Annotated in this window: 54 protein-coding genes (2 of these 54 only partly in view); 35 read left to right on the top strand and 19 right to left on the bottom strand. The window is 72.6% G+C overall.

What is annotated here, in order from left to right; all coding sequences use genetic code 11:
* Window positions 1-1,251: the 5' portion of a DUF6421 family protein gene (locus ACFYM2_RS15560; RefSeq protein ID WP_388836517.1), read on the bottom strand. It extends 150 nt beyond the left edge of the window; only the first 1,251 of its 1,401 coding nucleotides appear in the window; the start codon lies at window positions 1,249-1,251; its stop codon lies beyond the left edge, outside the window.
* 358 nt (window positions 1,252-1,609) lie between these two features.
* Between ACFYM2_RS15560 and ACFYM2_RS15555 the strand changes: the two genes are divergently transcribed.
* From ACFYM2_RS15555 to ACFYM2_RS15545, 3 genes are all read left to right on the top strand, one after another.
* The gene (locus tag ACFYM2_RS15555; protein WP_358995632.1) at window positions 1,610-2,281 is read left to right on the top strand and encodes a PadR family transcriptional regulator; all 672 of its coding nucleotides are present in this window, start codon (window positions 1,610-1,612) and stop codon (window positions 2,279-2,281) included.
* 130 nt (window positions 2,282-2,411) lie between these two features.
* Complete coding sequence (locus ACFYM2_RS15550; RefSeq protein WP_350229045.1) at window positions 2,412-2,537, top strand: hypothetical protein; 126 nt, start codon at window positions 2,412-2,414, stop codon at window positions 2,535-2,537.
* A 71-nt stretch (window positions 2,538-2,608) separates the two neighbouring features.
* Window positions 2,609-3,292 carry a glycerophosphodiester phosphodiesterase gene (locus tag ACFYM2_RS15545; RefSeq protein ID WP_388456887.1) on the top strand — a complete coding sequence of 228 codons (684 nt, stop codon included), beginning with the start codon at window positions 2,609-2,611 and terminating at the stop codon, window positions 3,290-3,292.
* A gap of 6 nt (window positions 3,293-3,298) precedes the next feature.
* Here ACFYM2_RS15545 and ACFYM2_RS15540 read toward each other — a convergent pair whose 3' ends face one another.
* Window positions 3,299-3,847: a GNAT family N-acetyltransferase gene (locus ACFYM2_RS15540; RefSeq protein ID WP_358995626.1), complete on the bottom strand. Its 549-nt coding sequence runs from the start codon at window positions 3,845-3,847 to the stop codon at window positions 3,299-3,301.
* Between the two features lie 88 nt (window positions 3,848-3,935).
* Between ACFYM2_RS15540 and ACFYM2_RS15535 the strand changes: the two genes are divergently transcribed.
* The 7 genes from ACFYM2_RS15535 (at window position 3,936) to ACFYM2_RS15505 (ending at window position 10,017) form a co-directional block, all read left to right on the top strand.
* The gene (locus ACFYM2_RS15535) at window positions 3,936-4,322 is read left to right on the top strand and encodes a VOC family protein (protein ID WP_350229048.1); all 387 of its coding nucleotides are present in this window, start codon (window positions 3,936-3,938) and stop codon (window positions 4,320-4,322) included.
* Window positions 4,323-4,491: 169 nt separating this feature from the next.
* Window positions 4,492-5,055, top strand: coding sequence for a DUF5134 domain-containing protein (locus tag ACFYM2_RS15530; protein WP_388836514.1), 564 nt, complete (start codon window positions 4,492-4,494; stop codon window positions 5,053-5,055).
* Window positions 5,056-5,142: 87 nt separating this feature from the next.
* Complete coding sequence (locus ACFYM2_RS15525; protein WP_388456892.1) at window positions 5,143-6,078, top strand: M56 family metallopeptidase; 936 nt, start codon at window positions 5,143-5,145, stop codon at window positions 6,076-6,078.
* Window positions 6,079-6,276: 198 nt separating this feature from the next.
* Complete coding sequence (locus ACFYM2_RS15520) at window positions 6,277-6,948, top strand: phosphatase PAP2 family protein (protein WP_388836511.1); 672 nt, start codon at window positions 6,277-6,279, stop codon at window positions 6,946-6,948.
* An 85-nt stretch (window positions 6,949-7,033) separates the two neighbouring features.
* Window positions 7,034-7,738 (top strand): HAD family hydrolase, encoded by a 705-nt coding sequence (locus tag ACFYM2_RS15515; protein ID WP_388836508.1) that lies wholly within the window; start codon window positions 7,034-7,036, stop codon window positions 7,736-7,738.
* 178 nt (window positions 7,739-7,916) lie between these two features.
* Window positions 7,917-8,519: a helix-turn-helix domain-containing protein gene (locus tag ACFYM2_RS15510; protein ID WP_359004070.1), complete on the top strand. Its 603-nt coding sequence runs from the start codon at window positions 7,917-7,919 to the stop codon at window positions 8,517-8,519.
* Window positions 8,520-8,670: 151 nt separating this feature from the next.
* Window positions 8,671-10,017, top strand: a complete 1,347-nt coding sequence (locus tag ACFYM2_RS15505) for an FAD-dependent oxidoreductase (RefSeq protein WP_388836505.1) — start codon at window positions 8,671-8,673, stop codon at window positions 10,015-10,017.
* 46 nt (window positions 10,018-10,063) lie between these two features.
* Here ACFYM2_RS15505 and ACFYM2_RS15500 read toward each other — a convergent pair whose 3' ends face one another.
* Window positions 10,064-10,426, bottom strand: coding sequence for an ArsR/SmtB family transcription factor (locus ACFYM2_RS15500; protein ID WP_388456898.1), 363 nt, complete (start codon window positions 10,424-10,426; stop codon window positions 10,064-10,066).
* Window positions 10,427-10,533: 107 nt separating this feature from the next.
* Here ACFYM2_RS15500 and ACFYM2_RS15495 point away from each other — a divergent pair, with 107 nt between their 5' ends.
* Window positions 10,534-11,652 (top strand): NADH:flavin oxidoreductase/NADH oxidase, encoded by a 1,119-nt coding sequence (locus ACFYM2_RS15495; protein WP_388836502.1) that lies wholly within the window; start codon window positions 10,534-10,536, stop codon window positions 11,650-11,652.
* Between the two features lie 16 nt (window positions 11,653-11,668).
* Here the strand turns inward: ACFYM2_RS15495 and ACFYM2_RS15490 are convergent, their stop codons facing one another.
* Window positions 11,669-13,558 carry a neutral/alkaline non-lysosomal ceramidase N-terminal domain-containing protein gene (locus tag ACFYM2_RS15490; protein WP_388836499.1) on the bottom strand — a complete coding sequence of 630 codons (1,890 nt, stop codon included), beginning with the start codon at window positions 13,556-13,558 and terminating at the stop codon, window positions 11,669-11,671.
* Between the two features lie 10 nt (window positions 13,559-13,568).
* A complete protein-coding gene (locus ACFYM2_RS15485) occupies window positions 13,569-14,390 on the bottom strand; it encodes a class II aldolase/adducin family protein (protein WP_359004058.1) in 822 nt (273 codons plus the stop codon).
* Window positions 14,391-14,612: 222 nt separating this feature from the next.
* Between ACFYM2_RS15485 and ACFYM2_RS15480 the strand changes: the two genes are divergently transcribed.
* From ACFYM2_RS15480 to ACFYM2_RS15460, 5 genes are all read left to right on the top strand, one after another.
* Complete coding sequence (locus ACFYM2_RS15480; protein ID WP_359004055.1) at window positions 14,613-15,233, top strand: TetR/AcrR family transcriptional regulator; 621 nt, start codon at window positions 14,613-14,615, stop codon at window positions 15,231-15,233.
* 89 nt (window positions 15,234-15,322) lie between these two features.
* Window positions 15,323-16,411, top strand: a complete 1,089-nt coding sequence (locus tag ACFYM2_RS15475) for an exo-alpha-sialidase (RefSeq protein WP_359004052.1) — start codon at window positions 15,323-15,325, stop codon at window positions 16,409-16,411.
* A gap of 43 nt (window positions 16,412-16,454) precedes the next feature.
* Window positions 16,455-17,132, top strand: a complete 678-nt coding sequence (locus ACFYM2_RS15470) for a uracil-DNA glycosylase (RefSeq protein ID WP_350229059.1) — start codon at window positions 16,455-16,457, stop codon at window positions 17,130-17,132.
* Window positions 17,129-18,112, top strand: a complete 984-nt coding sequence (locus tag ACFYM2_RS15465; RefSeq protein ID WP_388836495.1) for an N-acetylglucosamine kinase — start codon at window positions 17,129-17,131, stop codon at window positions 18,110-18,112. Before ACFYM2_RS15470 ends, ACFYM2_RS15465 begins: the two co-directional genes overlap by 4 nt.
* A 121-nt stretch (window positions 18,113-18,233) precedes the next feature.
* Window positions 18,234-19,169: a sirohydrochlorin chelatase gene (locus ACFYM2_RS15460; protein ID WP_388836492.1), complete on the top strand. Its 936-nt coding sequence runs from the start codon at window positions 18,234-18,236 to the stop codon at window positions 19,167-19,169.
* A gap of 100 nt (window positions 19,170-19,269) precedes the next feature.
* Here ACFYM2_RS15460 and ACFYM2_RS15455 read toward each other — a convergent pair whose 3' ends face one another.
* The 4 genes from ACFYM2_RS15455 to ACFYM2_RS15440 all read right to left on the bottom strand — a co-directional run bounded on the left by ACFYM2_RS15455 (window position 19,270) and on the right by ACFYM2_RS15440 (window position 25,795).
* Window positions 19,270-20,313: a lactonase family protein gene (locus ACFYM2_RS15455; protein WP_388836489.1), complete on the bottom strand. Its 1,044-nt coding sequence runs from the start codon at window positions 20,311-20,313 to the stop codon at window positions 19,270-19,272.
* A 124-nt stretch (window positions 20,314-20,437) separates the two neighbouring features.
* A complete protein-coding gene (locus ACFYM2_RS15450; RefSeq protein ID WP_388456911.1) occupies window positions 20,438-21,958 on the bottom strand; it encodes an FUSC family protein in 1,521 nt (506 codons plus the stop codon).
* Between the two features lie 235 nt (window positions 21,959-22,193).
* On the bottom strand, window positions 22,194-24,971 hold the full coding sequence (locus tag ACFYM2_RS15445) for a molybdopterin-dependent oxidoreductase (protein ID WP_388836486.1): 2,778 nt from the start codon (window positions 24,969-24,971) through the stop codon (window positions 22,194-22,196).
* Window positions 24,968-25,795: an FAD binding domain-containing protein gene (locus ACFYM2_RS15440; RefSeq protein ID WP_388836483.1), complete on the bottom strand. Its 828-nt coding sequence runs from the start codon at window positions 25,793-25,795 to the stop codon at window positions 24,968-24,970. Before ACFYM2_RS15440 ends, ACFYM2_RS15445 begins: the two co-directional genes overlap by 4 nt.
* Window positions 25,796-26,117: 322 nt before the next feature.
* Here ACFYM2_RS15440 and ACFYM2_RS15435 point away from each other — a divergent pair, with 322 nt between their 5' ends.
* Entirely contained in the window at window positions 26,118-26,387 is a 270-nt protein-coding gene (locus ACFYM2_RS15435) for a PucR family transcriptional regulator ligand-binding domain-containing protein (RefSeq protein ID WP_388836480.1), read from the top strand.
* A gap of 157 nt (window positions 26,388-26,544) precedes the next feature.
* Here ACFYM2_RS15435 and ACFYM2_RS15430 read toward each other — a convergent pair whose 3' ends face one another.
* The gene (locus tag ACFYM2_RS15430) at window positions 26,545-27,156 is read right to left on the bottom strand and encodes a TetR-like C-terminal domain-containing protein (RefSeq protein WP_359004026.1); all 612 of its coding nucleotides are present in this window, start codon (window positions 27,154-27,156) and stop codon (window positions 26,545-26,547) included.
* Between the two features lie 149 nt (window positions 27,157-27,305).
* Between ACFYM2_RS15430 and ACFYM2_RS15425 the strand changes: the two genes are divergently transcribed.
* Complete coding sequence (locus tag ACFYM2_RS15425; RefSeq protein ID WP_388836477.1) at window positions 27,306-28,511, top strand: alpha/beta hydrolase family protein; 1,206 nt, start codon at window positions 27,306-27,308, stop codon at window positions 28,509-28,511.
* Between the two features lie 21 nt (window positions 28,512-28,532).
* Here the strand turns inward: ACFYM2_RS15425 and ACFYM2_RS15420 are convergent, their stop codons facing one another.
* On the bottom strand, window positions 28,533-29,042 hold the full coding sequence (locus ACFYM2_RS15420; protein WP_359004020.1) for a DUF664 domain-containing protein: 510 nt from the start codon (window positions 29,040-29,042) through the stop codon (window positions 28,533-28,535).
* A gap of 149 nt (window positions 29,043-29,191) precedes the next feature.
* Between ACFYM2_RS15420 and ACFYM2_RS15415 the strand changes: the two genes are divergently transcribed.
* The 9 genes from ACFYM2_RS15415 (at window position 29,192) to ACFYM2_RS15375 (ending at window position 39,984) form a co-directional block, all read left to right on the top strand.
* Complete coding sequence (locus ACFYM2_RS15415) at window positions 29,192-29,668, top strand: Lrp/AsnC family transcriptional regulator (protein ID WP_350229069.1); 477 nt, start codon at window positions 29,192-29,194, stop codon at window positions 29,666-29,668.
* A gap of 184 nt (window positions 29,669-29,852) precedes the next feature.
* Window positions 29,853-30,905, top strand: coding sequence for a chitinase (locus ACFYM2_RS15410; protein WP_388456923.1), 1,053 nt, complete (start codon window positions 29,853-29,855; stop codon window positions 30,903-30,905).
* 399 nt (window positions 30,906-31,304) lie between these two features.
* Window positions 31,305-31,529 (top strand): type A2 lantipeptide, encoded by a 225-nt coding sequence (locus ACFYM2_RS15405; protein ID WP_359004014.1) that lies wholly within the window; start codon window positions 31,305-31,307, stop codon window positions 31,527-31,529.
* Between the two features lie 75 nt (window positions 31,530-31,604).
* Window positions 31,605-32,411 carry an HlyD family efflux transporter periplasmic adaptor subunit gene (locus tag ACFYM2_RS15400; RefSeq protein WP_359004011.1) on the top strand — a complete coding sequence of 269 codons (807 nt, stop codon included), beginning with the start codon at window positions 31,605-31,607 and terminating at the stop codon, window positions 32,409-32,411.
* Complete coding sequence (locus tag ACFYM2_RS15395) at window positions 32,408-34,675, top strand: NHLP family bacteriocin export ABC transporter peptidase/permease/ATPase subunit (protein ID WP_388456926.1); 2,268 nt, start codon at window positions 32,408-32,410, stop codon at window positions 34,673-34,675. Before ACFYM2_RS15400 ends, ACFYM2_RS15395 begins: the two co-directional genes overlap by 4 nt.
* Entirely contained in the window at window positions 34,676-37,609 is a 2,934-nt protein-coding gene (locus ACFYM2_RS15390) for an NHLP bacteriocin export ABC transporter permease/ATPase subunit (RefSeq protein WP_388836474.1), read from the top strand.
* Between the two features lie 152 nt (window positions 37,610-37,761).
* Window positions 37,762-38,667 (top strand): zinc metalloprotease HtpX, encoded by a 906-nt coding sequence (htpX, locus tag ACFYM2_RS15385; protein WP_388456930.1) that lies wholly within the window; start codon window positions 37,762-37,764, stop codon window positions 38,665-38,667.
* A 41-nt stretch (window positions 38,668-38,708) separates the two neighbouring features.
* Entirely contained in the window at window positions 38,709-39,326 is a 618-nt protein-coding gene (locus ACFYM2_RS15380) for a hypothetical protein (protein ID WP_388836471.1), read from the top strand.
* Window positions 39,327-39,435: 109 nt separating this feature from the next.
* The gene (locus tag ACFYM2_RS15375) at window positions 39,436-39,984 is read left to right on the top strand and encodes a phospholipase domain-containing protein (RefSeq protein WP_388836468.1); all 549 of its coding nucleotides are present in this window, start codon (window positions 39,436-39,438) and stop codon (window positions 39,982-39,984) included.
* Between the two features lie 24 nt (window positions 39,985-40,008).
* Here ACFYM2_RS15375 and ACFYM2_RS15370 read toward each other — a convergent pair whose 3' ends face one another.
* The 5 genes from ACFYM2_RS15370 to ACFYM2_RS15350 all read right to left on the bottom strand — a co-directional run bounded on the left by ACFYM2_RS15370 (window position 40,009) and on the right by ACFYM2_RS15350 (window position 43,907).
* Entirely contained in the window at window positions 40,009-40,482 is a 474-nt protein-coding gene (locus ACFYM2_RS15370) for a DUF3574 domain-containing protein (RefSeq protein WP_359003999.1), read from the bottom strand.
* A gap of 67 nt (window positions 40,483-40,549) precedes the next feature.
* Window positions 40,550-41,524 carry a DNA-binding protein gene (locus ACFYM2_RS15365; RefSeq protein ID WP_388836465.1) on the bottom strand — a complete coding sequence of 325 codons (975 nt, stop codon included), beginning with the start codon at window positions 41,522-41,524 and terminating at the stop codon, window positions 40,550-40,552.
* 5 nt (window positions 41,525-41,529) lie between these two features.
* Window positions 41,530-42,747: an MAB_1171c family putative transporter gene (locus ACFYM2_RS15360; protein WP_388836462.1), complete on the bottom strand. Its 1,218-nt coding sequence runs from the start codon at window positions 42,745-42,747 to the stop codon at window positions 41,530-41,532.
* Window positions 42,744-43,214, bottom strand: coding sequence for a hypothetical protein (locus tag ACFYM2_RS15355; RefSeq protein WP_388456938.1), 471 nt, complete (start codon window positions 43,212-43,214; stop codon window positions 42,744-42,746). Before ACFYM2_RS15355 ends, ACFYM2_RS15360 begins: the two co-directional genes overlap by 4 nt.
* Window positions 43,215-43,484: 270 nt before the next feature.
* Window positions 43,485-43,907 (bottom strand): YjbQ family protein, encoded by a 423-nt coding sequence (locus ACFYM2_RS15350; RefSeq protein WP_388456940.1) that lies wholly within the window; start codon window positions 43,905-43,907, stop codon window positions 43,485-43,487.
* A gap of 134 nt (window positions 43,908-44,041) precedes the next feature.
* Here ACFYM2_RS15350 and ACFYM2_RS15345 point away from each other — a divergent pair, with 134 nt between their 5' ends.
* From ACFYM2_RS15345 to ACFYM2_RS15320, 6 genes are all read left to right on the top strand, one after another.
* Window positions 44,042-44,125 carry a putative leader peptide gene (locus ACFYM2_RS15345; protein WP_350234457.1) on the top strand — a complete coding sequence of 28 codons (84 nt, stop codon included), beginning with the start codon at window positions 44,042-44,044 and terminating at the stop codon, window positions 44,123-44,125.
* 401 nt (window positions 44,126-44,526) lie between these two features.
* Window positions 44,527-45,438 carry an ABC transporter permease gene (locus ACFYM2_RS15340; RefSeq protein WP_359003983.1) on the top strand — a complete coding sequence of 304 codons (912 nt, stop codon included), beginning with the start codon at window positions 44,527-44,529 and terminating at the stop codon, window positions 45,436-45,438.
* Window positions 45,411-46,199 carry an ABC transporter ATP-binding protein gene (locus ACFYM2_RS15335; RefSeq protein WP_359003980.1) on the top strand — a complete coding sequence of 263 codons (789 nt, stop codon included), beginning with the start codon at window positions 45,411-45,413 and terminating at the stop codon, window positions 46,197-46,199. Before ACFYM2_RS15340 ends, ACFYM2_RS15335 begins: the two co-directional genes overlap by 28 nt.
* A gap of 56 nt (window positions 46,200-46,255) precedes the next feature.
* Window positions 46,256-47,305: an ABC transporter substrate-binding protein gene (locus ACFYM2_RS15330; RefSeq protein WP_388836459.1), complete on the top strand. Its 1,050-nt coding sequence runs from the start codon at window positions 46,256-46,258 to the stop codon at window positions 47,303-47,305.
* Window positions 47,302-48,510, top strand: a complete 1,209-nt coding sequence (locus ACFYM2_RS15325) for an LLM class flavin-dependent oxidoreductase (protein ID WP_388456948.1) — start codon at window positions 47,302-47,304, stop codon at window positions 48,508-48,510. Before ACFYM2_RS15330 ends, ACFYM2_RS15325 begins: the two co-directional genes overlap by 4 nt.
* Window positions 48,511-48,573: 63 nt before the next feature.
* Window positions 48,574-49,698, top strand: coding sequence for an NAD(P)-binding domain-containing protein (locus ACFYM2_RS15320; protein ID WP_388836456.1), 1,125 nt, complete (start codon window positions 48,574-48,576; stop codon window positions 49,696-49,698).
* On the opposite strand, the gene mltG is transcribed toward ACFYM2_RS15320, so the two are convergent.
* The gene (mltG, locus tag ACFYM2_RS15315; RefSeq protein WP_388456952.1) at window positions 49,699-50,529 is read right to left on the bottom strand and encodes an endolytic transglycosylase MltG; all 831 of its coding nucleotides are present in this window, start codon (window positions 50,527-50,529) and stop codon (window positions 49,699-49,701) included. It abuts the gene before it with no gap.
* Between the two features lie 422 nt (window positions 50,530-50,951).
* Window positions 50,952-52,763 carry an ABC transporter ATP-binding protein gene (locus ACFYM2_RS15310; RefSeq protein ID WP_388836453.1) on the bottom strand — a complete coding sequence of 604 codons (1,812 nt, stop codon included), beginning with the start codon at window positions 52,761-52,763 and terminating at the stop codon, window positions 50,952-50,954.
* A gap of 116 nt (window positions 52,764-52,879) precedes the next feature.
* On the opposite strand from ACFYM2_RS15310, the gene ACFYM2_RS15305 reads away from it, so the two are divergent.
* A complete protein-coding gene (locus ACFYM2_RS15305; protein ID WP_388456956.1) occupies window positions 52,880-53,377 on the top strand; it encodes a MarR family winged helix-turn-helix transcriptional regulator in 498 nt (165 codons plus the stop codon).
* 24 nt (window positions 53,378-53,401) lie between these two features.
* A complete protein-coding gene (locus ACFYM2_RS15300) occupies window positions 53,402-54,877 on the top strand; it encodes a Gfo/Idh/MocA family protein (RefSeq protein WP_388836450.1) in 1,476 nt (491 codons plus the stop codon).
* 60 nt (window positions 54,878-54,937) lie between these two features.
* Here the strand turns inward: ACFYM2_RS15300 and ACFYM2_RS15295 are convergent, their stop codons facing one another.
* A protein-coding gene (locus tag ACFYM2_RS15295) for a peptide-N4-asparagine amidase (RefSeq protein WP_388836447.1) crosses the window boundary here: on the bottom strand, window positions 54,938-55,416 show its final stretch. 1,126 nt of this gene lie beyond the right edge of the window; the window shows 479 of its 1,605 coding nt (coding positions 1,127-1,605); the start codon falls outside the window, past its right edge — the gene reads right to left on this strand; the stop codon is at window positions 54,938-54,940.

Below are 55,416 nucleotides of genomic sequence, written 5' to 3'. Positions count from 1 at the left end.
CGTCAGGTCCAGGGCGTCGGGGCCCTTGGCCCAGCGCGATCCGGGGTGCGGGGCGAGGTAGGTGGAGACCAGGTCGTACGCCGCGAACCAGTGGACCAGCTTGGGCCGGTCGATGCCGTCGCGGTACAGCTTCTCGATCTCGGCGCACAGCTGGTTGGTGACCACCGGGGCGCGGTCCCAGTCGATGTGCAGCTTGTTGTCCGTCCACCGCACCACGTCGTGCTTGTGCAGGTAGGCGAAGAGCAGCTGGCCGCCGAGACCGTCGTAGTTGCGGACGCGGTCGCCGGAGACCGGGAAGCGGAACATCCGGTCGAAGAGCACCGCGTACTGCACGTCGCGGCCGTGCCGGTTGCCCTCGGCGTCCAGTTTCACGGCCTCCTTGAAGGCGGTGAGGTCGCAGCGCAGCTCTTCGAGGCCGTACATCCAGAACGGCTGGCGCTGCTTGATCATGAACGGGTCGAACGGCAGGTCGCCGTGGCTGTGGGTGCGGTCGTGGATCAGGTCCCAGAGCACGAAGGCCTTCTCGCAGCGCTCCTGGTCGGTCACCATCTCCTGGATGTCCTCGGGGAGTTGGAGCCCGAGGATGTCCACGGCCGCGCCGGTGACGGCGCGGAAGCGGGCCGCCTCGCGGTCGCAGAAGATGCCGCCCCAGGTGAAGCGCTCGGGGGCCTCGCGCACGGCGATGGTCTCGGGGAAGAGGACCGCCGAGTGGGTGTCGTAGCCCGCGGTGAAGTCCTCGAAGGTGATGCCGCAGAACAACGGGTTGTCGTAGCGGGTGGCCTCCAGCTCGGCGAGCCACTGCGGCCACACCATGCGCAGCACGACCGCTTCGAGGTTGCGGTCGGGGTTGCCGTTCTGCGTGTACATGGGAAAGACCACGAGGCGCTGGAGTCCGTCGGCGCGGTCGGCGGCCGGGTGGAAGGACATCAGCGAGTCCAGGAAGTCCGGCACGTCGAAGGCGCTGTCGGCCCACTTGCGCAGGTCGGCGACGAGCGCGCGGTGGTAGGCCTCGTCGTGCGGCAGCAGCGGCGAGAGCTCCACGACGGCCGATATCACCTGGTCGACGGTGGCCTCCACGACCGCGCGGAGCGGGGCGCCCTCGGCGTCGAAGTCGATGGATCCGTCCTTGGACTGCCAGGGCCGGATCTGCTCGACGGCATTCTTGAGCGCGGGCCACGCGGGGTGGTCGATCACCCGAGGGCCGGCTGCCGCGCCCCCCACGGCCGGGTCCTGCACAAGAATTTCCGTCATGTCACTTCCTCCACAGGAGAACCTCGCGTCAGGACACCGTAACGGTGTTCGGTTCTTTCGCTCAAGAGGAGGATCAGTAAATTATCCTGCGCGCCCGCGATGGAACCGCTCTTCTTCCTGCGTTGGCGCAATGGCGCGGATATGGCTGCGGTGGGGCGGCTCGGCCGGGACGGGCCGGGGCGTACGGCGCCCTTCGCGCGGCGCGGGGGCGCGCGGACAGCGGCGTCGGCCGGGGCTCCGGGCCACCCTCGCCCGCCCCCGGCCGTGGGATCCACCAACCGCGACCCCGGGATCACGGACGTTCTCACGGGCCCTGGCGGGGTTGTGCCCCTGCCGCGCGCTCACTTCAATTCGGCCTATGACCAGGCCTCCTTCCCCCCACGGACAAGACACCGCGCGGCCGCTGCCGCCGACGGCATGGGCGGTGCTCGGGCTGCTCTCCTTCCCCGGCGAGCGGACCGGTTACGAGCTGAAGAAGTGGGCCGACGCGTCGCTGCGGTTCTTCTACTGGTCGCCGGCCATCAGCCAGATCTACGCCGAGCTGCGCCGCCTCGAAGCCCTCGGTTACGCCACGTCACGGCGCTCGGGGCCCGAGGAGCCGCGCGCCAAGCGGCGGTACGCGATCACCGACGCGGGCCGGGACGCGCTCACCGCGTGGGCAAACTCCCCCGAGGCGAACGGCCCGACCGTCCTCAAGCACCCCCTGGTGCTGCGGATCTGGCTCGGCCACCTCGCGGCGCCCCGGCGGCTGCGCGCCCGGGTGATGGAGCATCTGACGCGCACCGAGGCGGAGTTGAAGGGCATACGGGCCGCGCTGGCCCGCGCAGAGGACAACGAGGGCTGGGCGCATCCGCGCATCGCGCTGCGCTGGAGCGAGCTGCGGGAGCTGGCCGAGCTGGAACTCGCGCGGGCCATGCTCGCCGACCTCGACCGCCTCGCGCCGCCCCAGCCGGCTCCCGAGCCGACGCCCCCGCCGACGCCCCAGGGGGGAGAACCGGACAATCACGACGGGTGGCCCGGCCCGGGATGAGGCCCGGAATTCGGCGCGTCAAGGGCCCTGGGAATCGCCCACGGGAGGGTGAGCCGGGTTGGCCCCCGGCGGGTGTCCACAGGTAGGACGGAGTCCCCCCGCCCCTCGCACGCATCCCGGAGCCGCGCCCATGAGCACCCGCGCCGTCGTTGTCGCAGCCCTGATCACGGCCTTCATCCTCGGGATCGCGTCAACCCGGGCGGACCACCCCGACGGCCCGCGCGAGCCGGGGTCGGCAGCGGTGGCGGGCCGTTAGGCTGCGCCTGCCGCGTGCGCACGGGAGTGCGCCGCGCCTGCATAGCGCCGTCGACGGAAGCGAGGCCTGTCTTGACGTTCCTCACCATCGGTCATCGCGGGGTCATGGGTGTCGAACCGGAGAACACCCTGCGTTCCTTCGTGCACGCCGAACGCGCGGGCATGGACGCCATCGAACTCGATCTGCACCTCAGCAAGGACGGCGCCCTCGTCGTCATGCACGACGCCGAGGTCGACCGCACCACGGACGGCAGGGGCCCCGTCGGGGAGATGACCCTGGCCGAGCTGCGGGCGCTGGACGCGGGTCAGGGCGAGCGCGTCCCCGTGTTCGAGGAAGTGCTCGACGCGGTGAAGGCCCCGCTCCAGGCGGAGATCAAGGATGTCCGCGCGGCGCGCGCGCTGGCCGAGGTGATCGAGCGGCGCGATCTGGTGGGCCGGGTGGAGGTGCTGTCCTTCCACGACGCGGCGCTCGCCGAGATCGCCTCCCTCGTGCCCGGCGTACGCACCGGGCTCGTGGACGACGACTGGGGCCCCGACCTCATCGACCGGGCCCGGGCCGTCGGCGCGCGGAGCCTGGTCCTGAGCATCGGCCGGATCACCCTGGAGACGGTCGAGCAGGCCCACGCCGCCGGGCTCAAGGTGATCGGCTGGACCGTGAACACCCAGGACCATCTGCGCCTGGTGCGGGCCCTGCAACTGGACGGCGCCACGACCGACTACCCGCAGATCCGCCGCACCGGCCGCTTCACCGCGTAGGAACGCTCAGGCCAGCTCTTTGACCAGGAGCTCGAAGGCCAGGTCGTCGCGCTGCGGCAGACCGAAGCGCTCGTCGCCGTACGGGAAGGGCGTCAGCTGTCCCGTACGGCGGTAGCCGCGCCGCTCGTAGAAGGCGATGAGCTCTTCCCGTACCGAGATCACCGTCATGTGCATCTCGCTCACTCCCCACTCGGCCCGCACCACGCGCTCGGCCTCGGCGATGATCTGCTTGCCCAGGCCCGCGCCCTGGAGCGCGGGAGCGACCGCGAACATGCCGAAGTAGGCCGCTTCTCCCCGGTGTTCCAGCTGGCAGCAGGCGATCAGCTCGCCCTCGCGCCACACCGTCAAGAGCTTGCTCGCGGGCGCCGTGATGACCGCGCGCACGCCCTCGGGGTCGGTGCGCTGGCCCTGGAGGATGTCGGCCTCGGTGGTCCAGCCCGCGCGGCTCGCGTCGCCCCGGTAGGCGGACTCGACGAGCGGCACCAGCGCCTCGACATCGGCCTCCGTGGCGTCCCGGTAGCTCAGCTGCTCGGCGGCGGCGCGGGCGGTGTCCATCGTGCGGTCTCCCTGCTGGTCGGTTGCGGCTGGTTGGTTGCGCTGGAGGGGCGGGTCGAGCCTAACGCGGGCGCTAGGGTCGCTTGCCATGGTGCATGTACTGAGCAGCCGGACCCTTCTGCGCCCCACCGACCCCGAGCGTTCGCGCGTCTTCTACGGCGAACGGCTCGGACTTCCCGTCTACCGGGAGTTCGGTACGGGCCCCGAGCGCGGCACGGTGTACTTCCTCGGCGGCGGGTTCCTTGAGGTGTCGGGACACGGTGACGGGCCGCCGGCGCCCGGACTCCAGCTGTGGCTCCAGGTCGCGGACGTGGCGCGGGCCCACGAGGAGCTGGTGGAGCGCGGGGTCACGGTCGTACGGCCGCCGGTGCGCGAGCCGTGGGGGCTGATCGAGATGTGGATCGAGGACCCGGACGGCGTCCGCATCGTGGTGGTGGAGATCCCGGCCGACCACCCCTTGCGCTTCCGCCCCTGACGTCACGGCGGCCTTCGCCGCCCGTGGAACCGTGGCCGGCCGAGCGGCGGCTCCGGCCCCCGGTGATCCCTCGCGCGCTCCCCTTGTGTGTCCCTGCGCCCGCGTATGCGGCCCCCTGGACGGGCATCGACTTGGCGGCAGGCGTCACACCGAGCGGGGGAGGTACGCCGTGCACGGTCCGGTGGTGCCCGGCTTGCTGCTCGTCGCGCTGTGCGCGGCGGCGGGTTCGTACTGTCTGCTGCGGCTGCGCAGTGGCTCCGCGCGGGCCCGGGGGGCCGCGGGCGGCGAGGCGGTGATGGGATTCGGGATGGCCGCGATGGCCGTCCCTGCCGCGTTCACGCCGCCTGGTCCGTGGATGCCGGTGGCGTGCGCGGTGGTCTTCGGCTGCGCGGCGCTGCGCGGCCTGTGGCTGGTCCGGGGCGGCGCCCACCATCTGCACCACGTGGTGGGGTCGCTCGCGATGGTCTACATGGCCCTGGTGATGGCCCCGGGAGGCGGTCACCAGGGGCACACGGGGCACGTGGCGGGCGGGGTGCCGCTCCTGACCGGTGTCCTCCTGCTCTACTTCGCGGGTTACGTCCTGTCGGCGGGGGCGCGGCTGCTGCCTTCGGCGGGCGGCGGGACCGGGGAGGCCGTCGCGCCGCCCGTGTGCTGGGGCGCCCGGCCCGAACTGGCCCTGGCGTGCCGCCTGTCGATGGGGATCGCCATGCTCGCGATGCTGGTCACCATCTGATCCGGCGCCACACGGACCGCCGTGGCGTACGTCACTTGCGGCGCGCGGACATACCTATGACGGGGGCCTCGCTCATAGGCTGAGACCATGACCGTCTCCCTCGCGTTGCTGGTGCTCGGCCTGGTGTCCGCCGTCGCCGCGCCGCGGCTCCTCGCCCGTGCCGACTGGGTCGAGCGCGAGCCGGTGGTGGCGCTGTGGGTGTGGCAGTGCGTGGTGGCGGCGGTTCTGCTCTGCTTCGGCCTCGCCATGGTCTTCAGTGCGGCGTCCGCGTGGGGGACGGTGCGGGGCCAGGTGTTCGCGCCCGCGCCCCGGGCGGTCGTCGAGGCGTACGCGCTGGGCCCCTACGGCCCGTGGTCGGCGGCGCTCGCGGTGGTGCTCTTCCTCGGCGGTGCCTGGACCGGCGCGATGCTCACGCGAGAGGTGCGGGACAGCTGGGCGCGCCGCCGCAGGCGCCGCGACGAACTGCGCCTGCGCTCACCGCTGTTGCCGGGTGAGGAGCCTTCGAGTGAGCGCCTTGTGGTCCTTGAGGCGGGCCGCCCCGACGCCTGGTGGCTGCCGGGCCAGGCGCCCCAACTGGTCATCACCACCGGGGCACTTCAGCGCCTGAAAGGCCATCAGCTCGACGCGGTCCTCGCCCACGAGATCGGTCACGCGCGGGCCCGCCACGACTGGCTGCTGCACTGTTCGAGCGCGCTGGCGCGGGGTTTTCCGCAGGTGCCGGTGTTCGCCGCGTTCCGCGACGAGATGCACCGCCTGGTGGAGCTGGCCGCCGACGACGTGGCCTCGCGCCGCTTCGGCCGCCTGACCATCGCGCTCGCCCTGGTCGAACTCAACGAGCACCGCGGGGTGTTCGGCCCGTGCCCGGCCCCGGACGGAGAGCTCCCCCAGCGGGTGCACCGGCTGCTCTCCGCCGCGCCCCGGCTGCCGGCGAGCCGGCGGCTGCGGCTGACGGCGTACGCGGCGCTCGTCCCGGCCGTGCCGCTGGTGGTGGCCCTCGTACCGGGCCTTCACGCCCTGGGCTAGGGGGTGTCTGGTGGATCAGGGTCGGTCAGGGCGCGGCGTCTGGTGCGGTGCATCGCAAGGCGCCGGAGCGTCTCGATAGCGGAGCTATCGGGGCGATTCGGCAACGCCGCGAGGTGCCGTGCCAGACGCCGCGCCCCCGGCCATGGTCCACCAGACACCCCCTAGCCCGGACCGAGCGGATCGGGTTGGATCCCTCGCATGCTGCTCGCTCCCGCCCCGGCCCCCGCCCGCCCCGACGTGCCGCTGCGCGCCGGTCTCCTCTGCGTCGCGCTCGCCGCGCTGCTGCTGGTCCTGGTGGCGGCCCAGTGGGGCCCGCTGATGTCCCTGGACCGGGCGATCGCCGAGGCGCTGCACCGCCGGGCCGTCGCCGATCCCGGCCTCACCCACGTGAACCGGGTGCTGAGCGACTGGGTGTGGGACCCCTGGACGATGCGCGCGCTGCTCGCGGTGGCGGCGGCGGTCCTGCTGTGGCGCGGTGAGCGGCTGTTGGCGGTGTGGGTCGCGGTGACGAGCGCCGCGGGAACGGCCGTGCAACAGGGCCTGAAGGCGGCCGTCGGCCGCGAGCGGCCGCACTGGCCGGACCCGGTGGCCTCGGCCTCGTACGCCGCTTTCCCCTCCGGCCACGCCCTGAGCGTGACGGTGGCGTTCGGTCTGGTCGTGTGGCTGCTCACGCCGGGCGGGGCCCGCCCGGCCGTGCGCCGGGCCGTCCTCGCGGTCGGGGTCCTGAGCGCGCTGGGCGTCGGGTTCACGCGGCTCTACCTGGGCGTGCACTGGTGCTCGGACGTGGCGGGCGGCTGGCTGACGGGCGCGGCGATCGTCCTGCTGAGCACGACGGCCCACCGCCACCTCACAGCGCACCGGCCCCGGTGAGCGAAGACCCCGCCCGCGCCCCCTCCCCCACCGAGCGCGCCACCGCCCCTTGAAGCGGCCCAGCGGCCACGCGAGGATCTGCCGCATGACGATCAAGGGCGTTCTCTTCGACTTCTCCGGCACTCTCTTCCGCGCCGAGCCGGTCACCTCATGGCTCGGCGCCGCACTCGACAGTTGCGGCATCTCGTTGCCGGACAGTGAACTCGCCCGGTACGCGCGGGAGTTGGAGCGAGCGGGAGCCCTGCCCGGTGGAGCCCATCCGGCGCGGATACCCCCGCACCTCGCGCAGGTGTGGGACGTACGCGACCGCAGCGGCGCATCGCACCGCCGGGCCTACACCGGTCTCGCGCGAGAGGTGGAGCTGCCCGATCCGCGTCTGTACGACGTGCTCTACGACCGCCACATGGACCCGTCCGCCTGGCACCCGTACGCAGACGCGAGGCCGGTGCTCGCCGCGCTGCGCGAGCGCGGCCTGGCGGTCGGCGTGGTGAGCAACATCGGCTGGGACCCGCGGCCGGTCTTCCGCGCGCATGGCCTGGACGACTTCGTGGACGCCTACACGCTGTCCTTCGAGCACGGGGCGCAGAAGCCCGAGGCGCGGTTGTTCCAGGTGGCCTGCGACGCGCTCGGCAAGGAGCCGGGCGATGTCTTGATGGTGGGCGACAACCGGCGGGCGGACGGCGGCGCGGCCGCGCTCGGCTGCGCGGTGCACTTCGTGGACCACCTGCCCGTCGACCAGCGCCCCGACAGCCTGCGCGCGGTGCTAGAGCTGATCGGGCGGGGCCGCTGAGGGGCGGGAGTGGCGGCGGGGCGGGAATCGGACAGAAAAAGGGGCCGCCCGTCCGAGGTGATCCCCCGCGTCACCCCGAACGAGCAGCCCTCGCGCAGGTCAGGCCCCTGAGAGTGGGGACATCCCCGCGACAGCCTGAGTATATTGGCTCTCAGCCAGTCAACGCAGGAGTTACAGCATGTCCCCGCGCAGCGCATCGGTCAATGAAGAATTGCGCAGGCGTTCTCGCGAGCGGCTGCTGCAAGCCACGGTCGAACTGGTGGCGGAACGGGGCTTCGAAGCGACGACCCTCGGCGACATCGCGGACCGTGCGGGCTCGGCCCGCGGTCTGATCTCGTACTACTTCCCCGGCAAGCGCCAACTGCTCCAGTCCGCCGTGCACCGCCTCATGCATCTGACCCTCGAAGCCGGCCTGGAGCGCGAGCCGAGCACCACCGACGGCCGCGAGCGCCTGGCCCGCGCCATCGACGCGATCCTCGGGCTCACCGACACCTGGCCGGTTCTGATGCGGGCCCACATGGCGGGGATCCTCCAGGCCGAGGGCTTCGTGCGCTGCCCCGAACAGCAGCGCCTCGCCGCCCTGCTGCGCGACACCGTCGAGCGGTACGGCTCGCGGGACGTGGACACCGATTACCCGATGCTGCGCGCCAACCTCATGGGCGCCGTTTTCGCCGCGCTGCTGCCCGGCGCCCCGATGGACGCGGCGACCCTGCGCGCCGAGCTGTTCCAGCGCTACGGCCTGGACTGGGAGCAGGGCGTGCCGCCGGGCCCCGCCCCCTGATCGGCGGCGGACCTCTGTCCGCCGCGCGCCGGCGGTGCCATCCTGGAGGCGTCAGCGCCTACGGCGCGCCGATCGGTTGCGGCGCTCGCGGCCGTCGCGGCGGTTTCAGCGCCGACAGCCTTACATCGGCTTCTGCGAGGAGCGTCCGCCCATGTTGCGCATCGCCGTCGTGGGGTCCGGGCCGAGCGGGATCTACGCCGCCCAGAGCCTGGTGGAGCAGAGCGCCGTGGACGACGTCCGGGTGGACGTCCTGGACCGGCTGCCCTGCCCGTACGGACTTGTGCGGTACGGGGTCGCCCCGGACCACGAGAAGATCAAATCCCTCCAGAACAACCTCCGTACGGTCCTGGAGAACGGCCGGATCCGTTTTCTGGGGCATGTCGAGGTGGGCCCGGGCGGCGTCTCGCCGGAGGCGCTGACCCGGCTCTACCACGCGGTGGTGTACTGCGTCGGCGCCACATCGGACCGGCGTCTGGGCATCCCCGGCGAGGATCTGCCGGGCAGCTTCTCCGCCACCGAGTTCGTGTCCTGGTACAGCGCCCACCCCGACTGCGATCCCGGCGCGTTCGTCCTCGGCGCCCGTTCGGCGGTGGTGATCGGGGCGGGAAACGTGGCGGTGGATGTCGCCCGCATGCTGACGCGCGGCGCGGATGAGCTGCGCCCGACCGACGTGCCGCAGTCCGCGCTCGGCGCGCTCGCGGCCAGCCGGGTGCGCGAGGTGCACATGGCGGCGCGGCGCGGGCCCTCGCAGGCCAGGTTCACCACCAAGGAGCTGCGGGAGCTGGGCGCGCTGCCGGGCGCCGATGTGACGGTGGACGAGAGCGAACTGGCCCGGGACCCGGTGTTCGCCGACCTCTCGGCGCTGCCCGCGCCGGTACGGCGCAACGTGGAGGTGCTGCGGGGCTGGGCCGGGCGCCCCCTGCGGCCCGGTGCGCGCCGGCTGGCGCTGCGGTTCTATCTGCGCCCGGTGGAGCTCCTGGAACGCGAGGGCCGGGTGGGCGCGGTGCGCTGCGAGCGGACGGCGCCGGACGGCGCGGGCGGGGTGCTCGGCACCGGGACGTACGAGGAGATCGAGGCCCAGCTCGTGCTGCGGGCGGTCGGCTATCGCGGGGTGCCACCGCCCGGTCTGCCCTTCGATCCGGTGACCGCCACGGTGCCGCACGCGGCGGGGCGGGTGCTGCGCGCGGGCGCGGCCGCTCCGGGCGAGTACGTCGCGGGCTGGATCAAGCGGGGCCCCACGGGTGTGATCGGCACCAACCGTCCCTGCGCGAAGGAGACGGTCGCCTCACTGCTCCAGGACGCCCCGCTGCTCTGCGCGCGCCCGGTGGCGCCCGAACCCCTTGACGCCCTGCGGGAGTTGGGCCTGCGCCCGGTGACCTGGCAGGGCTGGCTCTCGATCGAGCGCGCCGAGGCCGAACTCGGGCGCTCGCTGGGCCGCCGCTCGGTGAAGATCCCCGACTGGGACGGACTCCTGTCGGCGGCGCTGGGCCCGGCCTGAAGCGTGCGCCCGGGTCTTCTTCAGGCGTCTTCGCCAGGCTTCTTCGTCAGGCGTCGTCCACGAACCGGACGGCCTGGCGGTCCGCCGCGCCGAGGACGCTGTCGAGCAGGCCGGGGAAGAGCGCGTCCAGATCCTCGCGGCGCAGCCCGTTCATCTTGGCCGTGCCCCGGTAGACCTGCCGGATCACGCCGCTCTCACGCAGCACCCGGAAGTGGTGGGTGCTCGTCGACTTCGTGACCGGGAGCGGGAAGCACGAGCACGAGAGCTCGTCGTCCTGGGCGGCGAGCGCCCGTACCACCCGCATCCGCATCGGATCGGAGAGCGCGTGCAGCACGCTCTCCAGGCGGATCTCCTCGCGCGCCGGATGGGCGAGTTCACGGGTGTTCGTCGTGGTGGTCACGGACGCCATTGTACGAGGACCATCGTAGTTTGACATCTCCCGTACTACGATGAGTATCGTACGAACAGTTCCCGGCGCCGCACCGGCGCCCCGGCCCGTGTCGACTGGAGTCTGCCGTGTCTGCTGCGAGTGCCCTGTTCGAGCCCTACACCCTGCGCTCCCTGACCATCCCGAACCGGGCCTGGATGGCGCCGATGTGCCAGTACTCGGCCGAGGCCTCCGGGCCGGAGGCGGGCGTGGCGGGCGACTGGCACTTCGCCCACTACGCGGCGCGCGCGGCCGGCGGCACGGGCCTGATCCTGGTGGAGGCCACCGCCGTCAGCCCCGAGGGCCGCATCTCCCCCGCCGACCTCGGCATCTGGAACGACTCCCAGGTCGCGGCGCTGCGCCGGATCGCCGCGTTCCTCGACAGCCAGGGCACCGTCCCCGGCATCCAGCTCGCGCACGCCGGACGCAAGGCATCCACCGACCGCCCTTGGCTCGGCGGGGCGCCGCTGAAGCCCGACAACGCCGATGGCACCGACAGCCCCGACAGCAAGGGGGGCTGGCAGCCCGTCGGTCCGAGCCCCGTGGCCTGGAGCGAACGGCACACCGTCCCCACCGAGCTGACGGCGGATCAGATCAGGGGCGTAGCAGCCCAGTTCGCCGACGCCGCCGCCCGGGCGCTGGACGCCGGCTTCAAGGTCGTCGAGATCCACGGCGCCCACGGCTACCTCATCGGCCAGTTCCTCTCGCCGCACTCCAACCGGCGCACCGACGAGTACGGCGGCTCGTTCGAGAACCGCACGCGCCTCGCCCTCGAAGTGACCGACGCCGTCCGTGCGGTGTGGCCCGAGGAGCTGCCGCTGTTCTTCCGTGTCTCGGCCACCGACTGGCTGGAGGAGGGCGGCTGGACGACCGAGGAGACGGTGCGCCTCGCCGCGCTGCTCAAGGAGCACGGGGTGGATCTCCTGGACGTGTCGAGCGGCGGCAACGCCTCGGGCGTCCGCATCCCGACCGGGCCCGGCTACCAGGTGCCCTTCGCCGCCCGGATACGCGAGGAGAGCCCGCTGGCGGTCGCGGCCGTCGGTCTGATCACCGAGCCGGCGCAGGCCGAGAAGATCCTCGCGAACGGCGAGGCGGACGCGGTGCTGCTCGGCCGCGAACTGCTGCGCGACCCGTCGTGGGCGCGGCGCGCCGCCCGTGAACTCGGCGGCGCGGTGCGGGTGCCCGAGCAGTACGGCTACGCCATCTGACGGCCGGCCGCCGGTCTCAGCCGACCTCGAAGGGCTCGCTCACCCCGGTGAACGGGCCCTTCACCGCGTGGTCGCCGTGGTACGCGAGACGGTAGGTGCCCGGCGCCGTGCCCGGGGGGATGTTCCAGGTGAGCGTGGCGATCGAGGTCGCGCCGCCGGAGCGGGCCCAGCGCAGCACCGTGGACCAGTCGCCGTCGTCGGCGACGCGGACCCAGGACCCGCCGTCCGCCCATCGCTCGACGCTGAGGTAACTTCCGTTCCTGCGCAGGTCGTTGGAGGGATGGGCGGCGACGAAGGACGCGGTGGCGCGGCGGCCGATCAGGGAGAAGTCCAGGACGTCGCCGAAGCGCCGGCCCGGGTGCGGGGCGTCGGGGGCGCCTCGACGGTGATGCCTCCGCCCGACGGGCACGGCCGGCTCCGGTGTGCCGGGGTCCACCGGAGCGCCGTCGCGCATCGCGGTCGCCAGGTACGCGGCGCTCTGGCAGAGCGCGGGCAGCTCCCACCGCCCGAACAGCGTGCTGGCGCCCTCGTACTCCTGGGCGTCGTACTCCTCCGGCGTGGTCACATAGTGCAGGTAGCCGTTGCTGTACCCGGCGACCAGGGCGTCGCACAACTCGGCGCCGACGATCGCCGCGACCGTGCGCCGCAGCCGCAGCCCCGCGACGACGGTGACTTCGGCGGGTACGCCGATCAGGAACAGCGGCCCGATGCGCAGGAGCTGGATCCGGGCGTGCTCCTGGACCAGCGGAAGGATCCGGTTGACCGCCCCCGCCGGCAGGACGAGCGCCTTGGGGTACTGGGCAGCACGGAGACCGGGCGCGAAGGGGTGGACGAGCCCTCGCGAGAGCGCGCCCCACAGCGGGGCCGCCCCCGGTCCGAAGCCCCGGAAACCGGGACCGTCGACGGGGGCTCCGGCGAAGGCGGCGGCGCCCGCCACCGGCGGTGAGGTGCGGTGCGCGCGGCCGTCGCCGGTGAACTCCGGTCGTACGAGGACCGCGGACAGGTGGATGTCGGTGGTGCGGAAGTCGAGTCCGCCCCCGATCCGGGTGCCCGCGGTGAGCGCGGCGGCCGCCTCGTACTGACGGGTCCCGATGATCCGGGTGTTCTCGAACTGGTCACCGGTCGGCCCGCGTCCCGGCGCGAGCCCCAGGTTCGGCGACATGTCACCCGCGTTGGTCTGAGCGAAGGCGGTCACCAACGCCGGGGCGCCGGGCGCGAGATGGTCGACTCCCGCGACCGTACGCTCCCAGTGCAGCGCCGCGTAGCCCTTGTTGTCGGCGCTGACCAGCCGGTTGCGGTTGGTCATGCTGGTGTTGTGGGTGGCGAACCAGTTGAGCGCCGCGACGAGCCGGCCGTCGCGTTCGATGGCCAGGACGGTGGTGGCGGGGTCGATGGCGTCCGGGAAGTACGCGCGGTCCTCAGCCGGGTTGCGCGTGAAGGCGCGGCGCGAGCGGTTGACGCTGGCGTTCCTCAACGCGCCGTGCGCCAGGCGCAGTCGGGCGGGCGCGAGATCGGCGACGGCCGCGTGGGCGGCCTCGGTGATGCCGTCGGTGATCGCGCGGAACGTCTGCTCGCGGAAGCCGCCGGTGGTGCCGTTGTAGAGGGCGTGGTGGAAGTAGCCGCCCGGGCCGCAGTGGGTGTGGGTGGCGCTCAGCATGACGTTGGCCGCGCCGTAACCCTCGGGAAGCCGCTCGAGCACCGCGCGCAGGACCGCGTCGGAGATCAGCGGCAGCTCGCACACCACCAGGAGCAGCCGGACGGCGCCCTCCTCGAAGGCGAAGGCGCGGGCTCGCTGGCGGGTGTGCAGGCCGGCGCTGCGCTGATCCGCCTTGCCGTACCCGAGCATGCCGCACTCGGCGACCTCCCCGGTGATGTCGGCGATGCCCCGCCCGGCCCGAAGTCCCATACGGTGCAGGCTAGTTGACGTGGTCGGGGTCGGAGTACGCGATCTGCTCGTAGAGCGGCTGGGCCTGGAACCAGCCCGCGAAGTGGCCGCCGAGCTGACCCCGGGTGTGCAGGGCGGTCTCGCGGTCGATGAGGCGGGGGGTGCCGGCGGCCATGGCGAGGAGCTGGGCCTGGCAGGAGCGCTCCATGGTGATGAACCACCACACCGCCTCGGCGACCGAGTGGCCGACGGTGAGCAAGCCGTGGTTCTGGAGGATCACCGCCTTGTACGCCCCGAGCGCCGCCGCGATCCGCTCGCCCTCCTCCGCGTCGCTGACGACACCCCGGTAGTCGCTGTAGAGGCCGTGGTCCTCGAAGAAGGCGCAGGCGTCCTGGGTGAGGGGGTCGAGCGGGATCCCGAGGGAGGAGAACGCCTTGCCGTGCAGGGAGTGCGAGTGGGCGGCGGCGACGGCGTCGGGACGGGCCCGGTGAACGGCGCCATGGATGACGAAGGCGGCGCGGTTGACCGGGCGTGCGCCGTGCAGGAGGTTGCCCTCGTGGTCGACGAGGATCAGGTCGGACGCCGTGATCCGGCTGAAGCTCATGCCGAACGGGTTCACCCAGAACTGGTCGGCGTGCTCGGGGTCGCGGACGGTGATGTGCCCCGCGACCCCCTCGGAGAACCCGAAGCGGCCGAACAGCCGGAATCCGGCGGCCAGTTGCTCCTTGCGGTAGCGGCGCTCGTCCGCGACGTCGTCGGAGACCGGCGGCAGCGGAACGCTCACCCCTTCGGGCAGCGGTCCCGCCGCGTCGGCGATCTCCTCGGCGGCCGGAGCCGTGGCGGATTCGGTCATGAGCGTTCCTCCTGGGGGGAGTTGGCGTCCGCGCCCGCCGTGACGCGGTCCGGTCCTGGCCCGGCGGTCGTGGCCCGGCGGGCGGGCCACGGGGCGCGAGGCATGGGCATGGGGCGCGAGGCATGGGGTGCGGGGCATGGTCATCGGATACATTCGTGTATCCGATACGCGCTTGGATGCTTTCCGAGCGCGCCCGCGCTGTCAAGGGTTCCGGAGTCGCACGTGCCCAAGGGAATGACCAAGCGGCGGCCGCAGACGCTGGCCCGGCTGCTGGACGCCGCACTGGAGGTGTTCGCCGAGTCGGGCTTCGGCGCCGCCAGGATCGAGGACGTCTGCCGGCGCGCGGGCTACACCCGCGGCGCCTTCTACTCCAACTTCTCCTCCAAGGAGGAGCTGTTCTTCGCCCTCTTCGACGCGCACGCGGCGCGCGAACTGGAGCGGATCGGCACGCTCGCCGCCGAGACCGACGACCGCGACCTGTCGGCGGGAAGGATCGCCGCCCTGCTCGCGCACGTGGGACCCGACGAGCGCACCTGGTACCTCGTGACCAGCGAGTTCACCCTGTACGCCATCCGCAATCCGAAGGCGGCGGCCCGGCTCGCCGACCACGACGCGCGGCTGCGCGAGGAGGCGGCGGCCCTGCTGGGCGCTCTGCTGGCGCGGGCCGGGCTGCGGCCGCGCGGGGACCTGACCGAACTCGTACGGGTGGTGGTCGCGCTGCGTGAGGGAGCGCTCGGGCAGAGTTATGTGGAGCCGGAGGTTCTGGCACCCGGAGCCCTGGCGGAACGATTCCTGCCGTTTCTCGTCGCGGCGGTGACCGAACCTCTGAACCAGCCCGGCTGAGCTGGGACTTTCCTCCTTTTGAGGCCGTTGTCAGTGGCCGGGTGCACACTGGCCACTATCCGGAACAACGGCGTTTTGGAGGGACCGGCATGACCGAAGTACTGCTCACCGTGGGTACACGCAAGGGGCTCTTTCTGGGCCGCAGACGCGCCGGCGCCTGGACGTTCGACGGCCCGCACTTCACCGCGCAGGCGGTGTACTCGCTCGCCATCGACAGCCGGCGCACCCCCACGCCCCGGATCCTGGCCGGCGGGGACAGCGCGCACTGGGGGCCGTCGGTGTTCCACTCCGACGACCTGGGGCGCGGCTGGACGGAGCCGAAGCAGCCCGCCGTGAAGTTCCCCGAGTTCACCGGGGCCTCCCTCGAGCGGGTCTGGCAGCTGCGCCCTGCGGGCCCCGAGGCGCCGGGCGTCGTCTACGCGGGCACCGAGCCCGCCGCGCTGTTCCGCTCCGAGGACGGCGGCGAGAGCTTCGAACTCGTCCGGCCGCTGTGGGAGCATCCGACCCGCTCCCGGTGGGTGCCGGGCGGTGGCGGCGAGGGACTGCACACCATCGTCACTGACCCGAGGGACAGCGGGGCGCTGACCGTCGCCGTGTCCACCGCGGGCGTCTTTCGCACCCGGGACGGCGGGGCGAGCTGGGCCCCCGCCAACAAGGGCGTCTCGGCGGTCTTCCTGCCCGACCCCGACCCGGAGTTCGGGCAGTGCGTCCACAAGGTCGCCCAGGACGCGGCGGACCCCGACCGCCTCTATCTGCAAAACCACTGGGGCGTCTACCGCAGCGACAACGGCGGGGACCAGTGGACGGACATCGGCGCAGGCCTGCCCTCCACGTTCGGTTTCGCGGCCGCCGCGCACCCGCGCCGCGCGGACACGGCCTACGTCTTCCCGATCACGGCCGACTCCGACCGGGTCCCGGCGGACAACAAGTGCCGGGTCTTCCGCACGCAGGACGCCGGCAAGAACTGGGAGGCGCTGACGGCGGGCCTGCCGCAGGAGGCCCACTACGGCACGGTCCTGCGCGACGCGCTCTGCACGGACGACGCCGACCCCGCCGGGGTGTACTTCGGCAACCGCAACGGCGAGGTGTACGCGAGCGCCGACGACGGCGACAGCTGGCAGTTGCTCGCCTCGCATCTGCCGGACGTCCTGTGCGTGCGGGCGGCGGTGCTGGGTTGACCGGCGCGCGGGGGAAGGCGGCTGCGCCAGTAGAGTGACGACCGTGGCAGCACGACCGTTGAAAGAGATCGTCGAGCCCGGCTGGGCGGACGCACTGGAACCCGTCGCGGAGAGGGTCGCCGCGATGGGCGGATTCCTCCGCGAGGAGATCGCGGCGGGGCGCACCTACCTGCCGTCGGGGCCGAACGTCCTGCGGGCGTTTCAGCAACCGTTCGACGAGGTGCGGGTCCTGATCGTGGGTCAGGACCCCTATCCGACGCCGGGTCACGCCGTCGGCCTGTCGTTCTCGGTGGCGCCCGATGTGCGGCCCCTGCCCGGCAGCCTGGAGAACATCTTCCGCGAGCTGCACTCCGACCTGGGCGCGCCGCGTCCCTCCAACGGTGATCTGACGCCCTGGACCAAGCAGGGGGTGCTGCTGCTCAACCGGGCGCTGACGACGGCGCCCCGCAAGCCGGCCGCGCACCGGGGCAAGGGCTGGGAGGACGTCACCGAACAGGCCATCAAGGCATTGGTGGCGCGCGGAGCCCCGCTGGTCTCGGTGCTGTGGGGCAGGGACGCCCGCAATCTGCGGCCCCTGCTCGGCGACCTGCCCGCGATCGAGTCCGCGCACCCCTCCCCCATGTCGGCGGACCGGGGCTTCTTCGGCTCGCGTCCCTTCAGCCGTACCAACGACCTTCTGGAGCGGCAGGGCGCCCGGCCCATCGACTGGCGTCTGCCGTGAGCGACGGCGCGCCGCCCTGGGTGCTCGGGGTCGACTCCGGCGGGTCGGGGGTGCGGTTCGCGCTGCGCCGGGCCGCACCGGGGTGCCCGGCCGAGGTGGTGACCTCCAAGGAGCCGGTCCGTACCGGTCCCGCCGGGATCGACGCCGCTCACCTCCTGGAGCAACTGCTCGCGGCCGTCGGGGAGTTGAGGGCGCGCACCGGCGCGGACCGGATCGCGGCGGTGGCGGTCGGCGCGGCCGGCATGGTCACGCTCGGGGACGAGTTGCGGGCCGAGCTGCCGGGGGCCCTGTCCCGTTCGCTCGGCGTGGAGCGGATCGCCCTCGCGGCGGACGCCGTCACCGCGTACGCGGGCGCGCTCGGCGAGCGGGCCGGGGCGGTGGTCGCCGCCGGGACCGGGATGATCGCGCTCGGCACGGACCTCAAGGCCTGGCGGCGGGCCGACGGCTGGGGGCATCTGCTGGGCGACTGCGGGGGCGGCGCGTGGATCGGGCGGGCCGGTCTTGAGGCGGCGCTGCGTCACCACGACGGCCGCCCGGGCGGTTCGGCGGCGCTGCTCGCCCGCCTGGAGGCGGCGTTCGGCGCGCCCGGCGAGCTGCCGGGGCTGCTGTATCCGCGCGGCGACCGGCCCGCCGTGCTCGCCTCGTTCGCGCCCGAGGTCGCCGGTTGCGCCGGGAGCGATCCGGTGGCCGCCGCGATCCTGGGCGACGCGGCCCGGCACATCGCGGGGGCGGCCGCCGCGGTCTGCCCGCAAGGCTCCGGCGCCGGGGCCCAAGTGGCGCTCACCGGCGGCCTGTTCAAGCTGGGCGATCCTCTTGTGCAGCCCGTGCGCGCGGAGTTGGCGCGGTTGCTTCCCGGGGTGCGTGTGGTGGACCCGGCCGGCGATCCGCTCGAAGGCTCTCTGCTCGTGGCGACGGGCCTCGCCGGGGGCGACGTGCGACTTCCGCACGACCCCCGCATGTTGTGGATGGCGACCGGGTGAGTGCCGAGACGGATCAGGACAGTTGATCTTTATGCCACTCTCCGGGTAAATCGGGACAGATACCGCTCAGCTGTCCCCTCCCCGAACAGCCGCCCACGCAAAACCAGTAGCATGCGACGCCATGAGCACCCCCACTGGGCCATCCGGCCTGCCCGTACGAATGCCGCGACCCCGTCAGTCCGGCCGGCACCGCCGCCCGGAACCGGTGGTTGCTCCGGAGGGCGCGCCCGCGCTCGTTCTCGCCGTTCCCGGCGCTCCGGGCCCGGCCGTGCGAGGCCTTGCCGACGAGGTCATCAGCATCGCCCGCTCCGAGCTGCCCGGTCTGCACGCCCGCATCGGCTACCTGGACAGCACCGATGCCGGCTCCGCCGAGTACCCCACGCTCGAGGCGGTCCTCGTCCGTATCGCCGCCGAGCGCGCCGCGCGCGTCGAGCAGGCGCGCGCGGCGGGCCGCGAGACGGCCGAGGCCGCCGGGGCCGGGGGGCCCGACGCCGTGGTCGTGCCGCTGCTCGCGGGTCCCGACAGCGCCCTGATCCGCCGCGTCCGGCAGGCCGTCATGGACAGCCGTGCCGCCGCCGAGCTGACCGATGTGCTCGGCCCGCACCCGCTGCTCGCCGAGGCCCTGCACGTGCGTCTCTCCGAGGCCGGACTGGCCCGCGCCGACCGCGCCCGCCTCTTCACGGTCGCGACCGCCGCCGACGGGATCATCCTGGCGACGGTGGGCGGCGAGGAGGCCGTGCAGGCCGCCGGGATCACCGGCATGCTGCTGGCCGCGCGCCTGGCCGTGCCGGTCATGGCCGCCGCACTCGACCAGGAAGGCGCGATCGCGGCCGTGGCCGCCGAGCTGCGCGGTTCGGGTTCGACCCAGCTCGCGGTCGCCCCGTACCTGATCGGCCCCGAGGTCGCCGACGGTCTGCTGGACGCCGCCGCCAAGGAGGCCGAGTGCTCGGCCGCCGAAGCGCTCGGCGCCTACCCGGCCATCGGCAAGCTGGTCCTGTCGCAGTACGCGGCCGCCCTGGGCATCACCCCGCAGACGCAGGGCTCCCCGGTCCACTGACCGTACGTACGACCCACGAGGCGGGCGCGCACCGGACGAACGGTGCGGGCCCGCCTTCGTGCGCCGCACCGTAGGACCGGCCGGGCCCTCGGGTCACCCCTCAGCCGAAGACCACGCACGAGGCGGCCGGGGCCTCGATGGAGCCCGCCCTGGCGGGGATGCCGGTGGCGGGGTCGATGTCGAACCAGGTCACGTCGCCGGAGCGCTCGTTGGAGGCGTACAGGCGCCGTCCCGAGGGGTCCAGGGTGAGATCGCGGGGCCAGTGGCCGCCGCAGCTCACCGTGGTCACCAGCCGGGGCTTCTCGCCGGTCTCGTCGAGGGCGAGGACCGCGAGGGAGTCGTGGCCCCGGGTCGCGGCCCACAGGAACCGTCCGTCGTGGGCCACGACGGTCTCGGAGGGGAAGATCTCCCCGCCCGCGCCGTCCTCGACGACGCGGGCCTCGCCGAGCGGCTGGAGGACTCCGCCGCGCGCGTCCCAGCGGCAGACGGTCAGCGTGGGCGCCAGCTCGTTGACGACGTACGCGTGCCGGCCGTCGGGGTGGAAGGCGAGGTGGCGGGGGCCGCTGCCGGGCCGCAGCGCCGCCTCGGAGTGCGGGCGCGGGGCGCCGGAGCCCGGGGCGGGTTCGCAGACGCGTACGGAGTCGGTGCCGAGGTCGACGCTGAGGATCCAGCGGCCGCTCGGGTCGCCGATCACCTGGTGGGCGTGCGGTGCGCGCTGGCGCTCGGGGTCCGGGCCAGAGCCGTGGTGCGTGAGGACGGACGCGACGGGGCCCAGGGTGCCGTCCGGGCGGACCGGCAGGGCGCTGACGCTGCCGGATTCGTAGTTGGCGGTGAACAGGTGCCCGGCGGCCAGGTCGAGGTGGGTGGGGCCCGCGCCGTCCACCGGGACCGGGTCGGCCAGGAGACGGGGCACGGACCCCGTGATGTCGAAGGCGGCGGCCGTTCCCTGGGAGTTCTCCCCCACGGCGTACAGGATCGCCCCGTCCCGCGAGGGGACGAGGAACGACGGATTGGCCAGGGCGTCCGAGGACCCGAGCGGGGTGAGCGCGCCGGTCTCCTCGTCCACGCCGGCCACGGTCACGCCGTGCCCGCCCGCGGAGGTGAACGAACCGATGAACGCCCGTACGGCCCTGTCCCTGCCCACCACTGCCCCTCTCGCCGAAGCGGCCCGGCGCGCGGGACCGGCCCGCGCACCGCTGTGCTGCGGCGACCGTAGCAGGGGTGTGGATCACATGGGCCCGGTGGACGGGGCCGGGCCGGGGATTGCCTCAGGCGTCGGCAAGCGGTGACCTGGGCGCGGCCTGGAGCGGGCTGCCGAGGGCCACGAGGGCGCGCTCCAGGGCGTGCAGGTGGGCTAGCGCGGGGTGTTCGGCGGCCGCCGGCGCGTCCGCGTGGTCCGGTGTCGCGGGGCGCGGGTGCGCGCCGGGCGCGGAGGGGGCCGAGACGAGGACGGCCACGGCCGCCTCCACCCGCTCGCACGCGGCGGTCAGACGCTGGTCGTGGGACGCCTCGGCGTCGGCGGCCGTCGCGGCGAGACTGCGGGCCTCGCGGGCGCAGTCGTCGAGGTGGCCGAGCACCTGGCGGGCGCGAGCCTTGCGGGCGCGGACCGGGTTGAGCGGATGGACCAGCGGCGCGAGCGAGAGCCGGACCCTGGCCAGGGTGTGTTCGAGTTCGGCGATGTGCGGCAGCGGGTCGGCGTCCTGGCCCGCGAGGCGGGCGGCGGCCTCGGCGGCGGAGGCCCGGACGCTGTGCAGCGCGTGCCGCACCCAGGCGTCCGTCGTGGCGTGCGTGGTGATCGGCAGGACGAACAGGACGGCGAGCACGGATCCCGCCATGCCCACGCCCGTCTCGAAGAAGCGCAGCGCGAGCAGGTCGGTGTTCAGGACGCCGAGGAGCCCGTAGAGCAGGCTGGCCATGACGGTGACGGCGAGCATCATCCAGGTGTAGGAGACGGCGGCCGCGTAGAAGATCCCGAAGACGCAGAGCGCGATCAGCAGCGCGGTCGGTACGGGCGCGCCATGCAGCGGCACGGCCACCGCGAGGCCGATGCCCACGCCGATGACGGTGCCGAGGACCCGGCGGAAGCCGCGCACCAGGGTCTCGCCGCGCGATGTCGTGTTCACGAAGATCCACCACGTCGCGCCGACGGCCCAGTACCAGCGGTCCGGTGACAGCGCCTGGCCGGCCGCGAGGGCGAAGCCGGCGCCCACCACGGCCTGCACGGCCTGGCGCGTGGTGGCCCGGTACAGGCCGCGGCCCGGGTCGGGCGCCGTCACGGCGGGCAGCCCCGGCCGGTGGCGCTCGTAGCACCAGAGGCCGAACCGCACGGTCGCGGCGACGGCGAGGGACAGCAGGACCGCTTCGTACAGCTGGGGCAGCTGGCTTACCACCATGTGCAGGAACTGCGCGACGAAGAAGGCCATGAACGCGAAGACGCCGAGCGCGTGGCCGCGCGGGCCCCAGCGGCGGGCGTAGACGCCGGCGCCGACGATCGCGAGGAACGCCAGGTCACGGGCGACTGGGTAGCCGTGCAGGCAGGCCGCGAGGGCGAACACCGGCAGACCGGCCACGGGCAGCAGGGCGGTGGTCACGGCCTGGCCGCGCACCGTGGGATCGGTCACCGTGAAGAGCGCGAGCAGGGCCGAGAGCCCGCCGGTGATGGCCGCCACCAGCGAGTGACCGGCCAGGCCGCACGCCACGACGGCGAGACCGATGCCCAGGACGGCTCGCGTCGCCGCGCGCAGCCGCAGCTTCCCCGGGTCGGGGGCCACGAACACCCTCTTCACCACTGACCCACTGCTCCTTACCCATTACCCATTGGACATGAGAAAGGCGCTGCGGAGACCACAGCGCCATCGACCTCCCCATGACACCACTTCGGGGCCCAATGGCTCAACTCGATGCCGCGCGTTTGTGCCAATGGACCATCGTTTCGGGCTTTTCCTGACCCAGGCAGGCCCATCGGCCCAGCCCTGCGGCAGCGAGCGGAGGGCGGGCCTGCGAGGTAGTGGCGGGGTGGCCGGGTCAGGCGCGGCCCGCCGCCCGGGCCATCGCGAGCCACAGCCGGTCCCGGGTCACCGGCAGCTCGGTCAAGCGCAGTCCCGTGGCGTCACGCAGCGCGTTGGCGAGCGCGGGGGCCACCGGATTGAAGGGGCTCTCGCTCATCGACTTGGCCCCGAGCGGCCCGATCGCGTCGGTCGTCTCCATGAAGTGGACCTCGGTGCGCGGCACATCGGCGTACTGCGGCAGCCGGTAGCGACGCAAGGACGCCGTGGTCACCGCGCCGCGCTCGTCGGTGCGTACGGTCTCGAACAGCGCGGCGCCGAGCGCCTGCGCCACCCCGCCCTCGACCTGGCCGCGGCACTGGAGCGGGTTCATCACTTTGCCCGCGTCGGCGGCGTGCACACTGCGCAGGATCCTCGTCTCGCCGGTGTTCGGGTCGACGGCGACCTTGAACCACTGGGCGTTGAAGGCCACCGAGCGCGGGCTGCCGCCCCAGTGCCCCTCCGCCGACACCTCACCGAGCTCGCCCCTGCGCAGCGCCGCCTCGTGGAGCCCCTTCAGGGTGAGCGTCCGCCCGGCGCAGTCGACCGCGTCGGCGCCCAGCACGCACAGGTGGCGGGGCGCCTCGGTGTACCGGGCCGCGAAGGTCGTCAGGCGTCCGGCGAGCGCCTGAGCCGCGAGCAGGACCGCCTTGCCCGCCACGACCGTGCCCGTCGAGCCGAAGGCGCCCGTGTCGTGGCGCACGACGTCGGTGTCGGACTGGCGGACGGTGACGCGGTCCAGGGTCGTGGCCAGGGCGCCGGCGGTGATCTGCTGGTGGACGGTGGTGGTGCCGTTGCCGAACTCGGCCGTGCCGACCGCGACGTCGTACGTGCCGTCCGCGAGCAGGGTGACGGTGGCGTCCGCGTAATGGCCGCCGGTCGGGCCGGTGGCGGTCATCGCCACGGCCGCGCCCTGGCCGGCCAGCCACCCCGGTGGCACGCCCTCGTCGGGGCGCTCCCGCGCGATGGCGCGCCGGACGGTGGCGAGGCACTGGGCGAGTCCGTAGGAGGCGATGTGCAGGTCCTCGTCCTCGCCGACCGGGCCGGTCGGGTGATCGCCGGGGCCGATGACGTTCTTCTCGCGGAAGTCGAGCGGGTCCATGCCGAGCCGCCGGGCCAGCTCGTCCATGGCAGATTCGAGGGCGAAGGTCACCTGCCCCAGGCCATAGCCGCGGAAGGCGCCGGCGGGGACGACGTTGGTGTAGACGGAGAAGGCGTCGACCTTCTTGTGCGGGGCGCGGTAGACGGCGAAGGACTCGCCGACGCTGTGGAACATGACGGCGGGGCCGTGGTTGCCGTAGGCACCGGTGTTGGCGACCACCCGCATCTGGATCGCCGTCAGCGTGCCGTCGGCGCGGGCGCCGGCCTTGATGGTGACGGTGAACGGGTGGCGGGTGGTGGCGCCGTGGAACTGCTCGGCGCGGGTGTATTCGAGCTTGACCGGGCGGCGCAGGCGCAGCGCGGCCAGGACGACGACGTCCTCGGTGAGCATCTCCTGCTTGCCGCCGAAGCCGCCGCCGACCCGGCCCGCGACGACCCGCACCTCGTCCTCGGGCAGACCGTAGAGCGCGCACAGCGCGCGACGGGTCAGGAACGGGGTCTGGGTGCTGGAGCGTACGGTCAGACGCTCCCCGGTGCCGCCCTCCTTGGGCTCGAAGTAGGCCACGCAGCCGTGGGTCTCCAGACTGGCGTGCTGGACGCGCTGGGTGCGGTAGGTCGCCTCGTGGACGACCGCCGCATCGGCGAACCCCTCCCGTACGCAGCCGGTCTCGCCGTGCGCCTCGCCGGCCACGTTGTTCTCGACGCGGGCGATCCGCTCCGCCGCTCCCTTGCCCGCGTGGATGACCGGCGCCCCGGGCCGCATGGCCTCCTCGGGGTCGGTGACGTGATCGAGCAACGCGTACGTCACCTCGATCCTGCGGCAGCCCTCCTCGGCGGCCCGCTCGTTGTCGGCGACGACGGCAGCCACGCGCTGACCGACGTGGCGGACGGTGTCGTCGAGGACGCGGGTGTCGTCGGGGTCCTGGGTGGGGTGTTCGTGGCGGGCGCTGGAGTACAGCGTGCCGGGGGCGTCCTCGTGGGTGAGGACGGCGTGGACACCTGGGACGCGCAGGGCGGCGGAGGTGTCGATGGCGAGGATGCGGGCGTGCGGGTGCGGGGAGCGCAGCAGCTTCATGTGCAGCAGGCCTGGGATCTCCACGTCGAAGGTGTACCGGGCGGTGCCGGTGACGATCCGGGGGCCGGCCGGGGCGCCGGGGCTCTTGCCCACCGCTTCTCCGGCGCGGGGGCGTTCGGTGTGTGTGACGCCGCGTACGGCGTCCTCGATGGCGCGGTATCCGGTGCAGCGGCAGAGGTTGCCCTTGAAGGCGCGCGGCAGATCCTCCAGCTTGCCGTCGTCGCGCGCGGTGCCCTTCTCCTGTTCGATGGCGGCGGTGGTCATCAGGAATCCGGCGGTGCAGAAGCCGCACTGGAACCCCTGCGCGTCGAGGAACTTGCGCTGCACGGGGTGGAGTTCACCGTCCGGTCCTGCCAGTCCCTCCACCGTGGTGACCGACCGGCCCTCGGCCCGGAACGCCGGATACAGACAACTGTGCACCGCCTCCCCGTCCACGAGCACCGTGCACGCGCCGCAGTCCCCGGCGTCGCAGCCCTTCTTCACCCCGAACCAGCCGCGTTCGCGCAGATAGGTGCGCAGGCACTGGCCGGCGCGCGGCTCGATGTCGCAGGGCCGGCCGTTGATCCGCAGGTGAAAGCTCATCGTGCGCCGTCTCCTCCGGTGAGTTCCTGGCGGACCTGCTCGGCGAGGTGGAAGGCCATGTGCCGGCGCCACTGGGGCAGGCCGTGGATGTCGTCGTACCAGTCGCCGTCGGCGATGGCCGAGGCGATCGCCTCGTGCAGCCGGGCCGGGTCGGGCGGCCGGGCGAACCAGAGCCGGAACGGGCGCCGGGTCGCCGCCGTGATGGTCACCGTCAGCGAACCGTCCTGCGGGTCGAGTGTCCCGATGACCAGCGCGCCGGAGCGCCCGAGTCCGTACAGCGACGCCTGGCGAAAGGCGGTCCGGCACCGCAGCGAGCGGGCGGGCAGAGTCACCGAGCGCAGCAGTTCGCCCTCGGCGAGCACCTTGCGTCCCGCGCCGGTGACGAAGTCGGCGACCTGGACGAGCCGGGTCGAGCCGTCCTGGGCGCGGAGCAGACAGGTGCCGTCGAGGGCCGCCGTGAGGGAGATCATCGGGCCGGCCGGCAGGGCGTTGCAGAGGTTGCCGCCCACCGTCGCCATGTTCCAGATCTTGAACGACGCGAGGAAGGCGCGGCAGCACTGCTCCACGAGCGGGGCCGTCGGCGCCCTCAAGATGCGGCCGAATCGCGACAGTTGGGCGATCGTGCAGGTGGCCGCGATCTCCAGCGCCCCGTCGGCCGCCGGCCGGACCGGCTCCCAGCCCATCCGGCTCAGATCCACCAGCCGGCGCAGTCGCGGCTGCGGCTCGGAGAACAGGTACGTACCGCCACCGAGCCAGGCGTCGCCCGGACGCCAGGGCTCTTGAGCGCGGGCGTCCCGCACGTCGAGAACCGTGTTCAGATCCATGTCTCCACCGTCTTCGGCCTGCGCTCACTCCGCCAGTGAAGCGGTGCCGGGGGCCGCAAACGACTGGTGCGGGGCACGGAGATCCGCCCGGGTCGCCCGGCCCTTCCTGGTGGATCAGCCAAGGGGCATTCCGCCCCTGACAGCTTGCATTTACAGTGGTGAAACGCGTATCCACCTCGTGAATGCGAGACATCGGGGCGTCGCTCCGGTGGCCGTACAAGGAGTCGCACGTGCGCGTGGGGGGACCTTCTCCAGCTGGAAGGGCTCGATCTGAGCCTGGTCCGGGGTGGCGAGAATCTGCTCCGCCGGGAGATCAGCGGGGGTGACCGCCACCGATCCGGAGGACCCCAGCCGTTTTCTGCGGTCGGGCGAGATCGTGCTCAGCGGCCCGGTGTGGTGGAACGCGACGGACGGGCCGGCCAGGGCCCGGCGGTTCGCCTCCGCCCTCGCACGGTCCGGCGCCAATGCGCTGCTCGCCGGGATGGAGAGCCCCGGCGCCGTTCCCGCCGGCCTCGTCGACTCGTGCCGTGACCACGGCACAGCCCTCCTCGCCGTGCCGGCATGGACGCCGGTCGGCTCACCCGCGCGGTGACGGTGACGGTGACGCCGACCTCGATGCCCCCGTTCCTCCACCGGCTCCCGTGTGACCAGGGAGACGATGCGGTGCGGCCCCGACGGCCTGGGCCGCCGGGCCCCTCGGGGCATGCTGTACGCCGACCCGCACCGCACTCCAGCCGCCGCCCCGGCCGTCAAGCCCCCAGCGCCGCCACGACTTTCGCGGTGAGCCGGTCCAAGTAGCCCTGGTCGACGGCGCCTTGGACGACGGCCATCCGCCAGTAGACCGGGCTCCCCAGGAAGTCCAGGTTCATGTCGATGTCGCTGTCCTCGGGAAGTTCCCCGCGCTCGACCGCCCGGCGCAGCAGACGCGCGGCCTGTTCGCGGCGCGGGTCGCGCACGGTCGAACGCAGGGTGTCGCGCAGCTCGTCGTTGCGGGCGCTCTCGGCCATCAGGTCCAGGATGATCCGGATGGCCTGCGGATGGCCGAGCGCGGTGATCCAGCCCCCCAGGAACTCCCGTACGTCGCCGCGCAGCGAGCCGGTGTCGGGCAGGTGTCCCTCCGTGGCCGCCTGCGACACCAGCGCGGCGGTCATCGCCTGCTTCGAGGGCCATCGGCGGTAGAGCGCCGCCTTTCCCGCGCCGGCCCGCCGCGCGACCGCCTCCATCGACAGCCTGCCGTATCCGGTCTCGGCAAGTTCCTCGAAGAAGGCGGTGGTCAGGGCATTGGTGACGGCGTCCTGCAACACGGGACCGCCGGGGGCTCGCCGCTCGGGCGCGGACTTTCTTTCGGCCGATTCGCTCATGGACCCGAGTTTAACCGAGACGGAACGGTTGCGTCTCGGCTCGGTCCGCCCTAGGCTCTATCGAGACGGAACGGATCCGTCTCGGCTAGCAGCTCCGGCCACCCGTGCTCACGCGCGCTTCCACGCCCCCACCGAATGGACGGCCCACCGTGAAGTTCCTCTTCGACGACGAGTCCTTCTCCTTCGAGACCCTGCGCGCCGCAGGTTTCACCGCCTACCAGGGCGCCGACCTCGGCGAGATCCTGGTCACCGCGCGCGACATCACCGACGGCGACGAGCCGAGCTGGCACCGCGCCTGGAAGGCGACGGCCGAGCGCGTCGCCGCCATCGGTGAGGGGGCGCTGGCCTCGGGACACCGGGTCAGCGCCCGTGAAGCGCTGCTGCGGGCGTCGAACTACTACCGCACCGCCGAGTTCTACCTGCGCGACGCTCCGGCCACCGACCCGGAGGTGGCGCTCCTCTCACGCCGCTCCCGGGAGACGTTCGTCAAGGCCGTCGCGCTCCTCGACACGCCTGTCGAGACCGTCGCCATCCCCTACGAGGACACCACGCTGCCGGGTTACCTCTTCCTGGTGGACGACAGCGGCGCCCCGCGCCCCACCGTCATCTACACCAACGGCTTCGACTCGACGGCGGAGGAGGCCTACTTCGTCATCGCGGCCGCCGCCCTGCGCCGCGGCTACAACGTGCTGGCCTTCGACGGACCGGGCCAGGGCGCCGTGCTGCGCGAGCAGCAGCTCACCTTCCGGCCCGACTGGGAAGCGGTGACCACTCCGGTCGTCGACTACGCGCTGAGCAGGCCCGAGACCGACCCCGCGCGCGTCGCTCTGTTCGGCTACAGCCTGGGCGGCTGCCTCGTCGCCCGCGCCGCGGCCTATGAGCACCGGGTGGCCGCGCTGATCCTCGACGACGGCGTGCTCGACTTCGGCGCCGCGTTCGAGCGCGGCATGCCGGCGGAGGTCATCACCTGGATCGCCGAGGGCCGCGACGCGCAGGCGAACGCGGCCCTGGCCGCCGCGGCCGCCGAGAACACCCAGGTGCGCTGGGCCCTGCGCAACGGCGTGTGGACGCTCGGCGCGCAGTCGTACGCGGATCTGGTCCGCCGGTCGCGCCCCTACGCCCTCGAAGGCCACCTCGACAAGATCGTCGCGCCGGCCCTGGTCCTGGAGGCCGCGAACGACCAGTTCTTCGAGGGCCAGCCCCGCCGGGTCGCCGAGGGGCTGGTCAACGCGTCCGCCACGCTGGTCACGCTGAGCGAGGCCGAGGGCTCGGGCGAGCACTGCCACGTCGGCGCCTTCCACCGCGCCCACCAGGTCATGTTCGACTGGCTCGACACGACCCTCGTGGCCTCCTGACCCGGGGGACTCGATGCCCCGTCAGCGCCGCTTCAGCAGTCCCCGTACGTACGCGGCCTGCCCCGCGTGTTGCAGGTCGTCCGCGATGACGCTGATCAGCCGGACGCCGAGGGTGACGTGCGGGGTCCAGCGCTCATCGACGACCCGGTCGAGCGCCGGGCCGTCAAGGCCACGGACGAACGCCATGGTCTGCTCGTGGACGGCGTCGTAGTAGCCGCGCAGCTGCTCGGCCGACACGTCGCGGACCGCCGCCACCTGCTGGGAGGTGTGCCCGTAGCCGGTCTCCTCATCGCCGAACGCGAGAGCGAACCGGCCGGCCCAGCCCTGGCCGGTCCACACCTGGTCGAGGCCGGCCGCGTCGGCGACGTGGTCGTCCTGAACCCGCGTCAGGTGCCACACGAGCCAGGCGATCGAGTTCGCCTCGCCGTCCGGCCGGAACGCCAGTTCGTCGGCCGTCAGGCCCTCGACGGCGGCATGCACTTCCTCCTGGACACGTCCGAACGCGTCCGCCACAACCTCTGATGTGTTCATCCGTCCATCCTCGCCCCATCGGTCCGCTCGCGGGCCCCCAGTGCCCGCCCCACACCCCCCGCGTGCCCTGTTCGGCGCCACCCGCACGTCCTGGCGCCCCGGGTAAAGTCGCACCCTGCCACCAGGCCCGGAAGGACGAAGGACGCGACGTGACCGTGGACATGCTGGACACCCGGATCCTGCGCCTGCTGATCGAGCAGCCGCGCACCAGCGTCCGCGAGTACGCCCGCATCCTGGGGGTGGCCCGGGGCACGCTCCAGGCCCGGCTCGACCGGATGGAGCGCGACGGCGTGATCACCGGCACCGGTCCGGTCCTCTCCCCCGCCGCGCTGGGCCATCCGGTGCTCGCCTTCGTGCACATCGAAGTGACCCAGGGCCACCTCGACGAGGTCGGCGACGCCCTCGCGGCGGTGCCCGAGATCATCGAGGCGTTCTCGATCACGGGCGGCGGCGACCTGCTGACCCGGGTCGCCGCCCGCGACAACGCCCATCTCGAAGACGTCATCCAGCGGCTCATCCAGCTCCCGGGCGTCGTGCGCACCCGCACCGAGGTCGCCCTGCGCGAGCGGGTGCCCCACCGCCTGCTGCCACTGGTCGAGTCGGTGGGGCGCGCGGCCGCGAAGTGAGCCGGGCGCCCAAAGGCATGGCCTGATACGCCGTCAACTTCCTTGCCCGTGCGATGCGTTGACGGCAGGTCTGGACCAATCTACGGTGTGGGGCGCCACCCCTCACACCTCCTTGAGGTCCCCCCACGGCCCGGGCCCCGCCGCGCCCCGCACCTGCGGCGCTCCCGGAGGCAAGGAGCACAGCATGATCGGTCGCACGTTACGTCTGCTGGGAGCCGGCCTGGTGCTGGCGCTCGCCGCGCAGGCCCCGGTGGCCGCGGCGCCGGGCGTGCCGCGCACGGACACCTGCGCCACCAGCCCACGGCCCTCGGGCAAGGTGCTCCAGGGCTACTGGGAGAACTGGGACGGCGCCGCCAATGGCGTCCACCCGCCGCTCGGCTGGATCCCGCTCACCGATTCCCGCATCCGCGACCACGGATACAACGTCATCAACGCCGCCTTCCCGGTGATCCGCTCCGACGGCACCGTCCTGTGGGAGGACGGCATGGACGCGACGGTGAAGCTGCCCACCCCGGCCGAGATGTGCCAGGCCAAGGCCTCGGGCCAGACGGTCCTCATGTCCATCGGCGGAGCCGCGGCCGGCATCGATCTCAGCTCCAGCGCCGTCGCCGACCGCTTCGTGGCCACGATCGTGCCGATATTGCAGCGGTACAACTTCGACGGCATCGACATCGACATCGAGACCGGCCTCGTGGGCAGCGGGAACATCAACACCCTCTCGCCCTCACAGGCCAACCTCATCCGGATCATCGACGGCGTCCTGGCGCGGATGCCGGCCGGCTTCGGCCTGACGATGGCGCCGGAGACCGCGTATGTCACCGGCGGCAGCGTGACGTACGGCTCGATCTGGGGCGCGTACCTGCCGATCGTGAAGAAGTACGCGGACAACGGCCGGCTGTGGTGGCTCAACATGCAGTACTACAACGGCAGCATGTACGGCTGCTCCGGCGACTCCTACGAGGCCGGCACCGTCGCCGGGTTCACCGCACAGACCACCTGCCTGAACAAGGGCCTGGTCATCCAGGGCACCACGGTCAAGGTGCCCTACGACCGGCAGGTGCCCGGCCTGCCCGCTCAGCCGGGCGCGGGCGGCGGGTACCTGACGACCGGTCAGGTCGCCCAGGCGTGGAACACCTACGGCGGCGGGCTCAAGGGCCTGATGACCTGGTCGCTCAACTGGGACGGTTCAAGGGGCTGGACGTTCGGCGACAACGTCAAGGCGCTCCAGGGGCGCTGAGCCGCCTCGCGGTCCGCTCCCCGAGGCGTGCCTCCCAGGCAAGCGGAAGGACACCTTCCGAGAATCTGCACAGCGCGTGCGCAGACCCGTCACCCCGGCCCGCACCCGGCTCCGATCCGGGCGCGGGCCGGGGGGTTTGATGCGGGTGTGCCCCACTTCGGAAAGGCGGCCGAATAGCAAAGTACGAGCGTCAGGAATTCGTCTCGTGAAGCTCGTGAAGAATCTGCTCCCAAATCATGAACGTCCCTGCACGTCCTGCCAATTCGAAAAGGGACACACCGCCTGATCAGTGCCGCAGCGATTGGCTGCGTACGCGGTCGGCGTGTTTTGATCCTGCCCACTGCGGGAGCACCGGCAAGGAGTTCCCGATAGGAAATGTCCCCATGAAAGGCAGAACACATGAACAACGCTCAGGTTGAGACCCTTGAGATCTCCGACGCCGACCTGGACAACGTGTCCGGCGGCCTGGTCGGCACCGCGCTCGGCAACGTGACCGGCACCGCCGACTCCGTGCTCCCGGTCTCCGGCATCGTCGGCTCGGTCACGGGTCTCGTCGGCTCGGTCACCGGTGTGCACACCGCCCCCGTCACGGGCCTCGCCACCGGTCTCGTCGCCGGTCTCTGAGATCGCGCACGAGCCCCGGAACCGTACCGGTTCCGGGGCTCCTTGCCGATGGTCCGTGGTTGAGGAAAGAATTCCGTGCAATTTCGCCAACAGGCCCTTTCCAAGCTGCGATCGCCGGAAGAACTCGACCTGCCGGTGCGTTTCGCGCGACCGCAGGGCGGGCTCGTCCTTCTGGTCACCGTGCTGGTCATGGCCGCCGCGTGTCTGTGGGCCGTCAACGGGTCCGTCGCCTCCACGGTCGATGCGCCCGGCATCCTGACCCACGCCGAGGGAAGCTACATCCTTCAGAGCCCGGTCGCGGGCCAGGTCACCGGCGTCCTCGCCCAGCAGGGCCAGCTGCTCGCGGCCGACGCCCCGCTGCTCAAGGTCCGTACCGCCCAGGGCGACAGGACCGTCCGCGCGATCGACGCCGGCCGCCTCACCAACCTCTCCGCCACCATCGGCTCGGTCCTCGCCACCGGCGCGGACGTGGCGAGCATCGAGCGCGCCGGCGGGCCCGAGGACCCCTTGGTGGTGATGCTGTACGTGCCCGGCGACAGCGGCGCGGACGTGCCCGTGGGCGCGCGGGTCGACCTCACCGTGCAGTCCGTCCCCGCCGAGCGGTACGGGGTGCTGCGCGGCACGGTGGCCGCCGTCGGCAGGGCGCCGCAGACCCGCGAACAGATCGCCGCCTTCCTCGGCGACGGCCAGCTCGCCGAGCAGTTCTCCCAGCACGGCAGGCCGGTGGGGGTCCTGGTGCGCCTTGACCGTACGACCGCCACGACGTCCGGATACCGCTGGTCGTCCGCCGACGGGCCGCCGTTCGCCCTCGGCTCCATGATCCCGGCCACCGGCACCGTCCACCTGGCCGACCGGCGTCCCCTCGATTGGCTGCTCCCGTGACCGCACCGTCCCCCACCCCGGCACTCCCCTCCACCGGACACGGCCGCCGCAGGCCGGGCCCGCCCCCGGGCGGCCGCCGTTCGCGCGGCCGCCGGGCACCGAGGGCGCCGCGCCCGGGGCGGGTGCGCACCCCCACCGTGCTCCAGATGGAGGCCCTTGAGTGCGGCGCCGCCTCGCTCGCCATGGTGCTGGCCCACCACGGGCGCCATGTGCCGCTGGAGGAGCTGCGCATCGCCTGCGGCGTCTCCCGCGACGGCTCGCGCGCCAGCAACATCCTGAAGGCCGCGCGGAGTTACGGGCTCACCGCCAAGGGCATGCAGATGGAACCGGCCGCGCTGGCCGAGGTGAGCGCGCCCGCGATCCTGTTCTGGGAGTTCAACCACTACGTCGTGTACGACGGCGCGGGGCGCAGGCTCGGCCGTCGCGGCGTGTACGTCAACGACCCCGACAAGGGCCGCCGGTTCATTCCCTCGGAGGACTTCGACACCAGCTTCACCGGGGTCGTCCTGGTCCTTGAGCCCGGCCCGGACTTCCGGCGCGGCGGCCGGGCGCCCGGCGTCCTGAGCGCGCTGCCCGCCCGCCTGCGCGGCACCACGCCCACCATGCTGGCCTCGCTCCTGGCGAGTCTGCTGCTCGTGGCGGTCGGCGCGGCCCTGCCCGCGCTCAGCCGTACCTACATCGACCTGTTCCTGATGGGGCATCAGACCTCGCTGCTGGGCGCGCTGTTCGCCGCCATGGGCACCCTGGTGGTGCTCACCGCCGTACTGACCTGGCTCCAGCAGGCCAATCTGCTGCACGGGCGCGTCATCTCCTCCACGCTCACCAGCGCCCGGTTCTTCCGGCATCTGCTGCGGCTGCCGGTCACCTTCTTCGCCCAGCGCGGCCCCGCCGACCTCGTCCAGCGCCTCCAGTCCAACGACGCGGTCGCCGAGACGCTGGCGCGCGACCTGACGGCGGCGGCGGTGGACGGCGTCGTGGTGCTGCTCTACGCGGTCCTGCTGTGGACCTACGATCCCCAGCTCACCGTCATCGGGGTCGCCATCGCGCTGCTCAACGTCGTCGCGATGCGCGTGGTGGTGCGGCTGCGGGCCACCCGGAGCCAGAAGCTGCGCGCGGACAGCGCCCGGCTCACCAACACCGCTTACACCGGGCTCCAGTTGATCGAGACGATGAAGGCCACCGGCGGCGAGAACGGGTTCTTCCGCCGCTGGGCGGGCCAGCACGCCACCACCCTGGAGGAGCAGCAGCGCCTGGGGGTGCCGAGCGCCTGGCTCGGCATCGTCGCGCCCGCGCTCGCCACCCTCAACAGCGCGCTCATCCTGTGGATCGGCGGGCTCCGGGCGGTGGAGGGGCACCTCTCGATCGGGCTGCTCGTCGCGTTCCAGGCGCTGGTGGCCCGCTTCACCGCGCCGGTCACCCGGCTGAACGGGGTGGCCGGGCGGATCCAGGACTTCGCGGCGGACGTGGCCCGGCTGAAAGACGTGGAGAACTTCCCCGTGGACGCGCCGGGCGCCCGCCCCAAGCCGGGCGCCGACACCCGCCGTCTCAAGGGCCATGTCACGCTCGATGACATCACCTTCGGCTACAGCCCCCTCGACAAGCCCCTGCTCAGCGGGTTCTCGCTCACGGTCGGGCCCGGCCGGCAGGTGGCCCTGGTGGGCGGTTCGGGAAGCGGCAAGTCGACGGTCTCCAGGCTGATTTCGGGCCTGTACGCCCCTTGGGAGGGCACGATCCGCATCGACGGGCAGCGCCTCGATGACATCCCGCGCGGGACGCTCGCCGCGTCGGTCTCCTTCGTCGACCAGGACATCTTCCTCTTCGAGGGCACCGTGCGGGACAACGTCGCGCTGTGGGACCCCTCGATCCCGGACGACGCCGTGGTCACCGCGCTCAAGGACGCCGCCCTGTACGAGGTCGTCGCGCGCCGCCCCGGCGGCATCCACAGCCGGGTCGAGCAGGACGGACGCAACTTCTCCGGCGGCCAGCGCCAGCGCCTGGAGATCGCCCGCGCCCTCGTGCGCCGGCCGAGCATCCTGGTGCTCGACGAGGTGACCAGCGCCCTGGACGCCGAGACCGAACACGTCATCATCGACAATGTGCGCCGCCGCGGCTGCGCCTGCGTGGTCATCGCGCACCGGCTCAGCACCGTCCGCGACAGCGACGAAATCCTGGTGCTCGACCACGGCACCGTCGTCGAGCGGGGCCGCCACGAGGAGCTTGTCGCCGCCGGCGGGGCGTACGCCGAGCTGGTCAGGGAGCACTGAATGATTTCCCCGCACCCCTCCGCGCACCCCTCCGCTCACCTGTCCGCACAGACTTCAGCGGGGCCCTCGGCACACCCCTCCGCTCACCCCTTCGCGCACCCCGCGCCCGACGCCCACGACCCCGGCCGGGACGCCGTGGTCGGTGCGCTCGGCGGCCTCGGGCAGCACATCGACTGCGCGGGTCTGCCCGGCTTCTCGCTCCAGGGCCCGCAGGTGCTGTGGCTCGTGGTGGGCGGCGCGCTCGACCTGTTCGCGGTCGACGCGGCGGAGGGCGGCCACTGGCACTTCCTCGGCCGCCTCGAACCGGGCACGCTGCTGCTGGGCCCGGTCGAAGGACCCCGGCACACCCTGGTTGGCCGGCCCCTGCGGGAGTGCGCGCTGCGCCGCATCCCGCTGCGCGAGCTGTACCGCCATCCGCACGCCACCGGGTACGAGGGCGCCCATCCGAGCGGGTACGACGCAGGCGACGCGGCCCTCAGCCTCCTGGAGCACGCCTTCTCGCTCGGCGTGGGACGCGGTCAACGCGTCCTGTTCGAGGCCCCGTTGGACGGCCGTACCGCTTCGGCGGAGTCCGTGGCCGACGACGACAACCTCTGGCTCACGGTGGCGCCGGGCAGCGTGCGGTACGGGGCGGAGTTCAGCGCGGAGGCGGCGGGCGATCTGCTCGTCGACGGCGCGCTGTGGCAGAGCATGGTCAATCAGCAGTACCGGCTGCTGTCCGCGCTCGACCGGTGGATCGAGGCCGCGGAACGCGCCCACGAGGACCGCGCGGCAGCGGGGATCAAGGCAGGCGAGGCCGTCCGCGAGGAGGCCGACCGGGCGCTCGTGACCTCCATCGGCCGCACCCGCAAGGCTTCGGCGCGCGGGGCAGCCCCCGGGGACGACGCCACCTACGCCGCCTGCCGTCTCGTCGCAGAGGCCACCGGCATCACGCTGGCCGGGCCCTCGCTCGCCGGCGCGGTCAGCGACCGGGTCGACCCCGTCGAAGCCGTCGCCCTCGGCTCACGGATCCGTACCCGCCCCGTGCGCCTTGAGGGACGCTGGTGGCGCGAGGACGCGGGGCCGCTGGTGGGCCACCGCACGAGCGGGGCGCCCGTCGCGCTGCTGTGGCGGCGCGGCGGCTATGACGCGGTGCACCCCTCGTCGGGCCGGCGCACCCGGGTGGACGCGGGCAACGCCGCGCAGTTCGAGCGGCGCGCCGTGATGCTCTACCGGCCGCTGCCCGAGCGTCCCCTCGGCATGTGGGGTCTCGCGCGGTTCAGCCTGCGCGGCACCCGCGCCGATGTGCGGCGGCTGCTCCTTGCGGGCCTGGTGACGGTGGCGCTCGGCGCCCTGGTGCCGATCGCGACCGGGCAGGTGCTCGGCGCGTACGTGCCCCGCGCCGAGACAGGTCTCATCGCGCGGGTGTCGCTGGCCGTCATCGTCAGCGCCATCGTGTCGGCCGCGTTCTCGCTGATGCAGAACCTCACCATCCTGCGCATGGAAGGACGTATCGAAGCCACCCTCCAACCGGCCGTCTGGGACCGCTTGTTGAGGCTGCCCACCCAGTTCTTCGCCGGGCGCTCCACCGGTGAGCTCGCCAGCGCCGCGATGGGCGTCGGAGCGATCCGCCGGGTCCTTTCGGGCACCGGGCCCCTGGTGGCACAGGCGGGCACGGTCGGTCTGGTCAACCTGGTCCTGCTGCTGTGCTTCAGCGTGCCGCTCGCCCTCGCGGCGATCGCCGTGCTGCTCGTCATCGCGGGCGTGTTCCTGGCCATGGGGATGTGGGAACTGCGCTGGCAGCGCCGCCTCGTGGTGCTGAGCAACAAGCTCAACAACCAGGCGTTCCAGACCTTGCGCGGGCTGCCGAAGCTGCGGGTCGCGGCGGCGGAGAGCTTCGCCTACGGCGCGTGGGCAGGGGAGTTCGCGCGCAGCAGGGAGCTCCACAAACGGGCGGGCCGGATCAAGAACCTGACGACGGTCCTCAACTCCGTTTATCTGCCGGTGTGTTCACTGCTCCTGTTCGCCCTGCTCGCGGGCCCCGCACGCGGCTCGTTGTCGGCGGGCGCGTTCTTGACGTTCAACACCGCCGTGACGATGCTGCTCACCTCGGTCACCCAGCTCACCGGCGCGTTCCTGTCGGCCGCCGCGGTGCTGCCGATGTTCGAGCAGATCAAGCCGGTGCTCGACGCGGCCCCCGAGGTGCGCGGGGCCAGCACCCAGCCCGGTGTGCTGTCGGGGGAGATCGAGGCGAGAGGGGTGTCCTTCCGCTACACCGACGACGGGCCGCTGGTCCTCGACGACGTCTCGGTGAAGGCGGCGCCGGGCGAGTTCGTGGCGATCGTGGGGCCGAGCGGCTGCGGCAAGTCGACCCTGCTGCGCCTGCTGATCGGCTTCGACGACCCGGTGACGGGCAGCGTCCTGTACGACGGCCAGGACCTGGCGGCGCTGGACCGCGCGGCCGTGCGCCGTCAGTGCGGGGTCGTGCTCCAGAACGCCCAGCCGCTCAGCGGGTCGATCCTGGACTGCATCTGCGGGGCGGAGTTCTTCAGCCAGGAGGAGGCGTGGCAGGCGGCGGCCATGGCGGGGCTCGCCGAGGACATCAAGCGGATGCCGATGGGGCTGCACACCATGATCTCGGGCGGCGGCGCCATCTCCGGCGGCCAGCGCCAACGTCTCATGATCGCCCAGGCACTGGTCAGGCGCCCCCGCGTCCTCTTCTTCGACGAGGCCACCAGCGCCCTGGACAACGAGACCCAGCGCGTCGTGACCGAGAGCACCCGGAGCCTCGCGGCCACCCGGGTCGTGATCGCCCACCGGCTCTCAACGGTCCTGGACGCCGACCGTGTGATCGTCATGGCCGAGGGCCGCGTCGTACAGGAGGGCCCGCCGGCGGCGCTCCTCTCCGATCCCGGCGGGCGCCTGCGCGAACTGGTGCGCCGGCAGCTGCTCTGAAACGCCCGGGCGGTGGCATGGTGGATGTGTGCACACCCCCACCCGGTCCTGGAGCACGCCATGATCAAGCCGAACGCGCCCTTCGCCCTCCCGGCCCCCGTCGCCGCCCCCACCGCCCCCGTCCCCGCCGTTCACGGGAGGGTGTGAGGGCCGTGCACAGCCGCTTCGAGCCCGACCGGCAGCTGACCACCCGCATGCTGGTCACGGTCTTCCTGCTCGGACTGCTGTACGTGGCGTTCGTCGGGGCGCTCGTGGTGCTGCTCAGGTCCATCGTCGTGGTCGTGGTGGTGGCGGCGGCCGTCCTGTGGTCGCAGTACTGGTTCTCCGACCGCATCGCCCTGTACGCGATGCACGGGCGCGTGGTGTCCCGCGAGGAACAGCCCCAGCTGCACGGCGTCCTCGACCGGCTGTGCGCCGCCGCCGACATGCCGAGGCCACAGCTCGCCGTCGCCGACACGGACCTGCCCAACGCGTTCGCCACCGGGCGCAACGCCGACCACGCGGTGCTCTGTGTGACCACGGGGCTCACGCGCCGTCTGGAGCCCGACGAGCTGGAGGGCGTCCTGGCCCACGAACTGTCGCACGTGGCGCACCGCGACGTGGCGGTGATCACCGTCGCCTCGTTCCTCGGCGTCATCGCGGGGCTCGTCGTCCGCTTCGCGTTCTACTCCCAGCTTTACGGGGGCCGGGGCCGGCGCGACCAGAACACGATGGCCGTCCTCGCGGCCGTCATGGCGGTCTCGGCGCTGGTGTACTCGCTGAGCTTCCTCCTCATCCGGGCACTGTCGCGCTACCGGGAACTGGCCGCCGACCGGGCCGGCGCGCTGCTCACCGGGCACCCCTCCGCGCTGGCGTCGGCGCTGACCAAACTCGACGGCGACATCGCCCGCATCCCCAGCAAGGACCTGCGCACCGCGAGCGCGTTCAACGCCTTCTACTTCATCCCGGCCATCGGCGCGGACAGCCGCGTCGCCCGGCTCTTCGCCACGCATCCGAGCCTTCAGGAACGGCTCGACAAGCTGGCCAGGATCTCGGCGGAGCTCGGGCGCCCCGCGTGAGCGCGGCACCGGGCCGCGCCTCCTGACGAAGGACACGGCACATGGGCTTCCTCGACATCCTGCTCGGCCGCACCCGGGCCGCACCGCCCGACCTCGACCGGCTGTTCGCACTGCCGTCCGCCGCGATCACCCTGCGGGCGGCCACCGGGTTCACGCCGACCGGCCGGGGGTCGGTGTGCTTCACCACCGTGGAGGGAGCGGCGTTCGCCCGGATCCGCCAGGACGTGACGGAGCTCCTTGAGGCGGACGGTCAACGCGCGGGCGCCCCCGTGGAGTTCAGCCGTGACACCTATGGGTACTCCTGGCTGCTCTCCCGTCGCGGGCCCGACGACCTGACCTCGCTCGTGGGTGACCTGCACGCCGTGAACACCGCGCTCGAAGGGACGGGCTTCGGCCCCCAACTCCTGTGCTCTCTGGTCGGGTTCGAGCGCATCGAGGACGCCGGGGAGAACGAACACGGGCAGGGACAGGGACAGGCGCAGGCCTTCGCCCTGGTGTACCTCTACAAACGGGGGACGTTCTACCCCTTCGCCCCGCTTCCTGGGGACCGGCGGGACAACGCGCTGGAGCTGCGGATCAGGGCGGTCCTCTCGGACGACCTGCGCTTCGAGGGCGACCTGACCCGCTGGTTCCCGGTCTGGGGCGCGCCGGGCCTGTGAGCGTGCCACCAACGGCCCTGCCGCCGAAGCCCGTTGAACGCCCGTCGGCCCCCGCGCGTACTGGAGTACGTCCCCGCCGCCGCCCCTCCCCCAGCCCGAAGGGCCCTCCGTGAGGCAGCAAGTTCAGCACCGCGTGGCCCGCCGCGCCCTCGTGCTGGCGGCCGTGAGCGCGCTCGCGGCCACCGGTGCGGCGCTGCCCGCCCGGGGTCCCGCGCCGTCCGTCATGGCGGCCGACGACTGCGTACGGGGCGGGGTGGACGTCACCGCCGGAAACGGCGGCGACGCGCCGTTCCGGTTCACGCTCGCGGGGGTCGCGGTCACGGTGGAGCCGGGCGGGAGAAGGACGATCGCGGTGCCGGTCGCCCAGCACGAGCGGTACCACTTCACCGTCCTGGGACCCAACGGCTTCCGTCAGGACGTCGACGGCGTACGGAACTGCGCGACGCCCGCGCCCTCCCCCTCGGCGGCGCCCGCCACGGACCGGGCGGCGAGCGCGGGGCCCGTGGCCGCCGCGCCCCGCGACGCGGCGGCCGGGGCACCCACCGGCCGCCGTCAGCTGATCCCCGGCGTCCTCGACCCGGACTCCCTGGTCGCGGGGACGGCCCTGGTGCTCCTCGGCGGAACACTGTTCGGCATCCGCCGGCTCACCCTTGTCTAGGGCGCGCTCCGGCGGCCGGGCCGCTCAGAAGTCGGCCTGTGCCTTCACGTCGGCGCGGCCCACGGATTCCAGCCCGTACGTCGAGCAGTACAGGGCGCGGATGTACTCGATGTCGGGATCGTGCGTGCGGGCTTCGGCGGCGGGATACAGCACGGTCAGCTCGTAGGAATTCTCCCGGTTGATGCTGCCCGTCTTGTCACGCCACTGCCCTCGGCCCTGCTGGAGGGTGAGCCCGGACGGGAACCGGGGCGTGATCACATCGGCGACGAACTTCATGAACTCGTCGTCCGTTATGGGTGGTTGACCGTTGTGGCGCCCGGTGCCGAAGTAGAGATGGGTCGCCACGTACGGACTTCCGTGCGTGGTGGTCGCCGACGCGGCCGACGGGGCGGCGGTCGTTCCGTAGGCGACTTCGGAGACCGGACCGCCGGTGGCGAAGAGGAGAGCGATGGCCACGAGAGCGGCGGCCGCGGGCGTGGACACCCGGATGTTGAGCATGTCGTCCCTGTCTGTCTGGTGATGGTGATGGTGAGGGGTGGCTTATGGGGATGGGGCCGCCGACGGCCTAGCGGGCAGGTCCGTTCCCGCTCTCGGGGCGCGGTGGCAGGCACCGGCGGCGCGGTGGCAGGGACCTCAGCAGGAAGTCCGCCGCGTCCCGCGCATTACCGGGCGCGCCCTCATGGCCCCGCAGCCGGGTGGCGGTGCGGGCGAGCCCCCGGGTCGTCCGTACGGAGCCGATGCCCCCGGCGCGCGGCGCCAGGGCGGCGATGAGGTCTTCGGCCTCGCGCCAGGCGCCGGCCCGGACGAGGGCGGCCAGGAGCTCGGCCGTGAAGAGGTCGCGGTAGGAGGGGCCGGGCGCCGTGGCGGCCTCGTGCAGGAGCGCGATGGCGCGGTCCCGGTCGTGCAGCCTGGCCAGGACCCAGCCGTGGTGGCCGGTGAGCTCGGGCTCGTCGATCCACCAGGACCAGGCCGGATCCAGGCGTGAGGCGCCGTCGAGGAACCGGCTGCGGGCGCGCGCCATGAACGCCATGGCATCCCGGCGGCAGCCCAGAAGAGCGCTCGCGTGGGCCCGGCGGACCAGCACGAGGGTGGCGACCAGGTTCGGCAGCGGGCGCGGCCCTCCCACCCGGGCCACGGCGTCGAGGGCGGCCACGGGGCGCCGCTGGTGGGTGAGCAGCATGCTGTGGTTGAGCAGCGTCAGACGGGCGGTCGCGCGGTCGCCCGAGCGTTCGGCGAGGGCCAGGGCCCGCAGGTTCATCCGGGCGGCCGCGCGGTTCAGGCCGGCGTCGAAGAGGATCCAGCCGGCCACTTCGCTCAGTTCGGCGAGGGCGGCGAGCAGATCGCTGTCCGCGGCGCCGAGGGTGGCGGGCGCGGCGGCCAGTTCCGGGGCGCGGCGCAGCAGGGCGCGTACGGCGGTGACGGCGGCGCTCGCGCCGTCCGTGGCGTCCAGCGCCACCAGGTCCCCGACTGCCGCCCGGGCCAGGGTGGTCAGCGAACCGGACGCCGCGCCGTCCCGTGCCGGGAAGTCCGGCCGCGCCACCCCTGTCACCACGGGACGCCGGCGGCCGCGCGCACGGCCCGGCCCTGGGTGAGAGCGGTGAACGCGGACGCCACCTGGGTCAGCCACTCCACCTCCTCGCGGAAATCGTCGTACGGCGGGCGCGCGGGGAGGCCGGCGGCGTCGGCCAGCTCGTCGCGCTCCTCGGCCGGACGGTTGAGGACGGCCCGTACCTGGAGCGCTTCGCCGAGCGGCGATGTGGGGTCCTCGGGCAGGCCGAGGGAGCGGGCCACGCGGGAGAAGTCGGCGAGCGAGAGCGAGGTGCGGAGCATCAGTTGTCCGTCGCGTATCTCGATGACCCGCCGGTAGAGGCTGTAATGCGGATCGCGCGGCGGCAGAAGGTCACGCGCCCAGGACCGGGGCGGATCCAGCGCGATGTCCGGCGACGCCTGGCACAGCGCCCACCACAGCGGGCGCAGCCTGAGGTAGGAGCGGTAGCTGCGCAGCCACCCGGCGCCACGGGTGAGGTGGATGCCCCAGGACGGAATGGTCCAGCCGGTGATCTGGAGCAGGGCGCCGACGGTGCCGCACGACCACTGGATGGGGTCGAGGCGCGAGGCGTCGTAATGCAGCTGGGTCCCGGCGATCTGGACGCTGCGGACGACGCAGTACACGAGGACGAGGGCCGCGCCGACGGTCACGGTCCGCATCCCGACCTTGAGCCACTGCCGGTTGGCCATCTTGGTGAAGCGCAGCGAGAGCCGGACCGCCTCGAACTGCCCCACCCCGCAGATGACGAGGTAGAACGACATGTACAGCGCGTACCGGCCGTCCTGGATGCTGAGCAGGATCGTCGAGGTGGCGGTCTTGGCGCTGGCGACCGGGCTGACCGCGAGAGAGGCGATCACGAGGACGCACAGGGCGGCGCCGAAGAACAGCACGCGGCGCCCGGCCCGGCGCCCGGCCTGATCGGGCGGGGCCGACCAGTACACGAGGACGACCTGCTGGGCGGCGGTGAGGACGACAACGGCGACCTGGACGATCAGCGAGGTGATGTTGGGCAGGCCGAACAGGGCCGAGATGTGCACCCGCAGGGCGTCCAGGTCGACCAGGAAGCTGATCCCGGAGCACAGGAAGTAGACGCACAGCGCCCACAGGGCGACGTCGCGCTTTCTGCGCAGGAGATCCGGGAGGCGGTAGCCGAACGCCGCGAACCCGCCGAGCGCGCAGATCCAGGAGAGGGCCCCGTTGAGGTCGTCCATCATGGCTGGTCCGGATGGCCGACGCCGTTCTCGATGCGGGCGACGATCTCCGCGGCCTCCTCGGGGACGCCCCAGGCGGGTTCGAGCCAGCGCTTGCTGGCACGGGCCAGGATCAGCGAGGCCAGCGTCTCCGCCTCCTGCTCCTCGTCGTCGCTGTAGCGCGAACGCATCAACATGCTCTGCACCACGGCCGGTTCGACATCGCTGAACAACCGGCTCGTATCGCCGCGGTCGAATTCCACGGAGCCTCGGTGGGCGAAGGCGATGTGGGACAGTTCATGGGCGATGATGTGTTCTTTGTGTGACGCGGACGCGGCTTTCTCGTAGGCGATGATGTCGAAGTCGTCGAGTTTCAGCCAGAGACCGAAGAGATGGCGGTCCGGGAAGGTCGTCGGAATCAGATGGATCGGGCGCCGATTCCGCGTGCTGAGATAACCGTGCAGTTCATCAATGCCGCAGCCGTGCTCCATGCCCCAGTCCCCGAGCAGGGCCTCACAGTTTTGACGAACCTTTTTGAGACGGCGCCTGAGCCGACGGTCCTCCGGCGACGGTAACGCGGAACCAGACACCTTCATCCTCAGCCTTCCACGCCTTCCATGCCTTCCTCGCCGGAGAAGCAGGCCATCGCCATGCCTGTATTCGAAAGTGCCCGTGGATTGCGGCTGCCGGTCCCCGGGCGAACGACGCGGCCATGATGCCACACCCTCAACTCACCGGCCGGTGAGTTTCTTTGCCCCGAGTCAGCCGAGAAAACTGAGGCGTACCTGGCGGTTGGGGTTGTCCTTGTTCGTGTCCACCAGGCACACGGACTGCCAGGTTCCGAGCGCGAGCCGTCCCCCGATCACCGGCAGCGTGGCGTGCGGCGGCACGAGCGCGGGCAGGACGTGGTCGCGGCCGTGGCCCGGGCTGCCGTGCCGGTGCTGCCAGCGGTCGTCGGCGGGGAGCAGGGTGTGCAGGGCGGCGAGCAGGTCGTCGTCGCTGCCCGCCCCCGTCTCCAGGACGGCCACGCCGGCGGTGGCGTGCGGCACGAAGATGTTGAGCAGGCCGTCACGGCCGGACGCCCGCCGGTTCAGGAACTCCTCGCAGTCCCCGGTCAGGTCGGTGACGGTCTCGCTCGTGCCGGTCTCGATGTGCAGGACATGGGTGGTGAAGACGTCGGACATGTTTCTCATCTTCCCGCCCTCGGACGCGGTACGCGCGGCGGCGGCAGCGGTGACCCGTCCGGCGCGCGAGATGATGTGTCCGAGTGGCGAGACACTGGTTGACCTCGTACGGAACGGGTCGCTACGTTCACGCCATGTCACGTTCAGCCCTGCTCACCACGCGCGGTCACATCGACCTGCTGCGGGTGGCGTCCGCCGCCTGTCGCCGCGGCTGCTGACGTCCTTTCGGCTGTTCGGCCGCCGGCCCTTTTCTTGTCGCATTCTTGTCGCACCGGCCGCGCTGACGTCTCCCTCACCCTCCTCATGTGCTCCGCGTTCCGGAGCCGCCTGAGCCCCGCCGCCGTGCGCTGACGCGTACGCCCGGACGGTCCTGACCCACGCCACCCACGTCACCACCACTCCCCGCGCGAGCGGACCCCCTCGCCTGCCCTGCCGCTGCCACATGTCGCACCGAGTGCGGCTACGGCTGCTCAGCGTCGTATCCGGGGGGCCGGGACCGTTGCGGGGGTCCGTGACGCGGTGGGCCGTGACGGTCGGGGCGCGGAAGGGCGGCGGCGCGGGCCGCGCGGGGCCGTCCCCTCAGGAGCTTCCCCCTCCTCGCTCCCACCCTGGAGTCCTCATGACCGTCGACCACGCCCCACCGATCCTGGCCGACCCGCCCGCCGAGACCGGCCCGCCCGCCGAGACCACCGCGCCCCGCGCGTCCGCCACGGTCCCGCCCGTCCTGGAACCGGTGGTCCCCGCCGCACGCCGGGACGGCCGGATCCGGTCCGTGCCGCGTTGGCTGCGCCGCACCGCGGGGCCGCTCACCCTGCTCGTCCTGTGGCAAGTCCTCAGCGCCACCGGGGTGTTGAGCCCCGACACCCTCGCCTCTCCCGGGACCGTCGCCCGAGCCGGGGCGGATCTGATCACCGATGGAACGCTTCCGTCGGCGATGGGCATCTCGCTGCGCCGGGTGGTGGTGGGCCTGCTGGTCGGCGGCGTCGCCGGAATCACCCTCGCCCTGCTCTCCGGGCTCTCCCGGCTCGGCGAGGACCTGATCGACGCCACCGTGCAGATGCTGCGCACCGTGCCGTGGGTCGGCCTGATCCCGCTGTTCATCATCTGGCTCGGGATCGGCGAGGCCCCCAAGGTCGCCCTGATCGCGCTCGGCGTGGCCTTCCACCTGTATCTCAACGTGTACGCCGGAATCCGTGGCGTGGACGCCCAACTCGTGGAGGCGGGACAGGCGTTGGGCCTCAACCGATGGGGGCTGATACGCCATGTCGTCCTGCCGGGCGCCCTGCCCGGCGCCATGACCGGGCTGCGCTACTCACTCGCCACCGCCTGGCTCGCCCTGGTGTTCGGCGAATCGATCAACGCGGACGACGGCATCGGCTTCCTGATGAATCAGGCCCGCGAGTTCTTCCGTACCGACGTGATCGTGGTCTGCCTGGTCGTGTACGCCTTCCTCGGCCTCATCGCCGACGCCGCCGTCCGCACTCTCGAAAGGCTGCTCCTGCAATGGCGACCGACCTTCACGGGCCAGTGACCTTCGCCGGCGCTCCCGCCACCGCCCCCGATGCCGTACGGGTCGAGGGCCTGACCCGGTCCTTCGACGGGCGGGCCGTCATCGACGGGCTCCAACTCACGCTGAAGGCAGGCGAGTTCACCGCGTTGCTCGGGCGCAGCGGCTGCGGCAAGTCAACGTTGCTGCGGGTGCTGGCCGGGCTCGACCGGGAGATCGAGGGCACGGTCCTCGTCCCCGAGCGACGGGCCGTCGCCTTCCAGGCACCCCGGCTCATGCCCTGGAAACGGGTGTGGCGCAACGTACTCCTCGGCCTGCCGGGCAAGCCCGGACGCGCCCTGGCGGAGCGGGCGTTGGAGGAGGTGGGGCTCGGTCACCGGTCCGACGCGTGGCCCAAGACCCTTTCCGGCGGCGAGGCCCAGCGCGCCTCCCTCGCCCGGGCCCTGGTGCGCGAGCCCGATCTGCTGCTGCTGGACGAGCCGTTCGGCGCGCTCGACGCGCTGACCCGGATCAAGGCGCAGCAGCTGGTCGCCGAGCTGTGGCAGCGGCGCGGCTGCGCGGTGCTGCTGGTGACGCACGACGTGGACGAGGCGCTGCTGCTCGCCGACCGGGTCCTCGTCATGCGCGACGGCGCCATCGCCCACGACACCGCCGTCGCCCTCGACCGGCCGCGCACTGTCGGCGGCCCGGGGTTCGCGACGCTGCGCTCCCGCCTCCTGCGCGAACTGGGCGTGACACAGCCCGCCGCCGCCCCTGACACCACACCCGCCGCCCCGGCCGCCTGATCCGGGCACAGCCCCGGTCCGAGAGCCACCAGCCTCCCCGAAGGAACGACGTACCCATGCGACGCCCCACCCTGCGCGCCCTGCCCGCCCTGCTCCTCCCGCTCGCCCTGGTCCTCGCCGCCTGCGGCGGGAACTCGGCCGCCGACGCCCGGGCCGGCTCGGGCTCCGGATCCGGCTCCGGCGCGGTCACGCTCAACGTCGGTGACCAGAAAGGCGGTTCGCAGGCCGTCCTGAAGGCGGCCGGGGAGCTCGACCACCTGGACTACAAGATCAAGTGGTCCACGTTCACCTCGGGACCCCCACTGCTCGAAGCCGTCAACGCCAAGGCCGTCGACATCGGCGGGGTCGGCAACACGCCTCCGGTGTTCGCCGCCGGCGCCGGCTCCAGGATCAAAGTCGTGGCGGCGAGCCACGGCTCATCCGACGGCGAGGCGATCCTCGTTCCCGAGGATTCGCCGCTGCGAAAGCCCGGGGACCTCAAGGGCAAGTCGATCGCGGTGGCCCAGGGCAGCTCCGCCCACTACCAGCTGCTGGCCACGCTGAAGAAGGCCGGTCTGGGCATCGGCGACGTCAAGCTCAGCTACCTCCAGCCGGCCGACGCCCTGGCTGCCTTCAACCGTGGCAAGGTCGACGCCTGGGCGGTGTGGGACCCCTACACCTCCCAGGTCCTGAACGCGAAGAAGGGCCGGGTCCTCGCGACCGGGGCGGGGGTCACCAACGGTCTCGGGTTCCAGGTCGCGGCGCCGTCCGCGCTGGCCGACCCCGCGAAGGCGAAGGCCCTGGGCGACTACCTCAAGCGTCTCAACCGCGCCCAGGACTGGGTGTTCCAGCACCCCGAGGCATGGGCCAAGGTCTGGTCGAAGGAGACCGGGCTCCCCTACGAGGTGGCCCTCGACTCGGTGCGGCGCAGCAACGGCACGCGTGTCGCGGTCGCCGTGGACGCGGCGGCGGTCGCCTCGGAGCAGCGCATCGCCGACACCTTCGCCGATCTGTCGCTGATCCCGCGCCGCTTCTCCTTCCAGGACTACGTCGACACCCGCTTCAACGGCACACTCCCGCCCTCCACCACCGCCCCCCGTTCGTACGGAAAGGCCTCTTCCCGATGACCGTTCATCTGCACTGGTTCCTGCCCACCGGCGGCGACGGCCGGACCCTGGTCGACCGTCACGCCTACACCGACGGCGGCGTCGGGCGTTCCCGTCGGGGGCCCGTCAGCGGAGTACGCGCGCCCGACATCGACTATCTGGTCCAAATAGCCAAGGCGGCCGAGCACTTGGGCTTCGAGGCGGTCCTGACGCCCACGGGCACGTGGTGCGAGGACGCGTGGCTGACCACGGCCGCGCTCGCCCAGCACACCGAGCGCCTGAAGTTCCTCGTCGCGTTCAGGCCGGGCGTCATCTCCCCCGTGCTCGCCGCGCAGATGGCGGCCACCTATCAGCGCGTCACGCGCGGCCGGCTGCTGCTGAACGTGGTGACGGGCGGCGACTCCACCGAACAGCGCCGCTTCGGCGACCACCTCGATCACGACCGTCGCTACGCGCGGACCGGGGAATTCCTCACGGTGGTACGCGGCGCCTGGCGCGGGCAGCCCTACGACTTCACCGGCGAGCACTACCAGGTGGAGGGCGCGCTGACCGCGCTGCCGCCGGACCCGCTGCCGGAGATCTTCTTCGGGGGCTCGTCGCCGGCCGCGGGCCCGGTGGCCGCCGAACACGCGGATGTGTATCTGACCTGGGGCGAGCCGCCCGCGCAGGTGAAGCAGAAGATCGACTGGATCCGGGAGCTCGCACGCGAGCGCGGGCGCACGGTGCGGTTCGGCATCCGGCTGCACACCATCTCCCGTGACTCCTCGCGTGAGGCGTGGGCGACGGCCGACCGGCTGCTCGGCGACCTCGACGCGGAGACGATCGCGGCGGCGCAGGAGGCGCTGGGCAGGAGCGAGTCGGTGGGCCAGCGGCGGATGCTCGCGCTGCACGGCGGCTCGCGCGACAACCTGGAGATCTCGCCCAATCTGTGGGCCGGCGTGGGTCTCGTACGGGGCGGAGCGGGCACGGCGCTGGTCGGCAGCCATGGCGAGGTGGCCGACCGGATCGAGGAGTACCACGAGCTCGGCATCGAGCACTTCGTGCTCTCCGGCTACCCGCACCTGGAGGAGGCGTACTGGTTCGGCGAGGGCGTGACGCCGGAGCTCGCGGCGCGTGGGCTCCTCACTAACATCCCGGCCTCCCCGCTGCTCGGGGTGCCCGACGCGAGCGGGCGGCCGGCCTCCGCGCCGGGCGGGGCGCCGCTCCTGGTGGGAGGCGGCCGCTGAGCCGTCCCCACGTAGCTGAAACGTCCGGGGAAGATCTCCGCACTCCGCGTGGTTGGTAGAACCGTGAACTACACCGGGGTGCGCGAGGTGGACGTGGTGGTCATAGGCGCCGGGCAGGCGGGTCTCTCCGGCGCCTACCACCTGCGGCGGGCCGGTCTCGTGCCCGACCGCGACTTCGTGGTGCTCGACCACGCGCCCCGGCCGGGCGGAGCGTGGCAGTTCCGCTGGCCCTCGCTCACCTACGGCAAGGTCCACGGGATGCACGCCCTACCCGGCATGGAGCTGACCGGGGCGGCCGCCGAGCGCCCGTCGTCCGAGGTGATCGGAGAGTATTTCGCCGCGTACGAGGACCGTTTCGGCCTGCGGGTGCACCGGCCGGTCGAGGTGAGCGCCGTACGTGAGGGCGACGGCGGCCGGCTGCGCGTCGAGACGTCCGATGGCGCCTTCGCGACGCGTGCGCTGATCAACGCGACCGGGACCTGGGACCGGCCGTTCTGGCCGCGCTATCCGGGTCAAGAGACGTTCCGGGGGCGGCAGTTGCACACGGCGGACTATCCGGGCCCCGACTCCTTCGCGGGGCTTCGGGTGATCGTGGTCGGCGGCGGGGCCTCGGGCACCCAGCACCTGATGGAGATCGCCGAGGTGGCCGCGGACACGACGTGGGTGACGCGCAGGCCGCCGGTCTTCCGCGAGGGCCCCTTCGACGAGGAGGCCGGGCGGCGGGCCGTGGCGATGGTCGAGGAGCGTGTGCGGCTCGGGCTCGCGCCGATGAGCGTGGTCTCGGTGACCGGGCTGCCGCTGAACGACGCGGTGCGGGCGGCGCGGGCCAAGGGGGTTCTCGACCGGCTGCCGATGTTCGACCGGATCACCGAGCACGCCGTGGTCTGGGACGACGGGCGGAGCGTGGCGGCCGATGTCATCCTCTGGGCGACCGGTTTCCGTGCGGCCATCGGCCATCTCGGTCCGCTGGGGCTGCGCGAGCCGGGCGGCGGCATCCGGCTCGAAGGGACCAGGGCGGTCAGGGACGAGCGGGTGCATCTGGTCGGCTACGGCCCCTCGGCCTCGACGATCGGCGCCAACCGGGCGGGCCGGGCGGCGGTGCGGGAGATCGGACGGCTCCTGGCGGGCGAGCACGGGCCGGCCGGCGAGCGGGCGCCCGCGCCGGTGTGGGAACCGGCCACGGCGTGATCAGGCGGAACCGCTCCGCTGCTTCTGGTTCTCGTTGAACTCACCTACGTTCAGGAGATGTTGGGCGTAGCTGTCGGTGAAGCGGGTGTCGCCGGGCGCCACGGTCACGAAGTACAGCCAGTTGCCGGGGGTGGGACGGATCGCGGCGTCCAGCGCCTGTTGCCCCGGGTTGCCGATGGGGGTCGGCGGCAGACCCTTGTGCTCATAGGTGTTGTAGGGACTGTCGGTCTTGGTGTCGCGCGTGGTGGTGGCCGGCGTCGAGCGGTTGAGCGCGTAGTTCAGCGTCGAGTCCATCTGGAGCGGCATGCCTTGGGCCAGACGGTTGCGGATGACCCGGGCGACCTTGCCCATGTCGGCCGCCGAGTCCGCCTCCGCCTGCACGATCCCCGCGATGGTCACCAGCTGATAGACCGTCAGACCGCTGCTCCGGGCGCCCTCGGTGATCCGGTCCTGCCCGAAACGCCCCTTGGCGGTCGCGACCATATAGGCGAGCAGGCCGCCCGGGGTCGCGTCCTCCTTGACGGGATAGGTGGCCGGGTAGAGATAGCCCTCGGGGTTGCCCTTGGCCTCGACCGGAAGCTTCAGGTCCGTCGTGGCTGCGGCCTTCTTGGCGGTGCCGGGCGGCAGATGGAGGCGCTGGTCGAGTGCCGCGTACACCTGGCTCGCCCGCCACCCCTCGGGGACGACCAGGCTCCTGGCCGGGGCGCCGGACTCCCGCAGCACCAGCAACAGCGCCGCGCCGGCCGCCACGAGCAGCGCGAGCAACAGCAGCAGAAACAGCCGGCCACGCCGGGTCAGCCGGGGCCTTCGGCCGTACGAGGTCGCACTCATGGCGGCACGCTACCCCTTGATTCGGGACATATCGGGCACCTGGCGGCCTGCGACGCGCGTCGCGCTCAGCCTCGGCTTCGGCCTCGGCCTCGGTCCTGGCGAACACACGAACAGGGGATCGGGTGTTCGCTGGTACGCGTGATCGTCCCGGCTTTCGTTGCCCAACTCCCTTGTGGCGACAGATGCTTGAGGGGCGCAAGCGACGGTCTGAGGACCGGGCTCGCGCAGTCCCATGACGGCATCGCCCTGATGCCTCCACACCAGCAGAAAGCACCATCATGAACCTGATCACCGACCTGCTCGCCGGCGTCTTCCACTTCCTCGGCTGGCTCGTCTGACGCTGCTCACGCCCGGCGCCGCCGTTCCCCGTCCCACGGGAGCGGCGGCGTCGCCGTGTGCGTGCCCCCGGCGGACGCGCGGCCTCAGCTGCGGGCGGGGGCCGGCTCGGCGTCCCTGCGCACCAGCGCGGCATATCTGCCGTCCTGGTCGAGCAGTTCCTCGTGGGTGCCGCGCTCGACGATCACGCCCGCGTCGAGCACGACGATCTGGTCCGCGTCGCGCACGGTGGAGAGACGGTGGGCGATGGTGATGGTGGTGCGGCCCTCGGAGAGCGCGTCGATGGCCCGCTGCACCGCGTGTTCGGTCCGGGTGTCGAGCGCGCTGGTCGCCTCGTCGAGGATCAGGACCGGCGGATCGCGCAGGATCGTCCGGGCGATCGCCAGGCGCTGCTTCTCCCCGCCCGAGAACCGGTAGCCACGCTCACCGACCAGGGTGTCGTAGCCGTCCGGCAGCGAGACGATGTGGTCGTGGATCTGGGCCGCGCGGGCGGCAGCCTCCAGCTCCTCGTCGCCGGCCTCGGGCTTGGCGAAGCGCAGGTTCTCGGCGACCGAGGCGTGGAAGAGGTACGTCTCCTGGGAGACCACGCCGATCGCGCGGGCCAGGCTGTCGAAGTCGAGTTCGCGCACGTCCACCCCGTCCAGCGTGACGCGGCCGCCGGTGACGTCGTACAGGCGCGGCACCAGATAGCTGAGCGTGGACTTGCCGGAGCCGGTGGGGCCGACGACGGCGAGGCTGCTGCCTGCCCGAACGGTCAGGTCGATGCCCGAAAGTGTGGGGCGCTCCTGCTGCTCGTCGTAGCGGAAGTCGACGTTCTCGAAACGGACCGTGCCGCGCGCCGCATCCAGATGGACCGGCTCGTCGGGCTCGGTGATGTCCACCGGCAGGTCGAGGTATTCGAAGATCCGCTGGAAGAGGGCGAGCGAGGTCTGCATCTGCACACCCGTGGACAGCAGGCTCACGGCGGGCCTGAACAGGCCCTGCTGGAGCGAGACGAAGGCGACGAGGGTGCCGATGGAGACGGAGGGGCCGCCGGTCTCCAGGGTCAGGCCGGCCGCCCAGTAGATGACGGCGGGCATGGCGGCCATGACGATGCCGATGGTGGACATGCGCCAGCGCCCGGCCATGTTGGAGCGGACTTCGAGGTCGACAAGGAGCTCGGACTCGGCGGCGAAGTTCTTGGTCAGCGAGTCGGTGCGGCCCATGGTGCGGCCCAGCAGGATGCCGCTGACCGAGAGCGATTCGGTGACCTCGGCGGCCATGGCGGCCATCTGCTTCTGACGCTGGGTGGTGATCTTCTTGCGTTCGCGGCCCACGCGGCGGCTGATCCAGACGAAGACCGGAAGCAGCAGCAGCGAGACGCAGGTCAGGCGCCAGTCGAGCGCGAGCATGGCGACGACGGAGGCGACGACGGCCGTCAGATTGGAGACCAGGGAAGTGGCGGTGGAGGTGACGGTCGCCTGCATGCCGCCGATGTCGTTGGCGATGCGGGACTGCACCTCGCCGGTGCGGGTCCGGGTGAAGAAGGCGAGCGGCATGCGCTGGAGCTGCGCGTAGACCGCCGTCCGCAGATCGTGCATGACGCGCTGGCCGACGGTGGTGCTGATCAACGTCTGGAGCACGCCGAAGACGCTGGTGAGGACCGCCGTGCCGATCATGCCGAGGGCGAGCAGGCTCAGCAGGCCCGTGCGGCCGCGCGGGATGGCGACGTCGAGGATTTCACGGAGCAGGAACGGCGTGGCGACCGAGACGAGCGAGGACGCGGCAACGAGCAGCCCCACGACGGCGAGACGGCCGCGGTAGGGGCGGAACAGGCCGAGGATGCGGCGGATCTGGGCCGGCTCCTTCGGCTCGGTGCCGCGGGGCGGGGGTGTCCAGGTGGATTGTTCGGGGCGCATGGGCTCCTTCGACAGGGCTGAGGGCGCCCGCACGGAGGCGGAGCGGCGGCGACTTCGAGAGCATAGCTCATTGTTACCTATACTCACAATGAACCAGGTCCTGTTATTGTTCCCGTATGCAGCCACACATTTCCCGGGCCGCCCCAGCCGTCCGCCCCGCCGTCGGTACCGACGCGGCCGCCGACGCCGACGGCCTGCTGGCCGAGCAGTTGCTGCGGCTGACCCGCCGACTGCACCGCATCCAGAAACACCACCTGGAGCCGGTCGGCATCACGCCCGCGCAGTCCCGGCTGCTGCGCACGGTCGCGCACTGGAACGAGCCGCCGCGCATGGCCGATCTCGCCGCGCGTCTGGAGGTCGTCCCGCGCGCCGTGACCACCCTGGTCGACGCCCTGGAGGAGAGCGGCGACGTGCGCCGGGTGCCCGATCCCGCCAACCGCCGGGTGATCCGCATCGAGCTCACCGACGCGGGCCGCGCCACGCTGCGCGCGCTGCGGGGCGCGCGCCGGGGCGCGGCGGAGGAGATCCTGGCCCCTTTGACCGCCGGCCAGCGTGCGGTCCTCGGCGAACTCCTGACCACCCTGATGGACGGCACACCGCAGGGCCGCTGCTGAGCGACACGCACCCCGCGGCCCCCGATGAAGCGTCACCAGGCGCCCAGCGACCGGTATCAAGAGTCCACATCCGGTCGATCACCTGGAGACTCGTTGAACGAGGCAGCATCGGAGCACCACGACGTCAGCCGCCGCTCCGTCCTGCGGGGCGCGGGCGCCGCGAGCGCCGGCATCGGGCTCGGCGTGACCACGACACCGGCCACGGCGGCCCAGCACGCGAGCCGGCCGTCGGCGGCGGCACCGCCCCGCCAGGGCGAGACCATGATCGGGGTGCCCTTCGAGCGGCGCTCCACGGTGCGGGTCGCGATGATCGGTCTCGGCAACCGGGGCGCCGCGATGCTCGATCTGTATCTGGCCGTACCGGGGGTCGCCGTGGTCGCGCTGTGCGATCCGGTGAAGGCGAAGGCCGAGCGTGCCGCCGCCAAAGTGGCCGCCGCTGGACAGCCCGCGCCCGCCGTGTACGTCCACGGCGAGGACGATTACGCCCAGTTGCTCCAGCGCGGCGACGTGGACTTCGCGCATGTCGCCACCCCCTGGGACTCCCACTTCGAGATCGCGAAGTCCGCCCTCCTGAACGGCGTCCATGTCGGAGTGGAGTGCCCGCTCGCGCTCCAACTCGACCAGCTGTGGGAACTCGTGGACCTCTCCGAGCGGACCCGAAGGCACTGTGTGCAGCTGGAGAACTGCTGTTACGGGCGCAACGAGATGCGGGTCCTTCGCATGGCGCACGCGGGCAAGTTCGGGGATCTGCTGCACGGCGCGGGCGCGTACAACCACGATCTGCGCGCCATGATGTTCGACCCGGCCTACTACGAAGGCCCCTGGCGCCGGCTGTGGCACACCCGGCTGCGCGGCGACCTCTACCCCAATCACGGCTTCGGTCCTGTCGCCAACTACATGGACCTCAACCGGGGCGACCGCGCCGTGAGCATCGTCAGCGTCGGGACGCCCTCGCTCGGCCTCGCGCAGTACCGGGCCGCCCACATGCCCGCCGGCGACCCGAGCTGGAAGGAGACGTACATCGGCAGCGATCGCACCATCAGCCTCGTGGAGACCGCCAAGGGGCGCGTGATCCGGCTCGAGCACGACGTGTCGACGCCGCACCCCTACAGCCGGATCAACAGCCTCGCCGGCACCAAGGGGCTCTTCGAGGACTATCCCGAGCGGATCTACCTGGAGAGCGACCACCACGACGACGCGTGGGGCGACTTCTCGACGTACGCCGAGTGGGACCACTGGCTGTGGAAGGAACACGCCCATCCGCCGGGCACCCACGGCGGGATGGACTACATGCTGGTGTTCCGCCTGACGCAGTGCATGCGCCTCGGGCTCGTGCCGGACTTCGACGTGTACGACGCGGCGACCTGGACCGCGCCGGTGCCGCTGAGCCATCTGTCCATCAAACAGCGGGGCCTGCCGCAGGAGATCCCCGACTTCACCCGGGGCGAGTGGAAGAAGCCCCGCCCCGGGATGGACTCCGCCAAGCCCGCCGAGGCCTGAGGGCGGGGCGGGCGCCGGTCCCCTGGTCCGGGTGGGGTCCCGGGCGCCCGCCTTGGCGGCTCAGCAGTGCCGGACGTCCTGTGTCAGGGCGCCCTGCGCCGTCTTGAGGCTGCGGTCGTAACACCCGTCCGAACCGTACAGGCGGTAGCGCTCGGCCGAGGTGCCGACCGCGTGGCGCTGATCGCGCGGCACGTTCATGGTCCAGGCCGCGTCACCCTGATAGGTGTCGTCGAGGTGGGAGAAGGCGGTGGGGCGCGCACCGCGCAGGGTGAGCGCGTCCGCGCGGTCGCCGAGGGTGATGACGGTGCGCAGGCGGCCGTCCGTGGCGATGGTCGTCGTACCGTCCATCGTGTAGGTCCGGTCGTCGCGGTCGGTCACCGCCGGGCCGCGCCCCTTGGTCGTCACGCTCTCCTCGTCGTGCCAACTCCCCTTCAGCGCGTCGGTGTTCTCGCCCTCGGTCCAGCGGTGGACCGAGTCGCCGGCCACCGAGCGCGTCACCGTCGTGGTGACGCGGCCGTGGGAGGTGTCGAGGTAGCCGG

The organism is Streptomyces sp. NPDC006711 (genome assembly GCF_042869775.1).
Lineage (GTDB): Bacteria > Actinomycetota > Actinomycetes > Streptomycetales > Streptomycetaceae > Streptomyces.
Note: the sequence above shows the minus strand (reverse complement) of the source record. Positions and strands in the feature narration are given on the sequence as shown.

Coding starts and splice junctions, on each gene's coding strand:
- ACFYM2_RS15555 (WP_358995632.1), top strand. CDS start 1,610: ATGACCAGGCCTCCTTCCCCCCACGGACAAGACACCGCGCGGCCGCTG.
- ACFYM2_RS15550 (WP_350229045.1), top strand. CDS start 2,412: ATGAGCACCCGCGCCGTCGTTGTCGCAGCCCTGATCACGGCCTTCATC.
- ACFYM2_RS15540 (WP_358995626.1), bottom strand. CDS start 3,847: ATGGACACCGCCCGCGCCGCCGCCGAGCAGCTGAGCTACCGGGACGCC.
- ACFYM2_RS15535 (WP_350229048.1), top strand. CDS start 3,936: ATGGTGCATGTACTGAGCAGCCGGACCCTTCTGCGCCCCACCGACCCC.
- ACFYM2_RS15525 (WP_388456892.1), top strand. CDS start 5,143: ATGACCGTCTCCCTCGCGTTGCTGGTGCTCGGCCTGGTGTCCGCCGTC.
- ACFYM2_RS15520 (WP_388836511.1), top strand. CDS start 6,277: ATGCTGCTCGCTCCCGCCCCGGCCCCCGCCCGCCCCGACGTGCCGCTG.
- ACFYM2_RS15515 (WP_388836508.1), top strand. CDS start 7,034: ATGACGATCAAGGGCGTTCTCTTCGACTTCTCCGGCACTCTCTTCCGC.
- ACFYM2_RS15510 (WP_359004070.1), top strand. CDS start 7,917: ATGTCCCCGCGCAGCGCATCGGTCAATGAAGAATTGCGCAGGCGTTCT.
- ACFYM2_RS15505 (WP_388836505.1), top strand. CDS start 8,671: ATGTTGCGCATCGCCGTCGTGGGGTCCGGGCCGAGCGGGATCTACGCC.
- ACFYM2_RS15500 (WP_388456898.1), bottom strand. CDS start 10,426: ATGGCGTCCGTGACCACCACGACGAACACCCGTGAACTCGCCCATCCG.
- ACFYM2_RS15490 (WP_388836499.1), bottom strand. CDS start 13,558: ATGGGACTTCGGGCCGGGCGGGGCATCGCCGACATCACCGGGGAGGTC.
- ACFYM2_RS15485 (WP_359004058.1), bottom strand. CDS start 14,390: ATGACCGAATCCGCCACGGCTCCGGCCGCCGAGGAGATCGCCGACGCG.
- ACFYM2_RS15475 (WP_359004052.1), top strand. CDS start 15,323: ATGACCGAAGTACTGCTCACCGTGGGTACACGCAAGGGGCTCTTTCTG.
- ACFYM2_RS15460 (WP_388836492.1), top strand. CDS start 18,234: ATGAGCACCCCCACTGGGCCATCCGGCCTGCCCGTACGAATGCCGCGA.
- ACFYM2_RS15445 (WP_388836486.1), bottom strand. CDS start 24,971: ATGAGCTTTCACCTGCGGATCAACGGCCGGCCCTGCGACATCGAGCCG.
- ACFYM2_RS15440 (WP_388836483.1), bottom strand. CDS start 25,795: ATGGATCTGAACACGGTTCTCGACGTGCGGGACGCCCGCGCTCAAGAG.
- ACFYM2_RS15430 (WP_359004026.1), bottom strand. CDS start 27,156: ATGAGCGAATCGGCCGAAAGAAAGTCCGCGCCCGAGCGGCGAGCCCCC.
- ACFYM2_RS15420 (WP_359004020.1), bottom strand. CDS start 29,042: ATGAACACATCAGAGGTTGTGGCGGACGCGTTCGGACGTGTCCAGGAG.
- ACFYM2_RS15410 (WP_388456923.1), top strand. CDS start 29,853: ATGATCGGTCGCACGTTACGTCTGCTGGGAGCCGGCCTGGTGCTGGCG.
- ACFYM2_RS15405 (WP_359004014.1), top strand. CDS start 31,305: ATGAACAACGCTCAGGTTGAGACCCTTGAGATCTCCGACGCCGACCTG.
- ACFYM2_RS15390 (WP_388836474.1), top strand. CDS start 34,676: ATGATTTCCCCGCACCCCTCCGCGCACCCCTCCGCTCACCTGTCCGCA.
- ACFYM2_RS15380 (WP_388836471.1), top strand. CDS start 38,709: ATGGGCTTCCTCGACATCCTGCTCGGCCGCACCCGGGCCGCACCGCCC.
- ACFYM2_RS15370 (WP_359003999.1), bottom strand. CDS start 40,482: ATGCTCAACATCCGGGTGTCCACGCCCGCGGCCGCCGCTCTCGTGGCC.
- ACFYM2_RS15360 (WP_388836462.1), bottom strand. CDS start 42,747: ATGATGGACGACCTCAACGGGGCCCTCTCCTGGATCTGCGCGCTCGGC.
- ACFYM2_RS15355 (WP_388456938.1), bottom strand. CDS start 43,214: ATGGAGCACGGCTGCGGCATTGATGAACTGCACGGTTATCTCAGCACG.
- ACFYM2_RS15350 (WP_388456940.1), bottom strand. CDS start 43,907: ATGTCCGACGTCTTCACCACCCATGTCCTGCACATCGAGACCGGCACG.
- ACFYM2_RS15345 (WP_350234457.1), top strand. CDS start 44,042: ATGTCACGTTCAGCCCTGCTCACCACGCGCGGTCACATCGACCTGCTG.
- ACFYM2_RS15340 (WP_359003983.1), top strand. CDS start 44,527: ATGACCGTCGACCACGCCCCACCGATCCTGGCCGACCCGCCCGCCGAG.
- ACFYM2_RS15335 (WP_359003980.1), top strand. CDS start 45,411: ATGGCGACCGACCTTCACGGGCCAGTGACCTTCGCCGGCGCTCCCGCC.
- ACFYM2_RS15330 (WP_388836459.1), top strand. CDS start 46,256: ATGCGACGCCCCACCCTGCGCGCCCTGCCCGCCCTGCTCCTCCCGCTC.
- ACFYM2_RS15325 (WP_388456948.1), top strand. CDS start 47,302: ATGACCGTTCATCTGCACTGGTTCCTGCCCACCGGCGGCGACGGCCGG.
- mltG (WP_388456952.1), bottom strand. CDS start 50,529: ATGAGTGCGACCTCGTACGGCCGAAGGCCCCGGCTGACCCGGCGTGGC.
- ACFYM2_RS15310 (WP_388836453.1), bottom strand. CDS start 52,763: ATGCGCCCCGAACAATCCACCTGGACACCCCCGCCCCGCGGCACCGAG.
- ACFYM2_RS15305 (WP_388456956.1), top strand. CDS start 52,880: ATGCAGCCACACATTTCCCGGGCCGCCCCAGCCGTCCGCCCCGCCGTC.
- ACFYM2_RS15300 (WP_388836450.1), top strand. CDS start 53,402: ATGAAGCGTCACCAGGCGCCCAGCGACCGGTATCAAGAGTCCACATCC.